The sequence below is a fragment of the Gorillibacterium sp. CAU 1737 genome (genome assembly GCF_039888655.1).
In the GTDB taxonomy this organism is placed as follows: Bacteria; Bacillota; Bacilli; order Paenibacillales; family NBRC-103111; genus Gorillibacterium.
On the sequence record NZ_JBDQQO010000001.1, the window covers coordinates 860446 to 916347 of the forward strand.

General features: G+C 53.5%; 60 protein-coding genes, 1 tRNA gene, 1 pseudogene and 2 riboswitches (2 of these 64 cut by a window edge). Of the genes and pseudogenes, 48 read left to right on the forward strand and 14 right to left on the reverse strand.

Features of this window, described 5'->3' with window-relative positions; genetic code table 11:
• The 9 genes from AAFN83_RS03965 to AAFN83_RS04005 all read left to right on the forward strand — a co-directional run.
• Positions 1 to 489 carry the 3' portion of a DUF6382 domain-containing protein gene (locus AAFN83_RS03965; RefSeq protein ID WP_347767222.1) on the forward strand. 1059 nt of this gene lie to the left of the window's left edge, so the window shows 489 of its 1548 coding nt (coding positions 1060-1548); its start codon lies off the left edge, out of view; it ends in the stop codon at positions 487 to 489.
• Positions 490 to 573: 84 nt separating this feature from the next.
• On the forward strand, positions 574 to 978 hold the full coding sequence (locus tag AAFN83_RS03970) for a hypothetical protein (RefSeq protein ID WP_347767223.1): 405 nt from the start codon (positions 574 to 576) through the stop codon (positions 976 to 978).
• Between the two features lie 196 nt (positions 979 to 1174).
• The gene (locus AAFN83_RS03975; protein WP_347767224.1) at positions 1175 to 1465 is read left to right on the forward strand and encodes a Dabb family protein; all 291 of its coding nucleotides are present in this window, start codon (positions 1175 to 1177) and stop codon (positions 1463 to 1465) included.
• 174 nt (positions 1466 to 1639) lie between these two features.
• Positions 1640 to 1906, forward strand: a complete 267-nt coding sequence (locus AAFN83_RS03980) for a hypothetical protein (protein ID WP_347767225.1) — start codon at positions 1640 to 1642, stop codon at positions 1904 to 1906.
• Between the two features lie 169 nt (positions 1907 to 2075).
• Positions 2076 to 3107 carry a M42 family metallopeptidase gene (locus tag AAFN83_RS03985; RefSeq protein WP_347767227.1) on the forward strand — a complete coding sequence of 344 codons (1032 nt, stop codon included), beginning with the start codon at positions 2076 to 2078 and terminating at the stop codon, positions 3105 to 3107.
• 3 nt (positions 3108 to 3110) lie between these two features.
• Complete coding sequence (locus AAFN83_RS03990; RefSeq protein ID WP_347767229.1) at positions 3111 to 5036, forward strand: ABC-F family ATP-binding cassette domain-containing protein; 1926 nt, start codon at positions 3111 to 3113, stop codon at positions 5034 to 5036.
• Between the two features lie 49 nt (positions 5037 to 5085).
• Positions 5086 to 6702, forward strand: a complete 1617-nt coding sequence (locus AAFN83_RS03995) for an ABC-F family ATP-binding cassette domain-containing protein (protein ID WP_347767231.1) — start codon at positions 5086 to 5088, stop codon at positions 6700 to 6702.
• 267 nt (positions 6703 to 6969) lie between these two features.
• Positions 6970 to 7602: a hypothetical protein gene (locus tag AAFN83_RS04000; protein ID WP_347767233.1), complete on the forward strand. Its 633-nt coding sequence runs from the start codon at positions 6970 to 6972 to the stop codon at positions 7600 to 7602.
• Positions 7603 to 7719: 117 nt separating this feature from the next.
• A complete protein-coding gene (locus tag AAFN83_RS04005) occupies positions 7720 to 9537 on the forward strand; it encodes a beta-L-arabinofuranosidase domain-containing protein (RefSeq protein WP_347767235.1) in 1818 nt (605 codons plus the stop codon).
• A gap of 93 nt (positions 9538 to 9630) precedes the next feature.
• On the opposite strand, the gene AAFN83_RS04010 is transcribed toward AAFN83_RS04005, so the two are convergent.
• Positions 9631 to 10470 carry a helix-turn-helix transcriptional regulator gene (locus AAFN83_RS04010; RefSeq protein ID WP_347767237.1) on the reverse strand — a complete coding sequence of 280 codons (840 nt, stop codon included), beginning with the start codon at positions 10468 to 10470 and terminating at the stop codon, positions 9631 to 9633.
• Between the two features lie 195 nt (positions 10471 to 10665).
• Between AAFN83_RS04010 and AAFN83_RS04015 the strand changes: the two genes are divergently transcribed.
• On the forward strand, positions 10666 to 11679 hold the full coding sequence (locus AAFN83_RS04015; protein WP_347767239.1) for a serine hydrolase domain-containing protein: 1014 nt from the start codon (positions 10666 to 10668) through the stop codon (positions 11677 to 11679).
• A 79-nt stretch (positions 11680 to 11758) separates the two neighbouring features.
• Here the strand turns inward: AAFN83_RS04015 and AAFN83_RS04020 are convergent, their stop codons facing one another.
• A complete protein-coding gene (locus AAFN83_RS04020) occupies positions 11759 to 11983 on the reverse strand; it encodes a hypothetical protein (RefSeq protein WP_347767240.1) in 225 nt (74 codons plus the stop codon).
• Positions 11984 to 12090: 107 nt separating this feature from the next.
• Between AAFN83_RS04020 and AAFN83_RS04025 the strand changes: the two genes are divergently transcribed.
• The 8 genes from AAFN83_RS04025 (at position 12091) to ytxJ (ending at position 16828) form a co-directional block, all read left to right on the forward strand.
• Positions 12091 to 12624 (forward strand): hypothetical protein, encoded by a 534-nt coding sequence (locus tag AAFN83_RS04025; RefSeq protein ID WP_347767242.1) that lies wholly within the window; start codon positions 12091 to 12093, stop codon positions 12622 to 12624.
• A gap of 68 nt (positions 12625 to 12692) precedes the next feature.
• Positions 12693 to 13361, forward strand: coding sequence for a DUF6483 family protein (locus AAFN83_RS04030; protein WP_347767243.1), 669 nt, complete (start codon positions 12693 to 12695; stop codon positions 13359 to 13361).
• Positions 13362 to 13427: 66 nt separating this feature from the next.
• The gene (gene kapB, locus AAFN83_RS04035; RefSeq protein WP_347767245.1) at positions 13428 to 13805 is read left to right on the forward strand and encodes a kinase-associated lipoprotein KapB; all 378 of its coding nucleotides are present in this window, start codon (positions 13428 to 13430) and stop codon (positions 13803 to 13805) included.
• A 23-nt stretch (positions 13806 to 13828) separates the two neighbouring features.
• Positions 13829 to 14617 carry a TIGR00266 family protein gene (locus AAFN83_RS04040; RefSeq protein ID WP_347767246.1) on the forward strand — a complete coding sequence of 263 codons (789 nt, stop codon included), beginning with the start codon at positions 13829 to 13831 and terminating at the stop codon, positions 14615 to 14617.
• Positions 14618 to 14631: 14 nt separating this feature from the next.
• On the forward strand, positions 14632 to 15453 hold the full coding sequence (gene hisJ, locus AAFN83_RS04045) for a histidinol-phosphatase HisJ (protein WP_347767383.1): 822 nt from the start codon (positions 14632 to 14634) through the stop codon (positions 15451 to 15453).
• Between the two features lie 149 nt (positions 15454 to 15602).
• Complete coding sequence (locus AAFN83_RS04050; protein ID WP_347767247.1) at positions 15603 to 15803, forward strand: hypothetical protein; 201 nt, start codon at positions 15603 to 15605, stop codon at positions 15801 to 15803.
• Between the two features lie 138 nt (positions 15804 to 15941).
• Positions 15942 to 16454 carry a metallophosphoesterase family protein gene (locus AAFN83_RS04055; protein ID WP_347767249.1) on the forward strand — a complete coding sequence of 171 codons (513 nt, stop codon included), beginning with the start codon at positions 15942 to 15944 and terminating at the stop codon, positions 16452 to 16454.
• A 38-nt stretch (positions 16455 to 16492) separates the two neighbouring features.
• Entirely contained in the window at positions 16493 to 16828 is a 336-nt protein-coding gene (gene ytxJ / locus AAFN83_RS04060) for a bacillithiol system redox-active protein YtxJ (RefSeq protein WP_347767251.1), read from the forward strand.
• A 134-nt stretch (positions 16829 to 16962) separates the two neighbouring features.
• Here the strand turns inward: ytxJ and AAFN83_RS04065 are convergent, their stop codons facing one another.
• Complete coding sequence (locus AAFN83_RS04065) at positions 16963 to 17256, reverse strand: hypothetical protein (RefSeq protein ID WP_347767253.1); 294 nt, start codon at positions 17254 to 17256, stop codon at positions 16963 to 16965.
• A 205-nt stretch (positions 17257 to 17461) separates the two neighbouring features.
• Between AAFN83_RS04065 and AAFN83_RS04070 the strand changes: the two genes are divergently transcribed.
• The 8 genes from AAFN83_RS04070 to AAFN83_RS04105 all read left to right on the forward strand — a co-directional run bounded on the left by AAFN83_RS04070 (position 17462) and on the right by AAFN83_RS04105 (position 26534).
• Positions 17462 to 18238, forward strand: coding sequence for a polysaccharide deacetylase family protein (locus AAFN83_RS04070; protein WP_347767254.1), 777 nt, complete (start codon positions 17462 to 17464; stop codon positions 18236 to 18238).
• Between the two features lie 99 nt (positions 18239 to 18337).
• Positions 18338 to 19555 carry an MFS transporter gene (locus AAFN83_RS04075; protein ID WP_347767256.1) on the forward strand — a complete coding sequence of 406 codons (1218 nt, stop codon included), beginning with the start codon at positions 18338 to 18340 and terminating at the stop codon, positions 19553 to 19555.
• A gap of 4 nt (positions 19556 to 19559) precedes the next feature.
• Positions 19560 to 20675, forward strand: a complete 1116-nt coding sequence (locus AAFN83_RS04080) for an aminopeptidase (protein WP_347767258.1) — start codon at positions 19560 to 19562, stop codon at positions 20673 to 20675.
• A gap of 282 nt (positions 20676 to 20957) precedes the next feature.
• Positions 20958 to 23300 (forward strand): putative bifunctional diguanylate cyclase/phosphodiesterase, encoded by a 2343-nt coding sequence (locus AAFN83_RS04085; RefSeq protein WP_347767259.1) that lies wholly within the window; start codon positions 20958 to 20960, stop codon positions 23298 to 23300.
• Positions 23301 to 23367: 67 nt separating this feature from the next.
• Positions 23368 to 23478, forward strand: a riboswitch (TPP riboswitch).
• Between the two features lie 160 nt (positions 23479 to 23638).
• Positions 23639 to 24661, forward strand: coding sequence for an ABC transporter substrate-binding protein (locus AAFN83_RS04090; RefSeq protein WP_347767261.1), 1023 nt, complete (start codon positions 23639 to 23641; stop codon positions 24659 to 24661).
• Between the two features lie 3 nt (positions 24662 to 24664).
• Positions 24665 to 24958, forward strand: a complete 294-nt coding sequence (locus tag AAFN83_RS04095; RefSeq protein WP_347767263.1) for a thiamine-binding protein — start codon at positions 24665 to 24667, stop codon at positions 24956 to 24958.
• Positions 24955 to 25731: an ABC transporter permease gene (locus AAFN83_RS04100; RefSeq protein WP_347767264.1), complete on the forward strand. Its 777-nt coding sequence runs from the start codon at positions 24955 to 24957 to the stop codon at positions 25729 to 25731. Before AAFN83_RS04095 ends, AAFN83_RS04100 begins: the two co-directional genes overlap by 4 nt.
• Complete coding sequence (locus AAFN83_RS04105; RefSeq protein WP_347767266.1) at positions 25728 to 26534, forward strand: ABC transporter ATP-binding protein; 807 nt, start codon at positions 25728 to 25730, stop codon at positions 26532 to 26534. The genes AAFN83_RS04100 and AAFN83_RS04105 overlap by 4 nt, the downstream gene beginning before the upstream one ends.
• An 83-nt stretch (positions 26535 to 26617) precedes the next feature.
• On the opposite strand, the gene AAFN83_RS04110 is transcribed toward AAFN83_RS04105, so the two are convergent.
• Together AAFN83_RS04110 and AAFN83_RS04115 are read right to left on the reverse strand one after the other, a co-directional pair.
• Positions 26618 to 27040 carry a VOC family protein gene (locus AAFN83_RS04110; RefSeq protein ID WP_347767268.1) on the reverse strand — a complete coding sequence of 141 codons (423 nt, stop codon included), beginning with the start codon at positions 27038 to 27040 and terminating at the stop codon, positions 26618 to 26620.
• Positions 27041 to 27109: 69 nt separating this feature from the next.
• Positions 27110 to 27568 (reverse strand): pyridoxamine 5'-phosphate oxidase family protein, encoded by a 459-nt coding sequence (locus AAFN83_RS04115; protein ID WP_347767269.1) that lies wholly within the window; start codon positions 27566 to 27568, stop codon positions 27110 to 27112.
• 158 nt (positions 27569 to 27726) lie between these two features.
• On the opposite strand from AAFN83_RS04115, the gene AAFN83_RS04120 reads away from it, so the two are divergent.
• A complete protein-coding gene (locus tag AAFN83_RS04120; protein ID WP_347767271.1) occupies positions 27727 to 28665 on the forward strand; it encodes a helix-turn-helix transcriptional regulator in 939 nt (312 codons plus the stop codon).
• A 15-nt stretch (positions 28666 to 28680) separates the two neighbouring features.
• Here AAFN83_RS04120 and AAFN83_RS04125 read toward each other — a convergent pair whose 3' ends face one another.
• Positions 28681 to 29211 (reverse strand): D-glycero-alpha-D-manno-heptose-1,7-bisphosphate 7-phosphatase, encoded by a 531-nt coding sequence (locus AAFN83_RS04125; protein ID WP_347767273.1) that lies wholly within the window; start codon positions 29209 to 29211, stop codon positions 28681 to 28683.
• Positions 29212 to 29470: 259 nt separating this feature from the next.
• Here AAFN83_RS04125 and AAFN83_RS04130 point away from each other — a divergent pair, with 259 nt between their 5' ends.
• The 6 genes from AAFN83_RS04130 (at position 29471) to AAFN83_RS04155 (ending at position 36822) form a co-directional block, all read left to right on the forward strand.
• The gene (locus tag AAFN83_RS04130) at positions 29471 to 30319 is read left to right on the forward strand and encodes a DegV family protein (RefSeq protein WP_347767274.1); all 849 of its coding nucleotides are present in this window, start codon (positions 29471 to 29473) and stop codon (positions 30317 to 30319) included.
• A gap of 12 nt (positions 30320 to 30331) precedes the next feature.
• Entirely contained in the window at positions 30332 to 31171 is an 840-nt protein-coding gene (locus tag AAFN83_RS04135) for a DegV family protein (RefSeq protein ID WP_347767275.1), read from the forward strand.
• A gap of 228 nt (positions 31172 to 31399) precedes the next feature.
• Positions 31400 to 32419, forward strand: coding sequence for a 2-oxoacid:acceptor oxidoreductase family protein (locus AAFN83_RS04140; RefSeq protein ID WP_347767276.1), 1020 nt, complete (start codon positions 31400 to 31402; stop codon positions 32417 to 32419).
• 30 nt (positions 32420 to 32449) lie between these two features.
• Positions 32450 to 34756, forward strand: a complete 2307-nt coding sequence (locus AAFN83_RS04145) for a thiamine pyrophosphate-dependent enzyme (protein ID WP_347767277.1) — start codon at positions 32450 to 32452, stop codon at positions 34754 to 34756.
• 257 nt (positions 34757 to 35013) lie between these two features.
• A complete protein-coding gene (locus tag AAFN83_RS04150; RefSeq protein WP_347767279.1) occupies positions 35014 to 35964 on the forward strand; it encodes an L-lactate dehydrogenase in 951 nt (316 codons plus the stop codon).
• A 66-nt stretch (positions 35965 to 36030) separates the two neighbouring features.
• The gene (locus tag AAFN83_RS04155) at positions 36031 to 36822 is read left to right on the forward strand and encodes an NAD-dependent protein deacylase (protein ID WP_347767385.1); all 792 of its coding nucleotides are present in this window, start codon (positions 36031 to 36033) and stop codon (positions 36820 to 36822) included.
• Between the two features lie 31 nt (positions 36823 to 36853).
• On the opposite strand, the gene AAFN83_RS04160 is transcribed toward AAFN83_RS04155, so the two are convergent.
• From AAFN83_RS04160 to AAFN83_RS04180, 5 genes are all read right to left on the reverse strand, one after another.
• Positions 36854 to 37849: a phosphotransferase gene (locus AAFN83_RS04160; RefSeq protein ID WP_347767281.1), complete on the reverse strand. Its 996-nt coding sequence runs from the start codon at positions 37847 to 37849 to the stop codon at positions 36854 to 36856.
• 125 nt (positions 37850 to 37974) lie between these two features.
• Entirely contained in the window at positions 37975 to 38601 is a 627-nt protein-coding gene (locus AAFN83_RS04165; protein ID WP_347767283.1) for a response regulator transcription factor, read from the reverse strand.
• Positions 38598 to 39737, reverse strand: a complete 1140-nt coding sequence (locus tag AAFN83_RS04170; RefSeq protein ID WP_347767285.1) for a sensor histidine kinase — start codon at positions 39735 to 39737, stop codon at positions 38598 to 38600. Before AAFN83_RS04170 ends, AAFN83_RS04165 begins: the two co-directional genes overlap by 4 nt.
• 3 nt (positions 39738 to 39740) lie before the next feature.
• The gene (locus AAFN83_RS04175) at positions 39741 to 40481 is read right to left on the reverse strand and encodes an ABC transporter permease (RefSeq protein ID WP_347767287.1); all 741 of its coding nucleotides are present in this window, start codon (positions 40479 to 40481) and stop codon (positions 39741 to 39743) included.
• Positions 40478 to 41386, reverse strand: coding sequence for an ABC transporter ATP-binding protein (locus tag AAFN83_RS04180; protein ID WP_347767289.1), 909 nt, complete (start codon positions 41384 to 41386; stop codon positions 40478 to 40480). The genes AAFN83_RS04175 and AAFN83_RS04180 overlap by 4 nt, the downstream gene beginning before the upstream one ends.
• A gap of 212 nt (positions 41387 to 41598) precedes the next feature.
• On the opposite strand from AAFN83_RS04180, the gene AAFN83_RS04185 reads away from it, so the two are divergent.
• From AAFN83_RS04185 to AAFN83_RS04200, 4 genes are all read left to right on the forward strand, one after another.
• Positions 41599 to 41784, forward strand: a complete 186-nt coding sequence (locus tag AAFN83_RS04185; protein WP_347767290.1) for a hypothetical protein — start codon at positions 41599 to 41601, stop codon at positions 41782 to 41784.
• 249 nt (positions 41785 to 42033) lie between these two features.
• A complete protein-coding gene (locus AAFN83_RS04190) occupies positions 42034 to 42510 on the forward strand; it encodes a DsrE/DsrF/DrsH-like family protein (protein ID WP_347767292.1) in 477 nt (158 codons plus the stop codon).
• A 68-nt stretch (positions 42511 to 42578) separates the two neighbouring features.
• On the forward strand, positions 42579 to 44078 hold the full coding sequence (locus AAFN83_RS04195) for an aminotransferase class V-fold PLP-dependent enzyme (protein WP_347767293.1): 1500 nt from the start codon (positions 42579 to 42581) through the stop codon (positions 44076 to 44078).
• Between the two features lie 83 nt (positions 44079 to 44161).
• Positions 44162 to 44298, forward strand: a riboswitch (cyclic di-AMP (ydaO/yuaA leader).
• Positions 44299 to 44305: 7 nt separating this feature from the next.
• The gene (locus tag AAFN83_RS04200) at positions 44306 to 45019 is read left to right on the forward strand and encodes a CAP domain-containing protein (protein WP_347767295.1); all 714 of its coding nucleotides are present in this window, start codon (positions 44306 to 44308) and stop codon (positions 45017 to 45019) included.
• Between the two features lie 120 nt (positions 45020 to 45139).
• On the opposite strand, the gene AAFN83_RS04205 is transcribed toward AAFN83_RS04200, so the two are convergent.
• Positions 45140 to 46492 (reverse strand): MDR family MFS transporter, encoded by a 1353-nt coding sequence (locus AAFN83_RS04205; protein ID WP_347767296.1) that lies wholly within the window; start codon positions 46490 to 46492, stop codon positions 45140 to 45142.
• Between the two features lie 192 nt (positions 46493 to 46684).
• Between AAFN83_RS04205 and msrA the strand changes: the two are divergent.
• From msrA to AAFN83_RS04225, 4 genes and pseudogenes are all read left to right on the forward strand, one after another.
• Positions 46685 to 47678 (forward strand): annotated as a pseudogene (gene msrA / locus AAFN83_RS04210) (peptide-methionine (S)-S-oxide reductase MsrA).
• Between the two features lie 162 nt (positions 47679 to 47840).
• A tRNA-Leu gene (locus AAFN83_RS04215) sits at positions 47841 to 47924 on the forward strand.
• Positions 47925 to 48148: 224 nt separating this feature from the next.
• Positions 48149 to 48496, forward strand: coding sequence for a hypothetical protein (locus AAFN83_RS04220; protein ID WP_347767297.1), 348 nt, complete (start codon positions 48149 to 48151; stop codon positions 48494 to 48496).
• A gap of 168 nt (positions 48497 to 48664) precedes the next feature.
• On the forward strand, positions 48665 to 49504 hold the full coding sequence (locus tag AAFN83_RS04225) for a YitT family protein (RefSeq protein WP_347767298.1): 840 nt from the start codon (positions 48665 to 48667) through the stop codon (positions 49502 to 49504).
• A gap of 93 nt (positions 49505 to 49597) precedes the next feature.
• On the opposite strand, the gene AAFN83_RS04230 is transcribed toward AAFN83_RS04225, so the two are convergent.
• Positions 49598 to 49861 (reverse strand): zinc ribbon domain-containing protein, encoded by a 264-nt coding sequence (locus AAFN83_RS04230; protein ID WP_347767299.1) that lies wholly within the window; start codon positions 49859 to 49861, stop codon positions 49598 to 49600.
• A 13-nt stretch (positions 49862 to 49874) separates the two neighbouring features.
• The gene (locus AAFN83_RS04235; RefSeq protein ID WP_347767301.1) at positions 49875 to 50474 is read right to left on the reverse strand and encodes a TetR/AcrR family transcriptional regulator; all 600 of its coding nucleotides are present in this window, start codon (positions 50472 to 50474) and stop codon (positions 49875 to 49877) included.
• Between the two features lie 234 nt (positions 50475 to 50708).
• Between AAFN83_RS04235 and AAFN83_RS04240 the strand changes: the two genes are divergently transcribed.
• The 7 genes in view from AAFN83_RS04240 to AAFN83_RS04270 are tightly spaced (at most 29 nt apart) and all read left to right on the forward strand, a layout consistent with a single transcriptional unit that may run on beyond the window.
• The gene (locus tag AAFN83_RS04240; protein ID WP_347767303.1) at positions 50709 to 51161 is read left to right on the forward strand and encodes an SRPBCC family protein; all 453 of its coding nucleotides are present in this window, start codon (positions 50709 to 50711) and stop codon (positions 51159 to 51161) included.
• A 21-nt stretch (positions 51162 to 51182) separates the two neighbouring features.
• Positions 51183 to 52472: a beta-ketoacyl-[acyl-carrier-protein] synthase family protein gene (locus AAFN83_RS04245; RefSeq protein ID WP_347767304.1), complete on the forward strand. Its 1290-nt coding sequence runs from the start codon at positions 51183 to 51185 to the stop codon at positions 52470 to 52472.
• Between the two features lie 12 nt (positions 52473 to 52484).
• Entirely contained in the window at positions 52485 to 53729 is a 1245-nt protein-coding gene (locus tag AAFN83_RS04250) for a beta-ketoacyl-[acyl-carrier-protein] synthase family protein (protein WP_347767305.1), read from the forward strand.
• 26 nt (positions 53730 to 53755) lie between these two features.
• Positions 53756 to 53992 (forward strand): acyl carrier protein, encoded by a 237-nt coding sequence (locus AAFN83_RS04255; protein WP_347767307.1) that lies wholly within the window; start codon positions 53756 to 53758, stop codon positions 53990 to 53992.
• Positions 53989 to 54414 (forward strand): holo-ACP synthase, encoded by a 426-nt coding sequence (acpS, locus tag AAFN83_RS04260; RefSeq protein WP_347767309.1) that lies wholly within the window; start codon positions 53989 to 53991, stop codon positions 54412 to 54414. Before AAFN83_RS04255 ends, acpS begins: the two co-directional genes overlap by 4 nt.
• The gene (locus AAFN83_RS04265; RefSeq protein WP_347767311.1) at positions 54411 to 55631 is read left to right on the forward strand and encodes a U32 family peptidase; all 1221 of its coding nucleotides are present in this window, start codon (positions 54411 to 54413) and stop codon (positions 55629 to 55631) included. The genes acpS and AAFN83_RS04265 overlap by 4 nt, the downstream gene beginning before the upstream one ends.
• A gap of 29 nt (positions 55632 to 55660) precedes the next feature.
• Positions 55661 to 55902 carry the 5' portion of an MFS transporter gene (locus tag AAFN83_RS04270; RefSeq protein WP_347767312.1) on the forward strand. The gene runs 994 nt beyond the window's last position, so only the first 242 of its 1236 coding nucleotides appear in the window; the start codon lies at positions 55661 to 55663; its stop codon lies off the right edge, out of view.

Genomic DNA, 55902 nt, shown 5'->3' on the forward strand with positions numbered 1-55902 from the left:
GCAGACCCAGGTTCAGCTCGGCCGCCAGCGGTTGATTTCATGCAAGAGCCTCTTATTCCATCGGCATCAATAGCAGCCGCTTCTGGACAGGATTCCGAGTACTTCGCCACCTTGTCCAGTCGAACGGTGTTGCTCTTCGATCCGAAGGCAACGGTCCTGTTAAAACAACCCGATTCATCAACGACTGGCTGTCGTGCGTACCTGGAATGGAACAAACCGGATGCTGCTCCTGTTCGCATCCCGATTAAGGAAGAGGGACTCGTGATCGGAAGAGAAACACTTGATCTGCCATTCTCCTCTGATACGAAAGAGCTGTCTCGACAGCATTGCGAACTGTTGCATCAGGATGGCACTTGGATCATCCGTGACCTTGGCTCTAAAAACGGAACGCAAGTAAACGGAAGTCCTCTTATTCCTTATAAAGAGTACCCCTTGGAGCAAGGAGATCAACTCGAACTGGCACGCCTTCACTTCCGATTTCAAAAGTGAATCGAGCTATGCAACCAATAGCGAGATGGAATCGTTAACCAATTAGAGCGTTTCATAGCGCGAAGATTGGGAGGCATTGAAAGAATGAGAAGACTAGGACTGGTTGTTGTCATGATTTTTACTTTGCTTTTCGTTCAAGACCGTCCTTCCCAAATTCAGGTGGATACCAGACCGGAGCTAAATGATTATACTGCCGGGTTCGCCAATTCAACAGAAGAAACCTATAGCGGGATGTATCAAGATGGAGAACGATTTGTCTATCTGGTTGTCGGCAAAGAACCTTACCGAACGGTCATAGCCGAAACACCGGGAAAAACAAGCTCCCGTATGTACAGGGAGGTCAAGTATTCCCTAAAGAAACTGGAGCAAACCGTTGAACAGCTTAAAAGCCTTAGGCACTGCCCCAGCTCGCGAGGGAAATCCCGCTTTGTTTCAAAAGGCTTCATGGGGGATCGATGTAATGAACAATCGAGTTGTTTACACCGATGATGAAACCATCAAAGCGCTTGTTCTTCAACATTTCGAAAAAGACCCTGATCCTATTCCAAGGCGCTCTCATTGTGACGGAGCAGTGATTCGGGACACAAACTTTGATTGTGCACGAGGAAGTGGTATACTATCGGAAAGAGACTCACGCTGCCGGATGCATCCTACACGTTCGGCAAGGGAAAGGAGCTTTTCGAAGATGATCACTCACCTCGTGTTTTTTCGCTTAAAGGATACAAGCCCTGGTTCGCTGGAGAGAACCAAATCCGTTTTGGAAGGGCTGAGAGGGAAGGTTCCGGATTTGCTTTCTCTGGAAGTCGGCGTCAACATCGTGGAGCAAAGCCGAGCCTACGATTTGGCTCTCATCACGAAATTCCCTCATCTGGCTGCATTGGACGCGTACCAAGTGCATCCCGAGCACCTGAAGGTGGTCGCGCATATGGGCGAGGTGCTTCGAGAACCGTCCGTATCGGTCGACTTCGAGTCCTAGATGCCCCGATTCGGTACAACGAACCTTAAAAGAAGATAAAAAATGAAGCCCACTATTGTACTCACAATTGACGGGATGGTCAACTTCATATATCATAGAAACTGAAGTTTTTTTAGTAAGAAAAATCTCATTCATTATGGGGGCTATTCTGTGTCGATGAAGGAGTGATACGCTATGGCTACAGAAAAACGCAAGAAGCTGAGGATGGATATGCTGGATGAACTTTATGAGTTTCATCTGACCGAACGAGGGAAGAAGGCGCTTATACCTGGCAACCTGGAAGATCGGGATCCAGAAAAGTTCTTTGCGCTGGAGTACTTGGCTGATAAAGGGTTGATTCGGTTTAAAGACGAGAATGGACAGCTGGTCGCAAAGATTACCCAATTCGGAATCAACCTGATCAAGGGACCGCTGATGGGGAATGCTTTACCGACGGCTTAACCAATAGAGCCTGTCAGCGGAGCCGATGCTGAAAGTCGGCGTCTCTGCCGGACAACGGACAAACAGATCGCGCAGTGTAGCTCCTTCGGGTCGCTACACTGTTTTGCTGTGTGTAGGTCTTCAATCGAGATCGCAGCGGACATGCTGCAGGAGAGCGGGGAAAAGTTCAATGAAGAACCGAATCAACCAAGCGTATGTGAAGACGGTGCTGAACGAGCTGCTGGCAACACCGAGCCCAACGGGGTATGCCCATCATGCCATCGCTAAGGTGGAGGAAGAAGCGAACAAGCTGGGATACGCCTTCGAGAAAACACCGAAAGGCATGGCCATCATCACCGTAGAAGGGGAAAGCCAAGAGGTGCTCGGTCTGTCCGGGCATGTGGATACGCTGGGCGCCATGGTTCGTTCGATCAAAGATCGGGGAACGCTGCGCATGACGCCTCTCGGCGGTTATATGATGAGCTCCATCGAAGGAGAGTATGTGCAAGTTCATACCCGCGACGGCCAGACGGTCAGCGGAACGGTGCTCACAACCCATCCATCGGTTCACGTCTATGCAGACGCCCGTGATCAGAAGCGGGAAGAGGCGAATATGGAAGTACGGCTTGATGCAGACGTTGCAAGCCGTGATGATGTGAAGAAGCTGGGGATTCGCGTGGGGGACTTTATCTCCTTCGATCCGCGCAGTCAATGGGTGAACGGTTTCCTGAAATCCCGCCACCTGGACGACAAAGCAGGGGTTGCCGCTCTCTTCGGCGTGCTGGAGCTGCTCAAACGGGAAGGCATCAAGCCGAAGAAGACGCTAAAGGTCTGCATCACGACTTACGAAGAAGTAGGACACGGCGCGTCTTACTTGCCGGAGGATATTCGCGAACTGCTCGCCGTCGACATGGGTGCCATGGGTGACGACCTCACCTGCACCGAGAAAGACGTGTCCATCTGCGCGAAGGATTCCTCCGGTCCGTATGACTACGAGATGACCTCCCGGCTCATCGAGCTCTCCGAGAAGCACGGCATATCGTATGCAGTGGACATCTACCCCAGCTATGGCTCGGATGCCTCCGCTGCGCTGCGAGGCGGTAGCAACCTGCGAGCTGCATTAATCGGCCCGGGCGTTCATGCTTCCCACGGGATGGAGCGGACGCACGAGGAAGCGCTCTGGAACACCATTTCCCTCTTGACGGCATATGTGACGGAGTAATCGATGAGCCAACTGATCCTGGAACAACTAACGAAAAGCTATGGAGAAAAGGTGCTGTTTGATAACATCTCCTTCTCCATCATGGAAAAGCAAAGGATTGGCCTGATCGGCGTCAACGGAACCGGGAAATCCTCTCTTCTTCGAGCCGTCGCCGGCATCGAACCGGCAGACAGCGGCAAAGCGCTTCATGCGAAGGATTACCGGATGGAGTATTTGGCGCAGTCTCCAGAGTTTGGTCCGGGCGTGACCGTGTTGGAACACATCTTCCGTGGGGACAACCCGCTCATGCGGACCCTTCGCGAGTATGAACAGGCGTTGACCGCGCTCGAAGCGGACCCGATGAACGAGAGGAAGCAGGAGAAGCTATTCGCCCTTCAGCAGCGGATGGATGCAGAGAACGCCTGGGACGCTGAAGCTCAGGCCAAGATCATCCTTGGCAAGCTCGGCATTCGCGAGTTTGACAAGGAAGTCGCCGCCCTCTCTGGAGGACAGCGGAAACGGGTTGCGCTCGCGAGCGCGTTGATCCAGCCTGCCGACCTGCTGCTGCTTGACGAACCGACCAACCATATCGACAACTTGACGGTTACCTGGCTGGAAGAAGAGTTGTCCCGTTATCGCGGTGCTCTCCTGCTCGTCACCCACGATCGCTATTTTCTGGATCGGGTCACGAATCGAATCTTTGAGCTGCACCGCGGACGCTTGTACACCTACGAAGGCAATTACTCGGTCTTTCTGGAAAAGAAGGCAGACCGGGAAGAGCAGGAAGCTTCCTCGGAAGCGAAGCGACAAAATCTGCTGCGCCGGGAACTGGAATGGCTGAAGCGGGGAGCGAAGGCCCGCACAACCAAGCAAAAAGCGCGCATTGACCGGGCTGAGGAGCTGCGCGACCGCAAGGTGGAACGGCCGGACGAGGCAGTCGACTTTGCGGTAGGCGGAAGCCGACTCGGGAAGAAGGTTATTGAGCTTGACTCGATTACAAAGCGGATGGACGACCGCGCCTTGGTGAAGGATTTCACGCATATCGTGCTTCCCGGGGAGCGCATCGGGATCATCGGGCCGAACGGAAGCGGCAAGACGACGCTCCTGAACCTGTTGGCTGGCCGACTTCAGCCGGATGAAGGGCAAGTGGACACGGGAGCCACCGTGAAGCTCGCCTTTTATACCCAAGAAAATGAAGAACTTGACGGAAGCCTCCGCGTCATTGAATATATAAAGGAAGTGGCGGAGGTTATTCACACGATCGATGGGGAAACCATCACCGCTTCGCAGATGCTTGAGCGCTTCCTGTTCACCGGCGCCCAGCAATGGACGCCGATCTCCCGTCTGTCCGGCGGAGAGAAGCGGCGGCTCTATTTGCTTCGGACGCTGATGGGCGAGCCGAATGTGCTCTTGTTGGACGAACCGACCAACGACCTCGACATCCAGACCTTATCGGTGCTGGAGGACTATTTGGATCAATTTCCCGGGTCGGTCATCACCGTATCTCACGATCGGTATTTCCTGGACCGGACGGCGGATCGGCTGTTTGTCTTTGACGGACGCGGGGGAATCCGCAAATATGAGGGCAATTACACCGAGTATTTGGAGACGGTTGCCCGCGAGGAAGTCACCGCAGCCCCGACAGGGGGAAGCGTAGGAACGACGAAGGCATCGGCCGGATCGGAAGCCGAGCCGGGGAAGGCACGCAGCGACAAACCGCGCAAGCTTTCCTATAAAGAACAGAAGGAATGGGACGAAATCGAAGGCCGGATCGCAGCTTTGGAGGAAAAAAGCGCGGAGCTGAAGCAGCAGATCGAGCAGTTCGGAAGCGACTACGACAAGGTTCGGGATCTCTTTGAGGAAGACCGAAAGGTGACGGAGGAGTTGGACCGCGCCATGGAGCGCTGGACCGAGCTGTCGGAGCTGGTCGAGGAGCTGTCCCGATCCTAAGAGACGCAGATCCTCATTCCCTTTACCACAATGCAAAGGCGGTATGTACATGATCAGCACCAATGGAATCACGCTCCGTTACGGGAGCCGTCCACTTTTTGAAGACGTCAATATCAAGTTTACCCCGGGTAACTGCTACGGCTTGATCGGGGCCAACGGAGCGGGCAAATCGACCTTCCTGAAGATTCTTTCGGGAGAAATCGAAGCGTCGCGCGGCGAAGTGAGCATCACCCCAGGGGAACGGATGGCCGTGTTGAAGCAGAACCATTTTGAATACGACGATTATGAAGTGCTCAAGACGGTCATCATGGGGCACTCGAAGCTGTACGCCATCATGGAGGAAAAGGACGCTATCTATGCAAAGTCGGACTTCTCCGATGAAGACGGGATGCGTGCAGCTGAATTGGAAGGCGAGTTCGCCGACCTGAACGGTTGGGAAGCGGAATCGGACGCAGCGGAGCTTTTGATCGGCCTCGGCATTCCGAAGCCCCTGCATGACAAGCTGATGAAGGATCTGGACGGCAACGAGAAGGTTCGTGTCTTGCTCGCTCAGGCGCTCTTCGGCAATCCGAACATTCTGCTCCTTGACGAACCCACGAACCACTTGGACCTGGAATCGATCAATTGGCTTGAAAGCTTCCTTGCGAAGTTTGAAGGCACTGTCATCGTGGTTTCCCATGATCGCCACTTCCTGAACCAGGTTTGTACGCACATTGCGGACATCGACTTTGGCAAGATTCAGCTGTACGTGGGCAACTACGACTTCTGGTATGAATCGAGCCAGTTGGCGACTCGTCTCATCTCCGACAAGAACAAGAAGATCGAAGAGAAGCGCAAGGAGCTGGAGGAGTTCATTCGCCGGTTCAGCGCGAACGCCTCGAAATCGAAGCAAGCGACCTCCCGGAAGAAGCAATTGGAGAAGCTTACCCTGGATGATATCCGTCCGTCCAATCGGAAGTACCCGTTCATCAACTTCAAGCCGGAGCGTGAAGCAGGCAAGCAGATTTTGACAGTGGAAAACCTGTCCAAGACGATCGACGGCGTTCAAGTGCTGGACAACATCAGCTTCACGCTGAACAAAGGCGACAAAGTGGTTCTGGCTGGACCGGACGGTCTTGCCAAGACGACGTTGTTCCAAATCCTGACGGGAGAGCTGGAGGCGGACAGCGGAAGCTTTACGTGGGGGGTAACCACTACGCAAGCGTACTTCCCGAAGGAAAACTCGAAGTATTTCGAAGGAGTTTCCCTCAGCCTCGTCGATTGGCTGCGCCAATTCTCGAAGGATCAAGATGAGCAATTCATCCGCGGCTACCTGGGCCGGATGCTGTTCTCCGGCGAAGAGGCGACGAAGAAGGCCAGCGTTCTCTCCGGAGGAGAGAAGGTCCGCTGCATGTTCGCCCGCATGATGCTTACCTCTTCGAACGTTCTTTTGTTCGACGAACCGACGAATCACTTGGATCTGGAATCGATCACCTCGCTTAACAACGGGCTTGCCGATTTCGACGGAACCTTGATGATCGTCTCGCATGACCATCAGCTTCTGCAAACGGTCGGCAACCGCGTAATCGAAATTACGCCGAAGGGGCTCATCGATCGTCTCTCGACGTTCGACGAATACCTGGAGAACCCCGATGTTCTCAAGCTTCGCGCCGAGTTCTACGCGTAAGGGTCAACTAACATAAGACATCCCTTAACAAGGGATGTCTTTTTTCGTGCCATAAGAACACGAAACGCCTCTATGCAAGAGGTTGTGAAAAAGATAACCTTGAGGGCTATCCCGAAAAGCAAAGCAATGATACTTTTATAGAGTAAGCAATTGGAAGGGAGGAACAAAAAGAGGAAAAAGAGAAGGGAATGGAAGCAGATAGAAGAGAGTTGAAAACGAATACATAATGAGTAAGATTTCAATTGACCTGAAAAAGGGGACACGCAGATGAACGCAAAGAAAGAATTGACCGGTTTTGATTACTTCTCTTATGCTCTTTATGCTTTCGGCGGGCTTGGCTTGGAAATCCTGCTCATGATGATTGAAAATCAGGTTTACGGCTCCTCAGAGAAATGGGCGGTTTCTCAGCATCTTCTTCACTGGGGACTAACCTGCTTGCTTTGGGGCAGGATGACGTTTTGGTTGGTGAAGCGGCTTCCGTCTGAGGGAGAATCGGTGGAAGCTAAGAACGTATGGATGGCCGCAATCCTTGCAATCCTGGGCATTGCTTATACCTCTTGGGTATGGGAAGGGTTTAAGCCTTACCAGGAGTTCGTTTCCCTTGGGGCGGTCAAATTCGCAGGGCAATCTATCTATTACCTTTTTGAGGGAATGCTGATCACCTTAATTGTCGCATTCGGCCAGAAGACCTTTGAAGTGTGGTTCAAGACACGCAAGAATATCCCCTTTGGCGGGTTGCTGTTGGCCTTCACCTGGGGATTGATCCACATTCTCACTCAGGATGCGGCAACCGGATTGTTCACATTCGTTCTGTCTATTCTTTACGGGCTTGTCTATCTGGCCCTGCGACGCCGTGTAAAACTCGCTTATCTGGTTATTACGCTGATATTTATTCTCTAGAATCAACGAGACAAGTTTCCTCCACCGTTTCTGCGCTTTTGTCTACCGACACAGGGAATGGATTTGATTATGATGAAGACTCTTAAGATAAATCCAGTCAAAGTGGAGGATGGTTACTTGTTAAAAGCAATGGATAAAACAAAGGTCACGCTGCTTCCGGGTGTTTTTCGGGAGAGAATGAACGTCAACCGAGAATACTTGATGGAGCTGGACACCCAATGCCTTCTGCAGAATTTCTACTTGGAGGCGGGAATCATTATGCCCGGACTTCAGGTAGTGGACGATCCCGCAACGGCGAACCTGCACTGGGGCTGGGAGGCTCCTACCTGCCAGCTCAGGGGGCATTTTCTCGGACATTGGCTCTCCGCGGCGGCATCTTACGTTGCAACGGAGCATGACATGGAATTGAAGGCCAAGCTGGATAAAATCGTCTCCGAGCTGGCCAGATGCCAGGAACTGAACGGGGGAGAATGGATTGGCTCGATCCCGGATAAATATTTCCAAAAGCTGGCGGACAACCGCCATATATGGTCGCCGCAGTATGTCATGCACAAAACGATCATGGGCCTCACTCATGCATACACCGATGCAGGCAATGAGCAGGCGTTGGCGATTTTGGACCGGTTGAGCGACTGGTACATTCGCTGGACCGAAGCGATGGAGAAGGTAAACCCTCATGCCGTGTACAGCGGCGAAGAGGGCGGCATGCTGGAGATCTGGACACGCCTGTACGAAATTACTCATAACGAGAAATACATGGCTCTGGCGAAGCGGTACGAAAATCCCGGGTTATTCCGAAAACTGTTGGAAGGGAAAGACGCGCTGACCAACTGTCATTCCAACGCAAGCATCCCGCTTTCTCACGGTGCGGCAAAGCTTTATGAGGTAACCGGCGAGGAGAAGTGGCGTACGATTACCGAGCAGTTTTGGAAAAATGCGGTTACCGACCGAGGATCGTATTGCACGGGCGGTCAAAACGCAGGGGAATTCTGGGCGCCTCCGTTCCTGTTGGGGCAATTTCTCAGCGAAACCAATCAGGAATTCTGCACGGTGTACAACATGGTTCGAACCGCTTCTTATCTCTATACTTGGACGGGCAATACCGCGTATGCGGATTATATCGAACGAAACCTGTACAACGGGTTCCTTGCCCAGCAAAATGCGCATACGGGAATGCCCACCTATTTTCTTCCGCTCACGGCGGGAAGCCGGAAAAAGTGGGGAAGCAAAACAAAGGATTTCTGGTGCTGTCACGGGACCATGGTTCAAGCCCAATCGATCTATCCCGACTTGATTTACTTTGAGGATGCCGAAGCCGACAAGCTGATTATCAGCCAATACATTCCGTCAAGACTGAATTACCGCAGGGGCGAAGCCGATATCTGCGTGGAACAGTCCACGGATATGAAGTATTACAACGACCAAGCGTTCTTTGACGAGCGGGACGACAGCCAAATGTCGAGATGGTCCTTGAAATTCTCGATCACCTCTTCCGTTCCCGAAACCTTCACCTTGCTCTTCCGGGTGCCGTCATGGGTGAAGGGGACCCCGACAGTCCAGATCAATGGGCAGGAGGTTGCTGCTCCTGAAATTCGCGATGGATACTTGTCCATCACCCAGGAATGGAAGAACGAGATCATCAAGATCTTCTTCCCAAGCACCTTGACGATGGAATCCTTGCCGGATATGCCGGAGCTTGCCGCCATTCTCGACGGACCGATTGTCCTGGCTGGACTAACCGAGAGCGACTGCGGACTTGCAGGGGATTTCAACAATCCCAGGGAGTTTATGATGCCGCAGACGGAGCATACCTATGGAACATTCCCCTGGAAGCAGAACAGCTACCGAACTCGAAATCAGCCGAAAAACATTGCGTTTAAGCCTTTATATGAAGTTACGGACGAAACCTATACCGTTTATTTCACCCGCAAATAAGCCCCCTCATTGCTTGACTAAAAGAAACAGCCAGTTGCCGAGAACGATCGGCGGCTGGCTGTTTTTGACTTTTGTAGCGGCAGGCTAAGGCAGCTAATGGTGAAAGGCATTCTTATATTGTACGGGGGTCATTCCCTCGTATTTTTTGAACAGCTTCATAAAGTATTTTTCGTCACGGAAACCGCAGGAATAGGCAGCTTCTTTAATGCTGATATTGTTGCTGGACAGGAGGTTTTTTGATATGTCCACCCTGGATTTATTCAGGTAATAAATCATCGTCATGCCCGATTCCTTTTTGAACAGCGAGGAAAGGTATTCGGCATTATAGTGAAATTCTTCGGCAATCTCGTGCAGGGAAAGCGACTTGTGGCAATTGGACCGGATCCATTCCATGACGGTAGAGACCAAGGGGGAAAGGTTGATTTTGCGAGCCTGGAGCCGATCCAGGAACTCCTGAGTCATTTCCATGGCCAACAGGCTTAGTGCGTAGTCAAGAATTGCATCGGTGTAGTGGATTTCCTGACGTGAATAGTCAACAAGCTGGCGGAACAACAGGCTTATCCGCTGGAAGGCGGCTGGAGCCCCGTGTTCTGGAATGAAATAGGCGTATGCTTCAGGGAGTGCGGGGGGATGGTCTGTCGTCATGGTTTCCCATGGTGTATCCGATGTGAAATGCACCCATAAATAGGCTAGCTTCTCCTGGGAAGGCTTATGTCCGTAATGCTCCTCTCCGGCTTTCAGAAAGATGGATTGACCGGGAGTTATGGATCGGGGAACATTGGACTGGGTGATATGCAGGGTGCCTTCCAGGACGAGAATCAGCACATGGCAGTCAAAGGTTCGCCTGTGATGAAGAAAGCCATCCTTGCTCAATAGATTCCCGCATGTAGAATAGTGCAACGGCTTCGACGTGCTCGTGTAGAAATAATTCATTGAATCATCACCTTAGAAGAAAATGCAGCTGCAAGAATCGGAACAGACAAATCATATCATATCGCAATCCTCCTGGAAAAATTGAATTTAGCGATAGTATCAAAAGACGTATTGGTCGGAATTCGATAGAATCAAGGGGAGGATGGTGCATTCGCCTTTCCTTGGAATGTCAGCCCATACGAAGGAAGAGAAAAAATGAACTTGATGACGACGATCGCCCAAGCTGCCGAGGCTTCTTCTTTTTCTGGAACGGTTCTCGTGAAGAGGAAGAGCGAGCTGCTTGCAGAGACAAGTTACGGCTACGCCAATCGCTCGGATCGATTGAAGCCAAACCAGCATACCCGCTACGGCATTGCCTCGGGATGCAAGCTGTTTACCGCCATCGCGATCAGCCAGCTTGTCGAGCAGGGGAAGCTCACCTACGACACCAAGCTTACGGAATGCTTGACGGTGGAGCTTCCTTCATTTGATGAGGAGATCACCGTGCATCATCTGCTCACCCATACGTCGGGGGTGCCGGATTATTTCGACGAGGATGTCATGGACGATTTTGAAGAGCTGTGGATTGAGCGTCCCATGTATCACATTCGAAGCCTGGAAGCGTTCCTGCCGTTGTTTCAAAGCCTGTCCATGAAGTTCAAGCCGGGAGAACGGTTCCACTACAACAACGCAGGTTACATTTTACTCGGTTTGATTGTCGAGCAGGTCAGCGGACGCCGGTTCGATGAATACGTGCAGACCTCTATTTTTGACCGTGCCGGGATGGAGGACAGTGGATATTTCGAGCTGGACGCTCTTCCTGCGAACACGGCAATCGGGTATATAGACCGGAAGGACGGGACCTGGAAGACGAACGTGTTCTCCGTCCCGGCGAAGGGCGGCTCCGATGGCGGCGCGTTCGTGACGGCTCCTGATATGGACAATCTGTGGGACGCTTTGATGCAGCATCGCCTGCTGAGCGAGGCGACCACGACACAGCTTCTCGCCCCGCACGCTCATGAGGGTGGTGAAGACTACTATGGGTATGGGATATGGATCAAGAGGGACGGGGACGGAGCGATTCGGAAATACCATGTGATGGGGTATGATCCGGGAGTGAGTTTCCACTCTGCCTACTATCCAATGGATGGACGAAAGGTCATCGTCTGCTCCAATCAATCCTCGGGGGCCTTCGCGATTATGAAGGCCGTAGAAGAGGATCGTGGCTAAGGCCGCAAGTCGCAAAAGAACCGCCGCTCCATCAGGAGTCGGCGGTTCTTCGGCTTCATCTATGCGATTATCGCATTCCTTAGCTTCCGCCCGTACGACGGCGTTGGTTGTTAACCTTCTTGGTCATTTGGCTCTTGGCCGACATGTTGCCCGCACGTTGGCTGTTCGCTCCCTTATTCGCCTGCTGGCTTTGTTTCTTTTGCTCCAGCTGCTTGCGAATGGCTTCAGCGAGGCTTACCTTCTTCTGCTCGGTCTGTGGTTGGTTCTCTTCGTTTGTTTGTGGTTCTTGGGGGGTGTTAGTCATACGACCACCTGCTTTATCTGTGATATAGTGTTATTGTAAGGCAAGCGCCTTGTACAAGCAAGATGAACGATTCGCTATAATGATTTTAGGAAGGGTGCCGATTATCGATGTTCGACCCGACCATCTTTGAGAACATCAAGGTTGTCCTGGAGGGAGCCGCCTACGATCTTGATGCAGAAGGCCTCGTGCGGATCAGTGGAAGGAATGATGTGGTCGACCTCGCAGCCATGTCGCGAAGCTATTGCCTTCACTTTGAGCTACATGGGCAAGAGGAGGGGCCGACGGCTGAGATTTCCTTGTCCGCCGGAACCGAGGATCTCGCCGCTGAACTGCTCGAGCGCAAGGATCGCAAGCCGGGCTGCTCGCTCGTGCTGACCTTTCACGGGATTTCCCTTCGGGAACCGAAGGATGCCGAACGCGCGAACCACCTCGTCCGGTCTCTCTGGGGACCCGCCCCCCTTGTTCGGCAGCAGATCACCTACGAATGGGGGCAGGAAGAAGCCGCCCGTACGAGCCGGTTGACGGTAGACTTCCAGCGAAGCTTTGACGAACAAGTCATCGAGGACATTCCCCGCTTGCTGGAGCATCTCGCAAAGACGCTGGAGCAGTTGTCCCGCTCGGATGACCGAACGGATTCATGAAACCGTGCCCCCGTCTGCTGCGTAAAGGGTACATCATACCACTGAGTTATTGTTGAAGGAGGAGCCACGTGTTTCGTCGCGATTATATGATGCGCATGATCCAGGAAATGACCGAATTGATGGCTACCATCAGCGGACTCAAAAAGCAGCATAAGCAGGAGCAGGCATTTACCGCTGTCGATGAGCTCCTCGGACGCTTTTTCCGATTAAACGGGAAGCTTCTGAACGCCTTATCGGAAAAGGACATCCTGGCGATGTTCTCGACCGGAGGCTTTCTGGAGGCGGAGAAGGTGCTTATCCTCGCTCGAGTTCTAAAGGAAGAAGGCTCTCTCTACGAGAGTCTTGAAGAACCGGAAGAATGCTATCGCCGCTACGTAAAGGGGCTCTCGCTTGCTCTGGAAGCCTCTCGTCAGGAGAACCCGCCGACCGAGCTGGCGCAGGAAGTGGTTCGCGAGCTGCATGAAGCGATCCGCTCGTATGAGCTTCCGATCGAGCTTCAGGATGGGCTGCTCGACCATTACATCCGGTCCGGTGAATACGCCAAGGCGGAGGATTGCTTGTATGAGCTGGCGGAAGCCGGGGGGCCTTTTGCCTACGCGGAGAACCGGACGGAGGCGGGAGAACGCTTTTACGGCCACCTGCTAGAGCGGAGCGAAGAAGAGCTGGAACGAGGCGGGCTTCCGCTTGGAGAAGTATTGGAAGGCCAGATGGCGTATAGAGCCAAATACGGGAAGTAGAGAGAAGCAATAGGGCTGGAGAGTAGCCGTGCCACCGTTTCGCCGAAAAGGAGGATGGAACCGGCTATGCCTGTGATCACCGTTGGAGACCTTGTTAAGGCATCGTACAAAAGCGGAGAGTACATTGGAGAAGTGATGGAGCTCAGCGAGCGCAAGGCGGCAGTCCGTGTGCTCGCCGTTCTGAAGCATCCCGCCCAGGGGGATTTGCATCATCCCCGGCGTGCCGATGTAAGCTTTTTTCATCAACGCAAAGCACTTGCCCATCAGGAGATTGCCCTCATGCCATTGCCGACCCTGCTCCTGTATACCGGTGAAGTACCGGATTATCACGATTCTCTGCGGTCCGCTCTGATTCGAGAAGTGGGAGAGCTGACCAAGCAGTTGAACTATGCGACTCGTTCGCTGGAAGAGCTGAAGCTTTTGGAGAAGGACTATTTTGGCTGAAGAGCAGAGGAGATGTGAGCGGAATGAACGCCCATGAAATCGATTATCAGATCATCGGTGAAGAGATGCAGTGTGTGGAGATCGTCCTCGATCCCGCCGAAAGTGTCGTGGCGGAAGCAGGAAGCTTTATGATGATGGATGACGGCATTCAGATGGAGACGATCTTCGGAGATGGTTCCCAGGCGGGGCCGTCCGGGCTGATGGGCAAGCTGATGGGGGCCGGCAAGCGTCTGTTAACGGGCGAGAGCTTGTTCATGACGATCTTCACCAACCGATCCCATTCCCGCAAAAGCGTAACGTTCGCAGCTCCGTATCCAGGCAAAATCATTCCGCTCGACCTCGATCAGTTGGGAGGAAAGGTCATCTGTCAGAAGGATGCATTCCTCTGCGCCGCCAAAGGCGTCAGCGTCGGCATTGAGTTCCAACGTAAGCTGGGCACCGGCTTCTTCGGCGGGGAAGGCTTTATCATGCAAAAGATGGAAGGTGACGGGCTCACCTTCGTTCATTCAGGCGGGCATGTGATCGAGAAGCATCTGTCCCACGGGGAACTGCTGAGGCTCGACACAGGCTGTCTCGTTGCCATGACCCAAAACATTCAATATGACATCGAATTTGTCAAAGGAGTCAAAAGCGCCTTATTCGGAGGCGAGGGGCTCTTCTTCGCTACGCTGCGGGGACCCGGAACCGTATGGGTTCAGTCGCTTCCCTTCAGCCGCATGGCAGACCGGATCCTCTCGGCCTCTCGAATAGGCGGGAGAAAAGAGGAGGGCAGTGTCCTGGGCGGACTTGGCAATCTGCTGGACGGAAGATAATGAACCCTGCACCGATGAAATGGAACGGACATACCCATACATCCTTTTGTTACCATGGCAGTAACGCACCGATGGAGGAATACGTAGAAGCAGCCATCAAGCTTGGCTTTGATCGATATACGCTGTCTGAGCATCCGCCTCTTCCCAAGGGGTGGATTCCGGATGAACCGCTTATGCGGGAGTTGGCGATGGAAGAACGCGAGCTTCCCGATTATTTAGCGGCTGCGTTCGATATCAAGAAGCGATATGCCGATCGGATCGAGGTTCTGGTCGGACTGGAGCTTGACTACCTGGATGGCCGAACCGATTATTCGCTGCAACTGCTGGAGAAAACCGAGGGACGCCTCGAAGATCTGCTTGTCTCGGTTCATTATTTGCCGGGCAAGGGCGGCATGCGCTGCATCGATTACACGCCGCAGGACTTTCAGGAGAACCTGATTGCCTATTACGGCTCGATGGCAGCTGTTGTAGATGCTTATTATGACCATGTGGAGCTGGCTTTGGAATGGGCAGCATCTCTTCCCTATCCTACCAAAAGGCTCGGGCATATCAACCTGATTCGAAAGTTTCAAAAGGCTCTGCCGCCAATCGACGGGGAGCAGGTAAACGAAAGGCTCGCCCGCCTGCTGCCGCTTCTCAAGAAGTCGAAGCTTGGCCTGGATGTGAATACAGCGGGACTCCGTGTGGCTACCTGCCAGGAGGCCTATGTCCCCGAATGGCTGCTTCGTGAATGCACCCGCGAAAGCATTCCCTTCGTCTTCGGCTCAGACGCACACAAACCGGAGGATGTCGGCTCCGGGTGGGACTGGTTCGAGCACACGATCAAGCACCTATAGCACGCGCGAGGATCATACCCGAGACCGGGCCAAGGCATCCGCTTAAAAGATGGGCCTCTCGCATGGGTGGTAGCACAGTCGCTCTTCCGCTCCTGACATAGGATAAGGTGTATTCGCACAGTCCACTTGAGAAGAGGAGAGGTTGACCCATGAGTTACGCGAACATGCCGTTCGTATCTCCGTACGAGAATGCCCCGATGGTGTCGCCGTATGCAAGCAATATGCCGATCATGCCGGTTGCCGCTGCGCCTTATGGCCAGTGTGGTGCAGTATCGCCCGTCCGTAATTATTCGGAATATGTCCTCGTTATGTTTATCCTGCTTGTCATCATCCTGCGCGTAATCTGCTAATTAGCCCCACCTGCAAGGCGCACCGGTCCGCTTCTTCCAAGCGGACCGGTGCGCCTTGCCGCGTTTGTTTCCGGCCAGCCGAGTCCCTATAATGGAATGGAGACCATCGAGGCGACAGCCGGGAAAGGATGAGGGCTCTTGGCCATCGGAACACGCATCGGAATCGTCTCCGATACGCACATGCCCCACAGAGGGAAGGAGCTGCCGCAGGCTCTGGTTGAAGGGCTGAAAGGTGTCGATCTGATCCTGCATGCGGGAGATTTCACGGATCCGTACGTGATTTATCTGTTCGAAGAGATCGCACCGCTCGAAGCCGTTGCCGGGAATAACGACGGGTGGGAGATTTATGAACGCTTCGGCAAACGAAAGGTAGTGAACGCAGGGGGACTCCGGATTGGACTCACCCACGGTGACGGCGGCTACCGCTCGACGGAGGAGACGGCCAGACGTGCCTTTTCCCCAGAGGATGTGGATTTCATCGTATTCGGCCATTCGCATATCCCTTGGAAAGGGGAACTGGACGGCGTCCTGCTCTTTAACCCCGGCTCCTGCATGGACAAGCGGAGACAACCTCAGTATTCGTATGGCATTCTTGAGGTCGGGAAGGACGGCTTTGAGGTAACTCATTTTTTTTATCCAGATAAAACGTAAGAACAACGCACATTCCACAAACTAGAGGAGGAATTGGTATGAAGTGGACCGAGCTTACAACGAAAGAACAGTGGGAGACCTTGAGGAACGAGAAGGACAAAACGGTAGTGGTGCTTAAGCACAGCACGACCTGTCCCGTCAGTGCCAATGCGCTCCGCGAATTCGAAGGCTATTTGGCCGACCAACCCAGCCAGGATGCCGAATACTATCTGGTCAAAGTTATTGAGTCTCGGCCGGTATCGAACCAGATTGCGGAAGATACGGGCATCAAGCATGAATCCCCGCAAGTGGTATGCTTGAAGAAGGGACAGCCCTATTGGAACGCTTCGCATTGGTCGGTAACCAAGGCCCACATGTCTGCTGTCCTTGACTGATGCTCGTTCGGCGGCCTTCGTTCGCAAGATCAAGAATAAGCTTCATGCCGAAGTCAGCTGATAATCGCCTTGGCGCAGCTAGAAAAGCCCGGAACGCAGGATGCGTTCCGGGCTTTGTACTTCATTCTATGGATTTAAAAGCGGGTGGATACCGAATCGGTCATCAGCTTGCTCTCCACGAGACGCTTCGTGCTGCTGAACAGGTATTCCGCCTCATGATGGCTAAAGCGATGGCGAGCGCATTCCTTCAGGAAGCCGGGCCGCAATACGTTCAAATCGGTGATGCCTTCTTCTCGAAGGAGAGAAGCGTAGGCACGGGCGTCCATTTGATTGGCATCGAGCAGCATGAGAACCTTGGAGGAGACGAGGTGGAACATTTTCGCGCCGAGCAGCATGTGTTTGTCTTCCATAACCCGTTGGATACTCATAATGGATAACCTCCGTTTATCAGGTCTACAAATTTATTATATCACTAACAGGTAAAAAGAAAAGGGAGAAAACGGATAAAGTAAGCGATTTCATAAAATCTTCACGAACCCGATTTGCTGGCAGGGTCGCATTGCCAACCCTTGGGCAGGGAAGGCTAACCAGAGACAAAGATCGATAATCGAAATGGTGGCGGGAGGGCTACTCATGTTCTGGTTGAAGGTGATAATGGCAACAGTGGTATGGGTGGCGTCGCTTCCGGTTCAAGGGCACGCGTTAGAACCAGGTGCAAAGGATCGCCCTGTGCATCGAACTCGTTCCCATGAGCTTACACTCTCGGAGCTTCGTGCCAAATACCCGACTCTTTTTTATTTGCGAGGCGATCCCAAGCATCGAGCTGTGGCGCTAACGTTTGATGACGCTCCAGACCCGCGTTTTACACCGCTTATTCTGGATGTGCTGAAGGCGCGAAAGGTGAAGGCGACCTTCTTTATCGTCGGGTACCGTGCAGAGCGCTATCCGGAACTGGTTCGCCGCATGGTTCGAGAAGGGCATGCAATCGGAGGCCATTCCTATGATCATCCCGACTTCTCGCGACTAACGGATGACCGTTTTCAAGGACAGGTACTCCGTACGAATGCCATTCTGTCCGAGCTTGCCGGCTATTCGCCAAATCTTGTTCGACCGCCTTATGGTGAGATTCGAGAGCGGCAGCTGCGGTGGCTGGGGCGGCAGGGTTATTACGCGATCAATTGGAGCGCCGATTCACTGGATTGGCGAAACCTGCGAGCCGATCAGGTCTACTCCAATGTCATGAAGAACATGGGGCCGGGAGTGATCGTGCTCCAACATGCGGGAGGCGGAAGAGGGGAGGTGCTGAACGGAACAGTTCAGGCGCTGCCTCGCATTATTGATGAGCTGCGCGCAAGAGACTACAAGCTTTTGACGGTTCCTGAGCTCCTGCACCTTCCCCCTGCCTTATGATCAGCTTGGAGTGGTAAAATGACTAAATCGTGATAGAATAGATGGGGTCTGTTTTCTTCAGACGAATTTGATGGATGTCGCAAAGGAATACGTTATCTCATGGTAAGAATGGAACGTTATCGCTTAAGACTCCTCATCCTGGTAACGGTGCTGTCCGGGATGAGCCAAGGGCTGCTTTTGCCCATGCTCACTCTTCTGCAGGCAAAAGCAGGAGTCGCCTCGGGCTTGAACGGACTAAGCGCAGCCGCCATGTACCTTGGCACTTCAGCCGCCATGTTTTTTGTGGAGGCGCCCTTGTGTCGGTTCGGCTACAAGCCGGTCATCGCAGCGGGTCTCCTCGTCGTAGGAGGTGCCGCGCTGCTGTTTCCATTATGGAGTCCGATTTGGTTTTGGAGTCTCCTGAGAATCCTGATCGGGGTCGGAGACAGCTCCCTGCACTATTGCACTCAGCTGTGGATCATCGCCAGCAGCCCCCCCGGCCAGCGAGGCAAGCGGATTGCGCTGTACGGAATGGCGTACGCGATCGGCTTCAGCATCGGACCGAGCGGGATGCATCTGGCTCGTTTGTCTACCTGGCTCCCGTTCTACGCAATCAGCGCACTTTTGGTCATCTGCTTTCTTCTCTTGCTCCGCATGCAAAATGCTTTTCCGGGTGAGGAGAGGGAAGAAGAGGAGAACGAGAGGGAGAAGAAACTGGAAGGAGCGCCGGCTCCCCGGAACCGCTATATTCAAGCGATTGGCATCGGGTGGTTTGCTCTTCTGCCTTCCCTGCTCTACGGCTATATGGAGTCGAGCATGAACAGCAACTTCCCTTTGTACGGGCTTAAGCTCGGCTTGTCGGATGCCTGGATTGCTACCCTGCTGCCGGCAATCGGCCTGGGCAGCCTCGTTCTGCAAATTCCGCTCGGCGCGCTCAGTGATCGCGGGAACCGCAAGCTTGTTCTGATGATTGCTGGTTTCTTAGGTGCCTGTGCCTTCCTTGCCATACCGTCCACCGAGAACCCATGGGTCCTTCTGATCCTGCTGGGCCTTGCCGGAGGGCTGGTCGGCTCGTTCTTCTCCCTCGGGCTCGCTTATCTGGCAGATCTATTGCCGAGGCGCCTGCTCCCGGCCGGTAATGCGATCGCTTCCTTGAACTTCAGCATCGGTTCCTTGATGGGGCCGAGCGCAGGAGGCTTCGGCATGCAATACCTTGCTCCCGGTTCCATGTTTGCTTTTATCGGAGGGGGATTCCTGCTGTTTTCCCTACTTGGTTGCGTGCACCGGTCCAAGAACCCCTCTCCACATTCCGTACACTCCATGAAAGAAGGTATGTAAATCCATGGTTGATCCCCGTTTAACCCAATTAGCAGAAGGTCTTGTCCAATACTCCATTCAAGCCAAGCCAGGCGAGCATGTGCTCATCGAAGCGACCGGCATCGAGCCGGCTCTCGTTCGGGAGCTTGTGAAGGCCGTACATGCTAAGGGCGCGCATCCCCATGTCAATCTTCGCGACCCGAAGATCACCCGCGCCTTGCTGTTCGATGCGAACGAAGAGCAGATCAAAGCCTGGGCGGCCATCGACAATCACCAAATGGAGCAGATGCAAGCGTACATAGGGGTTCGAGGCGGCGATAACATTACCGAGCTGTCGGATGTTCCGGCTGACAAGCTGAAGCTACACTCCGCTCTCTACATGCAGCCGGTTCACTTTGAAACCCGGATCAAGAAAACAAGATGGGTTGTTCTTCGGTACCCGTCGCCGTCGATGGCGCAGCTGTCGGGCATGAGTACAGAAGCGTTCGAGGACTTCTATTTCAAGGTATGCCTGCTGGACTACGGCAAAATGTCCAAGGCCATGGACCCGCTTAAGGCGTTGATGGACCGCACCGATAAGGTGCAACTGAAGGGGCCGGGCACAGATTTGACCTTCTCGATCAAAGGGGTCGGTGCCATCAAGTGCTCCGGAGAAATGAACATTCCAGACGGAGAGGTCTACACTGCTCCGGTGCGCAACAGTGTGAACGGGGTTATTACGCACAATGCGCCTACTCCTTACAACGGCTTTACCTTCGAGAACGTTCGCCTGGAGTTCAAGGATGGCAAGATCATTCATGCGACGGCGAATGATACGGAACGCTTGAACAAAATTCTCGATACCGATGAAGGTGCCCGGTACGTAGGAGAGTTCGCCATCGGAGTCAATCCGTTTATCCGCGAGCCCATGAAGGATATTTTGTTCGACGAGAAAATCGACGGCAGCTTCCACTTTACGCCGGGCGCTTGCTACGACGATGCCTACAATGGAAACCATTCTTCGGTTCACTGGGACATGGTCTCCATTCAGCGCCCGGAGTACGGCGGAGGCGAGATCTGGTTTGATGACAAGCTGATTCGCAAGGACGGCCGTTTCGTGATTCCCGAACTCGAAGTGTTGAACCCGGAGAATTTGAAATAAGCTCGAAAGCAAAATACAAGCGCATGGATAATATGTAAAATTATACCGAACGGTCACTTGTTAGGAAATTTTTGGTCGAGTATAATGGGGTTGTACTACCAAACTTCATATAAGGGGTTGACATTCCAATGTTGAACTATTTCATCTCGTTGCTTGCTATCATTTGGGGGCCGTAAAAAAGAAGAATCAGGCATTTATGCCTGATTCTTTACTTTTCTCTATAAAAAGAGAATGGAATCTGCGATAATAAGAAAAAATCAATTTCCCTTAAAAAGAGGCGCTATGAAAGATAATAACAAACTCACCAATACCCTTTATGTTATTGGGATTGCGGGAATCATACACTTCATCTACTACTTGGCCTTGGACGGCGATTGGAAGCTGATCGTTCCTTTTGTTGTGCTTGCCAGCTTCGCTCAGCTTGTTCCCATTGTGCTGTCGGGAAGTGCTGCCTTCGTCGGAAATGGCATTATCAATTTGTTCCTTTTAATCGAATACGGAATTGGAGCCAGCTTGATCGCTATCATCAGCGGGTTGTTAACCTTCTTTGTGGTGTATTCTCCAAATAAGCGGAAGATCAATTGGTTTCGGTTTATTTGCAACATCGGGATGTTTTATATTTCCGTAACCATCAGCTATTATGCGACTTTTTATATCCCTGATCCATACCGAATTCTGCACGCTATCCTATGTTACACCGTCTATGAGCTGAGCAGCGTCGGGTTTAATTGGGCAATAGAGAGGTCGTTGAAGATCCCGAACAGACGATTCCAATTTAAGAGCTTTATCAAATTATTGCTGCCGTTCTTCTTGGGAATGACCATGTTTCTTAAGATTATCATGCAGCAACTCTATTTCAATCAGTTGGTTGAAATTGCGTTTGCCATCATCATCCTGATGATCATTAATCGCTACACGAATACCTTGAACAAGCAGAACCGCTTGCTGGAAGAAAGCAATCAGCGATACAAGTCATTGTTTGAACAAAATCCCGATCTGGTGTTTACCCTCGATAACGAACACCGGCTAACAAGCGCGAATCCGATGCTGGAAACCATTCTGGGCTATAAGGAATCCGAGGTTTTGGACAAGCCCTTTGACCAGGCTTTACATATTCTCGAGCTGGACCGATTTCAAGAGAAAATCATGCAGATGCAGAGTGGAATTCCCCAGCATTTCCCGTTAACCATCTATCACAAGAACGGGATGCTGCGCGAATTTGACATCACAAGCGGCCCTACCATCGTCGACAACGTAGTCGTTGGTGGATACGGCATCGCCAAGGATCGCACAGCGGACAAGGAAGCGGAACGCATCATCCATCGCATGGCTTACTTTGATTCCGTTACCGGCTTGCCCAATCGCGCTTACTTCTACAAGAAGCTGAGCGAACTCATCCAAACAGCGGAGGAAACCGGCGGCGGCTTCGGCATGCTCTATCTCGACCTGGATCAATTTAAGAATATTAATGATACACAAGGTCACCTGAGTGGAGACAATCTGCTCGTTCAGGTCTCGCGGCGGCTGCTCGAAACCGTCCAGAGTGCAAGCTTCATTTCCCGCTTGGGCGGGGACGAGTTTACCGTCTTGCTTTCACACGTTAAAGGACCGGAGGATTGCAACCGGGTGGCGCGCATGATCCGACAAGCGCTCTCCTCGCCGTTCGTGCTTAACGGGCAGGATGTGTACATCACCACCAGCATCGGCATCAGCCTGTTTCCCGACAGCGGCACCGATTCGCAGACACTCGTCAAGAACGCGGATGCCGCCATGTACAAAGCGAAGGATTCGGGAGGCGACAGTTACTGCCTCTACAGCGCGGAGCTTCAGAAAGCCATCGAGGATCGCTTGACGCTGCAGACCAATCTCCGAAAAGCCCTCGAGAAAAAGGAATTCAAGCTGGTTTATCAGCCTCAGCTCGACTTGAATGCAGGAGCCATCATTGGAGTGGAAGCCCTCATCCGTTGGGATAGCCCGGAGCTGGGAGAGGTACCGCCAACCCGCTTTATCCCCGAAGCGGAGCGGTGCATGCTCATCATTCCAATCGGGGAATGGGTGCTGAGAGAGGCGTGCCGGCAGAGTGTCGAATGGCAAAAGCTCGGCTACCCGCCGATTTCGATGTCGGTCAACCTTTCCTCCGTTCAGTTCCAGGGTGATGATATCGTGAACACCGTCCGCACGGTCTTGTATGAGACCGGGCTATCCCCTCGATACCTGGAGCTGGAGATCACCGAAGGCATTTTGCTGCAGAACACGAACCGTACCATGCGCATTCTGCGGGAGCTGAAGGACCTCGGCGTGCGGATTTCCATCGATGACTTTGGGATCGGCTATTCGTCCCTGAGCTACCTGAAGCATTTCCCCTTCGATACGCTCAAAATTGATCGTTCGTTCATTCAGGAGATGATGCGGGAGCAAAAGGATCGCTTGATTATCGGGACGCTGATCCATTTGGCTCATAACCTGGAGATGAAGGTGGTAGCCGAAGGCGTCGAGACGGAGGAGCAGATGGAATCCCTTACATCATGGAGCTGCGATCTGGCACAGGGCTACTTCATCAGTCGCCCCTTGTCTCCGTCCCATCTGGAAGAAGGCTTGTGGATCAACAAATCCATGCTTGCCTAAAGCTTCATTCAAACACTTGCATCTTTCTTCAAAAAGAGCTATGGTAGAATCATTCCATTTTACAATCTCATAAGCCACCGGGAGCTTGAGTTCGTCAGGCTGAGATTGCGACCGCATGTCGCTGACCGGAAATCTGATCTGGGTAATGCCAGCGTAGAGAATAGCAGGGGTACGCAAACCGTCCGGTTATTCCGCACGGTTTTTTTGTGCGAATTATCGGAAGGAAAGAGCGGCCAAGCCCTTGCCGGCGTTGTTTTTCGAATGCCCCTCGACGCCCAAGCTTCATCACCATCAGAGGGAACGGTTGAGAGAGATCGAGAGGGAGAGGGGTAATTTCTATGTCAAAAAGAATCATGACCACCGCTGCTGCAGGTTTAGCGCTCATGGTGGCGCTGTCCGCATGCGGAGCCAAGGACGATGCCGGTTCATCTTCGGCAAGTCAGAAGCCGCTTAAGGAGATCAAGGTCGTCTTGGACTGGACTCCGAACACCAACCACACGGGCTTATACGTTGCGAAAGAGAAGGGTTACTATCAAGAGCAAGGCCTTGACGTGAAGATCATTCAACCGGGAGAAGCAGGGGCCGACAGCATGGTGGCTTCGGGGGAAGTTCCGTTTGGCATCGGCTATCAAGAGGGTTTGACGTATGCCCGTACGGAAGGCATCCCGCTGGTGTCCCTGGCGGCAGTCATTCAGCACAACACCTCCGGCTTTGCTGCTCCGGTATCCAAGAACATCAAATCTCCGAAGGATTTTGCCGGGAAGACGTACGGCGGCTTCGGCGGCCCGTCTGAAACCGCCATTTTGGAGACACTGATGAAGGCGGACGGCGCAGACCCGAGCTCGGTCAAGGTGATCAACATCGGCTCCGCCGACTATTTTACGGCAGTGAAGCGGGATGTTGATTTTTCCTGGATCTACTATGGCTGGACCGGTGTTGAAGCCGAGCTTCGGAATGAACCGATCGATATGATCTACATGAAGGATTTCTCGCCGCAGCTCGACTATTACACGCCGCTTCTCCTCACCAACGAGAAGATGATCAAGGAAAACCCGGAGACGGTTAAGGCGTTTATGGCGGCTACGGCGAAGGGATATGACTATGCTATCGCCCATCCGGAAGATGCGGCTGAGCAATTGCTCAAGGGAGCGCCGGACCTCGACGAGAAGCTGGTTAAGGCGAGCCAGGCATGGATCAGCAAGCAATACCAGGCGGATGCCTCGCAATGGGGAATTCAGAAGCTGGACGTCTATAAGGGCTATGCCGACTGGATGACGGAGCATAAGATTCTAGAGAAGCCATTTGATCCCGCGGCAGCCTTCACGAACGACTTCCTGCCCGGTCAAGGAAAGGGGAACTAACGCATGGCAGATACGTTGTTATCCATTCAAATCATTCCGAAGACCCCGAACGGGGAAGATGTGATCCCTTACGTGGATCGAGCCATTGAGATCATTCAGGAAGCGGGAATCAAGCACCGGGTAGGTCCGCTTGAGACGACGATGGAAGGCTCCTTTGAGGAAATGCTGGCGGTTGTTAAACGAATGAACGATGCGATGGTAGAGATGGGAAGCCCGAGCATCATCTCCCAGGTGAAAATCTATCACAATCCGGCAGGGGCATCGATTGAAAAGCTGACGGAAAAGTACGACGGATGAGAGCTGTCCGTTGGATGAAGGGAATCCTGCCGCCTCTCGGGGTGCTCGCAGGATTTCTCTTGCTTTGGCAGGCGGCGGTCATGTTCTTTGGGACGAAGAGTTGGATTCTCCCTAGCCCGCTCGCCATCTTCCGCGAGGGGCGGGCGAGCTATTCCCGTCTCTTTGACAATCTGGAATCAACCCTCGGCATCACGCTGCTTGGGTTTGCCATCGGTTCGTTGGTTGGCGTTGTGGTCGCTTGTCTCTTGCATGCGATTCCCGGTATGAAAGCCGGATTTTACCCGCTGCTGATCATGACGCAAAACATTCCCACCATCGTGCTTGCGCCGCTCCTCGTAATCTGGTTTGGCTTCGGGCTGCTGCCGAAGATGATTCTGATCACGCTGGTCTGCTTCTTCCCGGTGTCGGTTGCGCTCTTGGGCGGCTTCGCCCGAACCGACGCATCAATGCTGGATTACTTCCGCATGTCCGGAGCCAGCCGCGCCCAGCAGTTCTTCAAGCTGGAGTTTCCCCATGCGTTGCCCTCGCTGTTCTCCGGGTTGAAGATCTCGGCAACCTACAGCGTCATGGGAGCGGTGATTGCCGAATGGATGGGGGCGGAGATGGGAATCGGCGTCCTCATGATGAGCGCCAAGGCTACCTATCGGTCAGATCGAATGTTCGTTTCGATCTTCGCGGTCATCATCGCAAGCATGCTGCTCTTCTCCCTGGTAGCCCTGGCGGAGAAGCTGATCGTCCGATCATCCGGCAGCCGAGAGGAGGAGAGAAGATGAACCCATCGGCATTCTCGGGAGCAGAGGATTCCTCCGCCTACTTAACCATAACCGACCTGAGCATGACCTTTCGGGAACGCAAGCAGGAGGAAGAAGTGCTGGCGAACATTCACCTCCACGTGGCGAAAGGAGAGTTCGTCAGCATCATCGGGCCCTCCGGGTCCGGGAAAAGCACGCTGTTCCATCTCATCGGAGGGTTGCTGCAGCCCACTTCGGGTCACATCCGGCTCGAAGGGCAAGAAATTACAGGCAAGGTAGGGCATGTGAGCTACATGCCGCAGCAGCATGCTCTTCTGCCTTGGCGAACAGTTCGAGATAATGTGATTTTGCCCCGCGAACTAGCGGGTCAGTCCCGAGCGAAAGCACGGAAGGAGAGCGAACGGTGGCTCGCTCGCGCGGGCCTTGGGGAGTACGCGAGAAGCTACCCCCATGTCCTGTCCGGCGGGATGAAGCAGCGGGCTTCGTTCATCCGGGCTCTGCTCAGTCCGCAGGAGCTGCTCCTGCTGGACGAGCCCTTCGGCTCCCTGGATGAGCTGACCCGGCTTGACATGCAGCGCTGGCTTCTCGATCTGTGGGAGGAGGAGAAACGCTCCGTGCTATTCATCACCCACAGCATCGACGAGGCGTTGCTCTTGTCGGATCGCGTCTACGTCTTCTCGAACAAGCCGACCACGATTCTCCGCGAAATTCAGGTGCCGTTTGCCAGACCGCGCTTGGAGGAGCTGCCGCTTCATCCCGAATTCGTAGCGCTCAAGCAGGAAATTTATCAATCGATGAAAGCCGAGCGGGCGAGTTTCACATGACAGCCCAGGGCTGGCCCATTCAGGAACGCAAAAAAACACCGGCTCTCGCTTTGCTGCGAGACCGGTGTTTTGTCATAGTCCTCTTATTCTTTGGGCTCGGTGGAGATCAGGAACCCGACTCCGAATGGGTCGATCAGCTGACCAAAGCCGGGGCTGAAGAACGTTTCCATAAGCGGCATCACGACTTGTCCGCCATCCGAGAGCGCATCAAACAGGCGGCGCGACTCCTCTAAGGTTTTGGGCGTTAGGCACAGATTGATGCGATTCCCGGAAGCGATCTCTTGTCCGGGGTAGCAATCGGACATCATGATCGGAGTTCCTCCAATTTCAAGATGCGCATGGGTGATGCGGCTCTTGATTTCATCTGGGACGGGAAATTCCGGGTTTTCCGGCACTTCGCCAAATGTCACCAGGGAGAGAACGTTCGCTTCCAACACCCGTTCGTAAAATGCAATGGCCTCTCTTGCGTTGCCTTCCATGGTCAGGTAAGGGGTAATGGTTGCCATGCGGTTCATCCTCCTGTGGAATAGGGTCCTTCGTCACGACTATACCAAAGGGCTCGAGGCCAATGCAAATTACAGGGCCGAAGAAAGTTCTTCTGAATCAAGCGGGAAGGTCAGCCGGACTGGCTCCCCAAATCCCGTCGTAAGGGTGGCTTCGACCATTTGGATTTCAAGGACGACCAAATCCTCCCCGATGGCCGCAACGGCTTCTCCGTATCCCGGTATTTTGGCAACAAACAGGTGCTGAAGCTCTTCCATGGAATAACGGCTTTTCTTCACTACGGCATTCCGGGAGCGAATGTGGCCATTCCCCACAGAAGGAATGGTGGTGAGGGCAATTTGCGGATTGCTGCGAATCTCTGCCACCTTCGCATTGGTTTGGTCGGAGGAAAAGTAGAGAACGCCCGGACGCCTCTCGTCATGGATAAAGTTCACCACTCGGACATTGGGCATGTTATTCACGGATGTGGCGATTGCGATCTTGTCGGTTTGCGCGAAGACGTCATTCCATTTTGCAAGTTCGGTTTTCATAAGGGTCAGCCTCCTAAGCTAAGAATGCTTTCATCCTACCAAAGCTCGTTGTCAGCCCTATGGCAACAATTTATGCTTTTGACAAGATGATCCCGGTCATCTAAGGTAATAACGTCGACAGAAGAGTGTCGGACATCCTAAGGCAGAGGTTGAACCGAATGAAAGTGGACCGTCTCATCTCCATCATCATGCTTCTCCTGGAACGGAAAAGCATCCCGGCAAAAGCGCTGGCTGAACGTTTCGAGGTATCTGTCCGAACGATCTATCGAGACATGGATGCCATCAATCTGGCGGGAGTTCCCATCGTCTCCACGCCCGGCGTAAACGGCGGTTTTTCCATTATGGACGAGTACAAGGTGGACAAGAAGCTCTTCACGGAGCAGGACCTTGCAACCTTGCTCCGCGGGTTGGGCAGCTTGACCTCCATACAGGCCCACGATGAGGTGGCGCATACGCTGGCCAAAATCCAAAGCATGCTCCCCTCCGAGCAGATGAATGAGATTGAGCTCAAAGCGAATCAGATCGCGATTGATAGGAAGCCCTGGATGGGAAATCGGGACATCCAGAAGCATCTGGCAACGATAAAAGAGGCGCTGGGGAAGCGCCTCTTGTTGTCCTTTCATTATTCAGACCGAGCCGGAACAGCGAGTGTGCGGACCATCGAACCCCATCAATTGGTGCTGAAGGACAACCGGTGGTATGTACAGGGCTTTTGTCTGGAGAAGCAAGCTTTCCGTTTGTTTAAGCTCACTCGCATGACTCTCCTTAAGATGGAGGAAGAGAGCTTTGTGCTACGGGAGATTCCGCGGCCGTCGCATCATACATTTACCACCCAGATGGCGGAGAAAGAGACCCTCATTCAGCTGCTTGTCCATGAGTCCGCGCTGGATCAGGTGCGGGAATATTGCAGCTCGGAGCATATGGAGAAACGCGGGGAGCATGAGTATCTCGTACGCTTCCCCTTTATTGAAGATGAGGGTGGGTATCGCCTCTTGTTCAGCTTTGGCGACAGATGCGAATGTGTGGAACCCGCTCATGTCCGGGAAGAGATGCTTCGCCGCATAGACAATCTGGCTTCTCTTTACCGGCCGAAGTGAGTCCAGAACAATCCATTAGTCAAGCGAGGCTTGCTCCAGAATCCACGGAACGGCTTCGGCAAGGCTTGGAGCGGAATGATCGGCCAGCGGATCGAAGGGGCCGATGCGCACCGTTCGGCAGCCTGCCGCTTTCCCGGCTTCCATGTCCGTCTCCCGATCCCCAACCATGATGCTGCGAGAAAGGTCGATCCCATGCTCCCCGGCAAGATGAAGCAGCATGCCCGGGCTCGGCTTGCGGCACGAGCAGCCGCTCTTGGGCCGATGGGGGCAGTAGGCGATGTCCTCGAGTGTCGCGCCCTGCTCTGCGAGCAGAGAGGTCATTCGTTTATGAATGGCGAGGAGCGACGCTTCTTTCATGAAGCCAAGCCCGACTCCCCCTTGATTGGTGACGACATAGACGGGCAGGCCAGCTTCGTTCAGAGAGCGGATCGCTTCAGCGGCTCCGGGCAGCAAGAGAAATTGATGCGGATGATTCACATGCTTGACTCGATCTGTCGAGCATTCGTTGATCACTCCATCCCGGTCGAGAAAGACCGCTTGCTTCATGAAAGATCCCAACTTTCTGCGCTGAAAATGTTTGTTATTGTAACCGATCTTCAACTAACCGTATAATAGGTGAGTGGGAAAAGCAAGAAAAGCGGCCGCAAGTCGGTCCGTTCTTGTCGATTTTGCTTTTCATCCAGAGCGTGTTTGCGTTCTCGCTCCGGCGGACATGCTCTCCAGCATGGCTGCCGACCTCCCGCAGCTTTCGAAAAGCTGAACTAGAAGGCTGCCTTGACCTGAGACAGGAGGAACACCTGACGTTATGAGAAAAATAAAGATTTTCACCGACAGCACCAGCGACTTGACGCCGAAGCTGCTGGAGCGCTACCAGATCGGTGTCGTCCCGCTCTACGTGGTATTCGGCGAAGCTTCCTACCGGGACGGAGTGGACATGGTACCCGGCACGCTTTACCGGCTCGTGGACGAGACGGGCGGCCTGCCGAAGACCTCAGCCCCTTCGCCTGGCGACTTTCTTGCTCACTTCGAGTCATTCCTGAATGACGGGTACGATATTGTGTACATCGGGTTATCCTCGGAGCTGTCGTCGACGATCCAGAATGCCAAGATCGTGGCGAGTCAATTCGAAGAGGGTCGCGTCACGGTTATCGATTCGCTCAACCTGTGCACCGGGATCGGGCTTCAGGCTGTACAAGCCGCCCGCATGGCGGAGGAGGGGAAGACCCCTCACGAGATCGAAGACTTTCTCCTGCGGAAGCGGGGAGACATCGAAAGCGAATTCATCATCGATACCCTCGATTATTTGCACAAGGGAGGCCGCTGCAGCAGCGTGCAGGCCTTCATCGGCAACATGCTCAAGATCCGTCCGGTTGTGAAGGTCGTGAATGGCAAGATGATCGTGGCAGCGAAGATCCGCGGCAAGAGGGAGAAGGCGCTGAACCAGTTGCTCGACAACGCTCTTGAGAATGTGGACAAGATCATTCCCGGTTCCATTTATGTCGCTCACTCCTTCTCGCTGGAGGAAGCTCAGTATTTGCGGGATGAGCTGACGCGCCGTACCGGGGACCCGGACATATCGATTACGGAAGCAGGCTGTGTCATCTCCAGTCACTGCGGTCCGCAGACTGTCGGCGTCTTCTACATGAAAGCCTAAGGAGAGATGAGCTTGTCCATCCAGATTATCACCGATACGGGCGCAGATCTTCCGAAGGACTTTCTAGAGCGTCACGGAATTAAGATTGTCCCGTTGTCCGTCCATTTCCATGGCGAGAAGATGCCCAGCGATACGGACGCACCGGCCTTTTATCAGAAAATGAAAGAAACGAAGGCACTGCCGACCACGGCAAGCCCGAGCCCCTACGAGTTTCTGGAGAAGTTCAAGCTGGTCGGAGAAGGCACGGACATCTTTGTCATGTGCATGTCCTCAAACATCAGCAGCACGTACCAGAACGCCCTCATCGCCAAGGAGATGTACGAGGAGGAAGGGTACAAGAACACGATCGAGGTGTTTGACACCAAAACCTTTTCCCTCGGGTTAGGCTTACTCATCGCTTATACGGTCCGGAAGATTCAATCCGGCATGACCATGAGTGATCTTAAGCAGTGGGTGACGCAGCAGACGAAAGAGATACGAGCTTATTTCACCCTCGATACGCTGGAGAATGTCATCAAGGGCGGTCGTTTGGATCGCTTGCGCGGGGCTGTCGCTTCCGTTCTCAATATCAAGCTGCTCATGAAGATCAGCGACGAGGGAACGGTCGATGTCGTGGAGAAGAACCGAGGCATGCAAGCCTCACTGAACAGCTTGATCAAGAAGCTGGAGGACAAGCAGCACGACTTCGAAAAAGCCATTCTAGCGGTCTGCCACAGCAACTGTGAGGAGCGGGCCAAAGAGGTTGTGAAGATGATCCTGGCAAAGTTCCCGTTCCGCGAAGTCATTCTCTCGGACATGGGGCCGATCATCGGCTCCTATGCTGGTGAAGGCGGCATCGGCGTCGCTTTTTAGACTCACAAAACCCCTGCACTCATCCGCTGAAGCACCCGCAATTCGGAGTATATCCGGGTTGCGGGTTTTTGTTACGAAATGCACAAAGTTTTTCCTGATATAAGCAAAAACGTGTGATGATATTCACAGAAATGATACCATTCTAGCGCTTTTTCACTTGAATGGCGGAGGATTATCCTCAATAATGGAAGAAGGCAAGTCATAGGGATTTAGAGAGGAAGATGAAGCATGACCTCATTGCCAAAGGTGAATGAGTTAGGCTTTTTTGAAATTCGCTTGGAATCAATCGGCGGCTTGGGGGCGAATCTTGCGGGCAAAATGCTGGCGGAAGCCGGGGTGTCCGGCTCCGGGCTGAACGGTGTGAGTTTTTCCTCATACGGCTCTGAGAAAAAGGGCTCTCCGGTCAAGGCGCATATCCGATTTTGCCACCTGGATACCCCGATCCGCGATACGACCCCCGTGGAGCGTCCGCATGTGGTCGGCGTGTTTCATGAATCGCTGTCCAAGACCGTCAACGTCATCAGCGGGATGTACGAGGACAGCATGGTTCTCGTTAACTCCTCCAAAACTCCCGAGGAGCTGAAGGAGAAGATGAACCTGATTGGCGGAACCATCGCGGTTGTCGACGCGACCGCCATCGCACTCGAAGAGAAGAATCGCGTGAACATGGCGATGCTGGGTGCCCTGTTCCGGCTCTGCCCGTTCCTGGACGCCGAGAAGATGAAGGGCGTCATTCGCAAATCGCTGGAAAGCAAATACCCGACCGCCGTTCAACCGGCCTTAAATACATTTGAACGAGGCTATAACCAAGTGCAGTTCCAGACTTTTGCGATTCCCGAAGGTTCTTCCATGCCGGAATTTAAACGCTGGGATACGCCGGTGCTGGGCTATGAAACCCAGCCGATGGGCGGCATGATCACGAACCCCGGCAACAGCATCTTGAAGGACCTCAGCATTTCACGCTCCGGGATGATGCCGGCCTTCGAGGAAGAGAAGTGCATTCATTGCGCAGCCTGTGATACGGTGTGCCCGGACTTTTGCTTTGTCTGGGATGAGAAGCCGGACAAGAAGGGACGTCCACAGCTGTTCCTGCAGGGGATCGATTATCAATACTGCAAGGGCTGCTTGAAATGCATCAAGGCATGTCCGACCGATGCTCTGTCTTCTTATCGAGAAACCGACGGATACGCCGATGAGCATCGTGTTGCGCATGCCTTCCGTCTGGTCGATCAACTGGTTGTTCGTTAAGCGAGTAGTAGAAGGGAGGCCGTTCTTCGAATGGCTATCGATATTGAAAGAGAACTCGGCTCCAAGCGGGTCGAGCAAAAGATTGTCTACGAATCCGGGAATGAGATGGCTGCATATGCCGCTCACCAGATCAATTATCATATCATGGGGTATTACCCGATCTCCCCGTCTACCGAGGTAGCACAGTACCTTGACCTGATGAAGGTGAAGGGCAAGCACGACATCAAGCTGATCGCAGCGGACGGCGAACACGGCTCGGCCGGGATTTGCTACGGCGCTTCGACCGGCGGGGGCCGCGTCTTCAACGCGACGAGCGCAAACGGCTACCTCTACATGCTGGAGCAGATGCCGGTGCAATCGGGGACCCGTTTCCCGATGGTGCTCAATCTGGTCTGCCGCTCCGTGTCCGGTCCGCTGAACATCCACGGAGACCACTCGGATCTCTATTACGCCCTCAATACCGGCTGGCCGATTCTTATGTGCCGGGATCCTCAAGCTGTCTACGACATGAACATTCTGGCGATCAAGCTCGCGGAGGACCCGGAGGTTCGCCTGCCCGTTATGGTCGCATCCGACGGCTATTTTACCTCCCACCAAAAACGCCGCGTCTCGACGTTCGCTCATCGCGAGGACGTTCATGCCTTCATCGGTGAGAAGCCTCCCGTAGGGTTTGCTCATACGCTTGACCGCGAGCACCCGATCACCGTGGGCCCTTACATGAATGAACCGGACTTCATCAATAACTGTTATCAGCAGTCCATGGCCATGTACAAAGCGGGAGAAGTGTTCGATCGCATTCGGAAGGAATACGCCGAGCTAACGGGCCGCGATTACCCGATGCTGGATCTCTACCGGATGGAGGATGCGGAAGTCGCCGTCTTCCTGATGAACTCGGCCTCCGAGCTCATCAAGGATGTGGTTGACCAACTGCGCGCCATGGGCATCAAGGCAGGCTCGATTGCACCGAACATCATCCGCCCGTTCCCGGCCAAGGAAATCGCCGAAGTCTTGAAGGGCGTCAAGGCCGTTACCGTCGGCGATCGCGCGGACTCCTACGGCGGGCATGGCGGCAACATGGTCAATGAGATCAAGGCCGCCCTCTTCACCCACGGCAACAAGGACACGCTCGTCATCAGCCGGATTTACGGCCTTGGCGGCAAAGACTTCTACGCGGAAGACGGCCATCATTTCTTCGAGCTCGCGCAGGAAGCGGCCGAGAAGGGCTACGTCGAGAAGCCGTTTGATTACTACGGCCATACACCGGGCGATTCTGATAAGGCGCCGAAGCCGCTTCTGGAGCCGCTTCGCTACGAAGACGTGAACACCGGCCTCATCCAGGTTACACCGGATGAAGCGAGCGGCAAGGTGAATGTCCGCATTCCTCCGCTTCGTGCGCTGACCAAGAAGCCAAAGCGGGTGGCCCCCGGCCACGGCGCTTGCCCGGGCTGCGGGATCTTTTCCGGACTGGAGCTGTTCTTCAAGGGCATCGAGGGAGATATCGTTACGCTGTTCCACACGGGCTGCGCGATGGTTGTCACGACAGGGTATCCTTATTCTTCGCATAAGGCGACGTACATCCACAACCTGTTCCAGAACGGGGCAGCCACGCTGTCCGGTGTCGTCGAGATGTTCTGGGAGCGCAAGCGCCGGGGAGAGTTGGATCACCTCGGGCTGAAGGATGACTTCACCTTCGTCATGGTGACCGGAGACGGCGGCATGGATATCGGGATGGGACCGGCGATCGGTGCTGCGCTTCGGAACCACAAGATGATTATCATCGAGTACGATAACGAGGGGTACATGAACACCGGTGCCCAGCTCTCGTACTCGACTCCGATGGGCCACCGCACTTCGACCTCCAATGTCGGAGAAGAGAAGGGCGGCAAGCCGTTCCACCACAAGGACACCGCTCAGATCATGGCGGCGACGCACATTCCGTATGTGTTCACCGGCAGCGAGTCGTTCCCTCAGGACCTTGTGAAGAAAGCGGCCAAGGCGCAGTACTACGCGCAAAATGTCGGCCTCGTCTATGGAAAGATCCTGATCGCTTGTCCGCTGAACTGGCTGTCTGAGGATGACATGGGAGCGGAGATCGTCGGAGAAGCGGTGAACTCCTGCTTCTTCCCGCTCTACGAAGTCGAGAACGGCATCACGACGCTGACCTATAACCCGGAGGAGAAGAGCAAGAAGATCCCGCTGTCCGACTGGTTGAAGTCGATGGGCAAAACCCGCCATCTGCTGAAGCCGCAATACGCAGAGGCGTATGCCTCCTTCGAGCAAGAAGTAGAGCGCCGCTGGAACATGCTGAAGGCGAAACACGAAAGCCCGTACTTGTAAGGAGCTGCAAGGAAAGTAGATCCGCTTTTGCTGACAAAGCTTCACGGTTTTGGAGTTTTGTCAGCAATATAGCGGTACTTATTTCGCTGCAGCCTCTAAAAACGGGTCTACTCGGATGAGAAAGCGTCCGGAGCCCCTAACCGTGGGTTCCGAACGCTTTTTTGTAAGAGCAAAAGATGGAGAAAATTGCAAGAGGGTCGCGCATCTGCTATCCTCTTCGATAGATGGCATCCAGACACCTTAAGGAGATGAAGCTCATGAGCAAGAGTGGAGATCGCGTGGTATTGATCGGGGCCGGTCAGGTCGGCGCCAGCTATGCCTTTGCTTTGCTGAACCGAGGAATCGCAAAAGAATTGGTCATCATCGATAAGAACCAGGATAAGGCTCTCGGAGATGTAAAGGACTTGAACCACGGGCTTCCCTTTGTCTCCCCCATCAAGATTTGGGCCGGCGACTATTCCGATTGCAAGGATGCAGACATCGTCGTCATCACGGCAGGAGCTAACCAAGGTCCGGGGGAAACACGTCTGGATTTGATTGGGAAGAATTCAAGAATATTCCAAGGTATCGTCGAGGAGGTCATGGCGAGCGGGTTCAAGGGGATCTTCTTGATCGCCACGAATCCCGTGGATGTCCTGACCTATGCGACCTGGAAGTATTCCGGTCTGCCGCCGGAGAGGGTTATCGGATCGGGAACCATACTGGACACCGCCCGCCTGCGCTACCTTTTGGGGCAGCATCTCCAGGTGGACACGCGAAACGTTCATGCTTACATCATTGGCGAGCACGGAGACTCGGAGCTCCCGGTATGGAGCCATGCCAACATCGGCGGCTTGCGCCTGCCGGAGTACGGCCAAGCGAACCCCGAGAAGGCTCCGAAGCCGGAGGAGCTGGATGAGATCTTCGCCAATGTTCGGGATGCTGCCTATCAGATTATCCAGCTGAAGGGCGCGACCTACTATGGCATCGCCGTGGCCCTCGCCAAGCTGACGAAGTGCATCCTGCGGGACGAGCATTCCATCCTGACCGTCTCAACCTTGATGCAAGGACAATACGGCCTGGATGATACCTACCTCGGCATGCCTTGCGTCGTGGGTCGCAACGGAATCGTCGATGTACTGCATCTTGACCTTGCGCCGGAGGAACGCGAGAAGCTGATCGCCTCTGCGAAGGTGTTGAAGGAAGCGCAGGGCTCCATCGCCCTGTAAGACGGACCGCTGCGGTCCGGTTAACGAGGAGGGGATTGTGTGTCCGATTCAATCCGTGAGCTGGCGATGCGGATTCAGGAAGCCAAGCGCATCGTCTTCTTCGGAGGAGCAGGCACCTCCACCGAAAGTGGAATACCGGATTTTCGAAGCGCAGGACGGTCTGAGGATAACGAAAACGCCGTCTCCTCGCGAGACGGCGCTTCTGCTCCTGCCGGGGAGAGGGCAGGGTTGTTTCGCGAAGAGAGCGGCTTCGCCTATCCGGCGGAAACGATCCTCAGCCGAAGCTTCTTCGATCAGAACCCGGAGACGTTCTATTCGTTCTACCGAAGTAAGCTGCTCTATCCGAACGCAAAACCCAACGGGGCTCATCGCGCGCTTGCGCGCTTGGAGGAGGAGGGCAAGCTGTCCGGCATCATCACCCAGAACATCGACGGGCTTCACCAGCAGGCGGGAAGCCGCAAGGTCATTGAGCTGCATGGAACGGTGCTCGCCAACACTTGTTTGGCGTGCGGTGCCAAGCACCCGTTGAAGACTGTGCTGGACAGCCCGGAGGTCATTCCTCGCTGCCCGCAGTGCGGAGGCTTGCTCAAGCCGGATGTCGTCCTCTACGAGGAGAGCCTGGACCTAGATGCCTTGGAGCGTTCGGTCGAATGGCTGCAGCAGGCCGATCTGCTGCTTATCGGCGGCACCTCGCTCACGGTAACGCCAGCGGCGCTGCTTGTCCGTTATTATCGGGGGCTGCACCTCGTGCTCCTCAACAAATCCTCGACTCCTTACGACCACAAGGCGTCTCTTGTGATTCGGGACAGCATCGGCCAAGTACTGGAAGCCGCTGTGGATTCTCTCTACGGAGGGTGAGGCGCAGGCGTTTCTCACCGCAATCCTCCGATTAAAGGCGGCGAATCCAATCCGCTTGCTCATCGAGAAAGCGGCAGACTCTGGCGGACTTGCTGGTTTGATCCTGCAGCACCTGCACGGGATCAAGCCCGGTCTGGTAGCGGTTCAGGAAATGGAGGAAGACATCGAGCTTGCGCAGCTGGAGCAGCTCGGGCAGCAGCCTCAACTCTTCCGGCTGCAAGGCGCGTACGCTTCGATAACCGTCGAGCAGCTCTTCGATGACGGCTCGCTGGAGCCCGCCTGGAGCGGAAAGCTGCTCCGCGAGACAGACCGCCAGCTCCATGGCGCGAAGGTCGCGGGTGGCGAACTCGAAGTCGAGCACGGACGTGACGGCATCCTCGCTAACCAGTGCGTTGGCGTGCGAGAAGTCGCCATGAATCCATTGCCGATTCAAGCGGCGGATCGATTCTGCCTGGCTGGACAGGCGGTCGAGAATGGCTAGCAAATAGTCAGCTTCTCCGGCGAATGCGGAGAGGGCTGCATCTTGCTCATACAAGCGGCGGGCGCTCCCCGCCGCTTCGTTGGTATCCACGCTGAGAAGTTCATCATAGGGCGGATAGGAAGGCTCGACATCGAGCGTAAGCTGTTCCATGGCTTGCGTAAGCTGTCCCACAACCCGCCCGTAGGCATAGGAGAGAGTGTGGCGGTCAGCCGCTGGCCTCTTTCCGGGCAGGAGAGGAAAGAGGGAGGCAAGCTTTCCGTCCGGTGCTGTCGTCCAGGTGCTTCCCTGCTCTGTATAGAGCGGGCAAGGGACGAGAAAAGGCAGGTCCTCCTGGGTGAGCCGAAGAAGAAGCTCGTGCTCTGTGGCGAGCTTCGCTTCCTCGCGATGATTCTCATAAATACGAAGAACCCGGACGCTGCCGTCCTCCAGGACGGCGTACCGGGTGGTGTTGTTCATGCCGCTGTCCCGCTCTTCGATTCGTAGAACAGGCGGCAGCGGATAAGAGGCGAGGATGGAGCGGTAGTAAGCATCGTTGTCGGGTTTCATAGGCTCTTTTTATGCTCCTTTTCGTAGATAACCGGAAGGTAAAGCCGCGAGTGGTTGATCATCCCATCTGGATAAGCCCAGCAGAATGGCTCCGCTCGTCAGGTTATGCGGAATAGCTCCGCCCCTTAGGTTGGGTCGTCCTTGCGATAGGAGATCCAGCCTTTTTCTTCGGCCGCGCGGACAGCTTCAATTCGACTCTTCACGCCGAGCTTGCCGAGAATGTCCGAGATGTAATTGCGGACGGTGCCGTGGGAGAGAAACAGGGAATCCGCGATCTGATTCGCGGACAGACCTTCCGCGGCGAGCTTCAGAATCTCGCATTCCCGCTCGGTGAGGGGATTCTCCTCGCGAATGAAGCCGAAGACCAGCTCGGGAGACACCTCCCGGTACCCGGCGGCTACGCGGCGAATGGCTTCAGCCAGCCGGTCGCTCGGCTCGTCCTTCAAGAGATAGCCCAGGACGCTGGCTCGTACCGCCCGCTCGAAATAACCGGGACGCTGGAACGTCGTCAGGATGACGACGCGGGTAGACCAGCCTTTTTCCTTGATGGTCTCCGCCACGTCCAGCCCGCTCATCTGCGGCATCTCGATATCGAGCAGGGCGATATCGGGTTGATGCAATTGAATGAGGGCGAGCGCCTCCTCGCCATGGCGAGCTTGAGCCACAATGGTTAAATCGTCTTCCAGCTCAAGCAGGGAAGCGAGCGCTCCTCTCAGCATGCCTTGATCTTCTGCGATTACAATGCGGATCATGCGGGTTCACCGTCCTTTGCTCCTTTTGCCACAATGGGAATGGATACCCGAAGCTTGACTCCCTTCCCATCACGATGCTCCAAGTGGAACGTGCCGTCAATCAAAGCGAGCCGCTCCTTCATGCCTGTGAGCCCGTTGCCCGTCCCGCCTTCACCCGGGTCGAAGCCGATTCCGTCATCCTCCACCAGAAGGGTAGCTTGAGCGGATTCCGCTGACACCTGAATGAGGCAGCGGGTTGCCCGGCTGTGCTTGACGATGTTGGTCACCGCCTCTTTGATGCAGAGGCTGAGGATATTCTGGTCCAGGACGCTAAGGCGGGAAAAGTCGCCTTCGGTTTCCGCATGGAATGCCATCCCCGCCGCTTCCAGAATGCCTTTGGCCGAAGCCAATTCCTCCGCTACCTTCACCGCCCGCATGTCCGAGATCAGCTCCCGCACTTGACGCAGCGCGGCCCGGGAGGTTTGCTCAATGTCCTTCGCTTCCTGCAGAGCCCTCTCCGCATCTTTTTGCACGAGCTTTTGCACCAATTGACTCTTTAATGTGATTAACGATAACGTGTGACCTAACGTATCGTGAAGGTCGCGGGCAATGCGCTGCCGCTCCTCGCGTTTGATGAGCTCCTCGATCTGCTCCTTTGCGGCTCCCAGGTCCTTTTCCAACTGCTTCTTCTTGTTGATGGAATGGATGCCGAAGGGGGATGCGATCATGATGATGAAGAAGGGCAGGAAGTAAAGGAAAGAGCTCAAGGTCATTTGGTTGAGGAAAACGACGATGGGAATGGCGTTAAAGAGCAGGAACGTTACATAGGAAGGGATGAACTTCTCCCGCTTCACATGCCAGCCGATAAAGTTGGCGGAGAAGAACCCCATGTAGATGTTGTACGGATTAAAGAAGAGGGTCAACACCAGCGTAAGGGTCATCTGGACAAGCAGCCAGATTGTAAAGACCTTACCTTGTGACCAATACAACTGCTGGTAGGTAACCAGGAAGATGAGAATGAGACCGATTCCGATCGCCAGCTCCCATCCGGAAAAACTCGGGAGGTTCATGACAGGGAGGATGAGGTACATCGGCCAGAAATAGGGGAAGTACCCGAACTTTTTCGGAAAGAGAGAGAACGAACGGAAACGAGACATGGGTTACACCGCTTCTTGTTTTTTTCGAATATACATGGATAGTACCATAAAGACGGCGAGATAGCCTAGAAGGATGAGGATGCCCTTGATCTGCGGAGCGTCACCGTGCACAATGGCCCAGGCACCGTTTCCGAATTGGTAAGAGGGGAGCCAGACGGAGATGCGCTGAACGACCTTCGGCAGAATGTCAATCGGCATCCACATGCCGCCGGTAATGGCCAGAATCATGTAGACCGCGTTGCTGACCCCGCTCGCCGTATCGACGCGGCTCATCGAGCCGATGATGGTGCCGAGGGCGAGGAAAGGTGCGGAAGCGAGCAGAACCCAGGCTCCGCAAGCGAGCCATTGTCCAGCGCTCAAGCTCACCCCGTTGATAAGGAAGCCGGCGAGGAAGATGACGACAATCGAAAATAGATGCATGACGGTTTGACCGGCCATTTTGGCAAGGAAGGAGACGGAACCGGGAAGCGGGGTGATGCGCAGGAAGGTCGCCCAGCCGTTGGAGCGCTCTTGGACCATCCGGATGCCCAGGGTCATGATGGAGGAGCCCATGACACTGAAGGAGGTCATGGACATCAGGTAGTGGGTCTTCCACCAGGAGGCGTCCTCTACGCCGGTGTTCACGATACGGGTAAACACAATGTAGAACAGGATGGGCATGAGAAGCGACCAGAACACGTAATACGGATTGCGGAGTATGCGTTGTAGTTCGGCGGTGCATTGGGCCTTTAGCATCTGGATCATCGGGTTTTCTCCTCCTGGTGGGTGAGCTGTTCAAAGGCATCGTCGAGCCGGCCGGAATCGATGCGAATCTGATGGAGCGGGAACCCTTCGCGGATTAACGCGATGAGGGCGGCGTCCGTATCTCCGGTGCTCACGAAGGTGCGTCCGTCGCGGAAATACCATTCCTCGACCATGGGGAGGGAAGCGAGCTTGGCTCCAAGTTCATCTTCTGCCAGAGGGGAGAAGAAGGAGACGGAGGGCTTAAGGATGCGGGACTTGATTTCGTCCGGCGTTCCGTCTGCAATGAGCTCTCCCTTATCAAACAGCAAGATCCGTTTCGCAAAATCGTCGGCTTCCTGCAGATAATGCGTGGTGAAGACGATGGTCTTGCCTTGCTCCGCCAGCTTGCCGGCCTGCTCCCAGAATCTCCGGCGAGCGCTGATGTCGAGTCCGACGGTGGGTTCGTCGAAGAAGAGGAGATCAGGGTTCCCTGCAAGAGCGAGTGCAAAGCCGAGGCTGCGCTTTTGGCCTCCTGACAGCTTCTCGGCAAAGCGGTTCTGGTCTTCGCGGGAGAGGCCGGTGATCGTCAGCAGCTCGTCCACTGCAAGCGGGTTCGGGTAATAGGAGCGAATGAGTTGGATCAGCTCGGACACCTTCAGGCGATCCATCACGCTCACTTCCTGCAGCATGGCGCCGATTCGTTTGCGCACCTCGGTACTTCCCGGCTCCAGGCCGAAGAGGCGCAGCGTTCCTTGCGTAGGCTTAAGCAGGCCGAGCAGCATGTTCAGCGTTGTGGTTTTGCCCGCGCCGTTCGGCCCGAGGATGGCGACGATTTCGCCGGGATGAATGGAGAAGCTTACGTTGTTCACTGCTTTTTTCCCAGCAAAGGTTTTGCAGACGTGTTCGAGTTGAATGATGGCCGTCATGTTCCGGCTCCTTTCGTTCTTAGCGGTTTCGTTGCTTCTGATTTTACTTCCTCTGCAAGCCCTTGATCAGTTGTGGGTGTCAGGAGATGGAGATGACAGTTGTCAGGTTCGAAAAAGAGGGAAAAGAAATCTTTCAAAGTGTGAAAAAAATCACTTTATTAGTTGTGAAATGTGTTACAATGTTCTTGTAAACAACGATGGGAGTGATTGAGATGAAAGAAATGGCCAACGATCAAGTAACGATGAACCTGATGCAGTTCTGCTACACCTGCGATGATGCTCATGCTTGTGCTACCGAAGAAATTTGCCGCCATTGCTGGGCCGAGCAAGGCATTCCCGTTGAGGAAAACGAAGCCGGATCGGATATCAGCCGCTTGATTAACGCTTACCACGAGTAAGGGGGAGCCCGATTGCCCCATTCTTTCGCTCGCAAGTCCTGTCCCTTCATAGATGAGTGAACCTCTGCCAAGCTTACACCCGGCGGGGGTTCTTTTTTTCATAGGCTTGTGTTTTACGAAGAATGGCATTTGTCACAGTTTTCCTCCTGCGCATAGGGGCTTAGTTGAAGGCGAACACTAGGCGCAGTAGGCTAGGGTACCAAACAGCCCATGAGGCAGCGGTCACCTGGCGCGGAAAGGACTGGGATCATGAACAAGAAGATGAACCTGCTCGTGTTTAGCGGGGAGTATGACAAGGCGATGGCGGCGCTCATCTTGGCGAACAGTGCTCGCGAGCTGGATGTGGAAGTCACGATGTTCTTTGCCTTTTGGGGGTTGTTTCTCGTGCGAGATCCCGAAAAACTGACGGATGAGGACAAGACGATCTATGAAAAGCTGCTCGGGCACATGACACCGAAAGGACCGGACGACCTTCCGTTATCCCGGATGAACTATGCCGGCTTCGGTAAGAAGATGCTCCTCACCATGATGGAGGACGACGATGCGCCTCCGTTGTCTGCTTTTCTAAAGGGAGCCCGAAAGAAGAACGTCAAGTTCTATGCCTGCAAGCTTTCTGTCGAGGTCATGGGATTTCAGCAGGAGGAATTCATCCCGGAGCTGGAGATCGTGGAAGCCAAGACCTATCTGAAAGAGGCACTTGAAGCGGATATGCAGCTCTTTATCTAATCGGTCAAGGACCGCCGCTCTCCCTCGCGCATATCCTGTTTTGACATGGGCGAATGGAGGGATGGGATGTGTTGGGGTGTTGCCTTAGCCGTACGGATAAGAGCCGTCGTGAGCTGGAGCACTATTTCGCGCCGTACCGGGAACAGACACTTGGAAATCACGCACGGTTCCAAACCCCATACGGGGTTCGGCGAATTCTCTATGCCGATTGGGCGGCCAGCGGGCGCTTGTACGGCCCCATTGAGCGGAAGCTGCAGACGGAATTCATGCCATATGCGGCCAATACCCACAGTGAGGCGACCTATACGGGAGCTTTGATGACGACAGCCTACCGGGAAGCGAAAGCGCGCATCAAGCAGCATATTCATGCGGGGGAGGACGACCTGCTGCTCTTTTGCGGCAACGGCATGACCGCTGCGGTCGCAAAGCTTCAACGATTACTCGGTATCAAGCTCCCTTCCGGATTTCGCGGAGCCGTTGACGTTGCACCTGAACAGCGGCCGGTCGTTTTTGTTACGCATATGGAGCATCACTCAAATCAAATCTCGTGGAAGGAATGCCTGGCGGATGTCATCGTGCTGGAACCGGATGAGAACGGCCTGGCCAGCTCAGAGAACCTCGAGGCGGAGCTGGTTCGCTTTGCTGATCGCCCATTGAAGCTGGGAGCGTTCACGGCTTGCTCGAACGTGACAGGGGTTATGCCGAAGCTAGGGGCTTTGGCAAAAGTCATGCACCGCCACGGGGGGATGGTTTTTGCCGATTGGACGGCCTTCGCTCCCTATGCCGAGCTCGATATGCACCCCGACGATCCCGAGGAAGGCTTGGATGCCGTCTATTTCTCCCCTCATAAATTCCTAGGAGGCCCCGGTGCCAGCGGGGTGCTTGCCGTTCATGCCCGACTGGTAAACGGAGAGATCCCGGATCTCCCCGGAGGAGGGACGGTGCTGTGGACGGACCGTTGGGGCGGGGTAACGTATTTGGAGGAGAAGGAAGAGCGAGAGGATGGGGGAACACCCGGCTTCTTGCAGGCTGCCAAGGCCGCGTTCGCCATCTCGCTCAAGGAAGAAATGGGCATAAGTGAGCTGTGTGAGCGGGAGGGACAGCTAACCGAACTGCTGCTGAACGGACTCGACACCTTGCCGGGGATCCACATTCTGGACAGCGCGCTTCAGGAAAGGCTTCCTATCGTCTCCTTTCTCTGCCGGGATCTGCATTATCCATTGGTCGTTCGCCTGCTTAATGATCGGTATGGTATCCAATCCCGCGGAGGCTGTTCCTGCGCAGGGACGTATGGGCATTTTTTGTTTGGCCTCTCCCCGGAAGAATCCGAACGAATCCGCCGGAAGGTAGAGAGCGGACACCTGTTGGAAAAGCCGGGCTGGGTTCGGCTGTCTCTTCACCCGATCGTATCGGACGAAGAGGTACACGCACTCTTGCGCGCCATGCGCGAGATCGTTCACTATGCTCCGCTGTGGAAAACAGACTATCGCTACGACCCCGTTCAGAACGATTATGTGCACAAAGGACAATGGAATCGAACAACGAAGCGAAACTGGTTCTCTCTGTAGCGAGGGCCAGTTTCGCTTCGTTTCTATTATTTACCGGATCAACCGGCACTCTAGCTGTGATAGAATAGAAACGGTCATGCCACACCCAAATCAGGCCGAAGCTCTTGACCAGAGCGCGGGGGACCCCATTCTTGGGGTGAAGCTGCGCCGATGCGCAGCCGGGATTTTCTCTTTTTCCCGAACCCGTCAGCTAACCTCGCAGGCCGCCAAAAGGAGAGTGTCTTTCTTTGAATACTCGCAAAACTATTTTTACCCGTCGTCTGATGACCACCGCTCTCGCCGGCAGCCTTCTTGCCGCGCCTTTGCTCGCCTCTGGTACGGCTGATGCCGCTTCCGCTTACCGCGTGAAAGCGAATGATACCCTTTGGAGAATTTCCGTGAATCAAGGCGTAACGCTGAACTCCCTGATTCAAGCCAATAGCTGGATCAAGAACCCCAATATCATCTGGGAGGGCATGGTGATCACCATCCCGACCAAGACGACCACCAGCACCCCGTCGAAGACCCCTTCGACTCCGGTGACTTCGACCCCGTCCGCACCATCCACAGGGACGTCGGCAACCGATGATACCGCTACGGCTTATGCCAAACAGGTAGCCTCCATCGTCAATCAGGAGCGTGCGGCAGCGGGACTGAGCCCGCTCACCTTCGATTCGGCCCTGTCCAAGATGGCCGTCGACAAGGCGAAAGACATGATCGTGAACAACTACTTCAGCCATACGTCGCCGACCTACGGTTCTCCATTTGATATGATGACCCGTTATGGCATTCCGCATTCCTATGCCGGTGAAAACATCGCCAAGGGCCAACGGACGCCGCAGGAGGTCATGACCGCCTGGATGAACAGCGCAGGACATAAGGCGAACATTCTCAATGCGAACTACAAAAAAATCGGCGTCGGCTATTACAATGGCGCTTGGGTACAAGAGTTTACGGACTGATCTATAGAATTTCGTTCGAAACGGAAGAAGCCTCCTACCAAGAATGATTCTTGGAGCGGAGGCTTCTTTTCGTTTCTGTATGCAGTTGGATGAAATCATACAGGTGAGGACGGAACAGCCTTACAGCGCATTCGGAAGGGGCCGCTTGGCTGCCTCCAGCGAGAGGAAGGCCGTCGCGAGAGAAAGCAGGCTGACCAGGAACCCGTAGGTGTACAGGGAGTGGACGCCGGTCATGAACTGGGCCGCACCGGTGAGCAGGCTGCCCATAACCGTAACACCAACCGCCGTTCCGATGTTCCGTGAGAACATCATGAGGGAGGTGGAAATCCCTTTTTGATCCCCGTCAACAAACTGTTGGGAGCCAATGATGGTGACGGTGACGAGAATCCCGAACGCCATCCCTTGAATGAACAGGGCGGTTAGGCTGTACAAGTAGCTGCTTCCGGCTGACAGGTAAAACAGCTGGACACCGGACAGAACGAGGAGGACGTTGCCGATGATCAAGAGGCGGGAGTACCCGTAGCGGAGGATGAGCTTACCAGCGGGTACGGACATGAGCATCCAACCAGCCGATTGCGCAAGCAAGGCTACACCGCTCACAAAAGTGGAGTACCCTTGCTCCTGCAGGAAGGTCGGAGCATAGCTCGCGGTGCCAAACAATGCTGCATTCGACAGGAAGGCGTTGATGTTCATCCGCCGGATCGGTCGGCTGCGGAAAAGGGCAAGCGGGACGATGGGCGAGCTTTGCCGCCGTTCATAAGCAATGAAGACAGCGAGCAGGGCAACACCGGCCAATACGAGCCACCAGGCCTGCTTCTCAAAAGCGGTGGCGGCCAGCGTCAGGCTTACGCCTAAGGTGAAGAGCACGGCTCCTCCGTAGTCCACCGAGGCTGGCTTTGGCTCGTATTCTTCCTTGTAAGCCCTCAGGAAGAAGAGGGACAGCAGGCATATCGGGATGTTGATGTAGAAAATCCAGCGCCACGAGGCATACTCCGTGAATAAGGCGCCGAATAGAGGGGCGATAACCGCGGAGATGCCCCACATGGCGGAGAAGAGCGCCTGGATTTTTCCCCGTTCCTCGATGGGATACAAGTCTCCGGCGATAATCGCAGGAAAGGGGTTCATGATCCCAGCTCCGATACCCTGAACCGCGCGGAACAAAATGAGCTGCATCATGGTTTGAGACAGTCCGCAGAGCAGAGAGCCGATGAGGAATACGATGATGCCGGCAGCCAGGATGGTTTTGCGTCCGTATAAGTCTGAGATCCGTCCGGCGATGGGGGTAAGCACCGTTGAGAAGATCATATAGGAAGCGAATGCCCAGGCGTAGAGCGAATAACCGCCTAAATCCTTGACAATGATGGGCATGGTGGTGTTGATGATGGTGGTGTCCATGGAAGCGACCAGCATGGCGAGCACGATGCTGACAAGCACCTGCATTCGGTTTTGCGGTCGATTGAGCGTGGCTGGCATGAAATTCCGTCCTTTCCGGGAATGATGAAATCAAAGCATTTTCCGATTATAGCGCGTTTCCTTCGGGAAGAACAAGGGAAAGCTTTCAACGTCTCCTTCAAGCGGGTTTCATTTGAGCGAAGCGGCAGTGAAATGCTATACTAATCCCGAGTCATCTACACGTCTTTAAAAGGAACAGGAGGTACATCCCCTATGAGCGATCATCACGAACCAGAAGCCGGTAGCCGTTTGGAACAGGCAACCTTCGCGGGAGGATGTTTCTGGTGCATGATTAGCCCGTTTGAAGAGCGTCCCGGCATCATTTCCGTGGTCTCCGGCTACACGGGTGGTCATAAGGAGAATCCCACGTATAAGGAAGTATGCTCGGGAACGACGGGGCATACGGAAGCGGTTCAAATCACGTTTGATCCTGAGATTTTTCCCTATTCCGAGCTGGTGGAGGTATTCTGGCAGCAGATTGACCCGACCGATGCGGAAGGTCAATTCTGCGATCGCGGCGAATCGTACCGGACGGCCATCTTCACGTACAGCGACGAGCAGCGTGATTTGGCAGAGGTTTCGAAGAAGCGCCTGAATGAAAGCGGCCGCTTCAGTCACCCCATCGTCACCCCCATCGTTCCGGCGATGCCTTTCTATCCGGCAGAGGAATATCACCAGGACTTCCATAAGAAGAACCCGGAGCACTACAAGCAATACCGCAAGGGATCCGGTCGAGATCGGTACCTGGAGCAAGCATGGGGAGGGGAGAACCATTAAAGAGAGCTCTGAAGACTTGAAAAAGCGCCTAACTCCCCTTCAATATGAGGTGACCCAAAACAGCGCGACGGAAGCCCCCTTCCAGAACGAGTTCTTCGACCATCACGAAGAAGGCTTGTACGTGGATATCGTCTCGGGAAAGCCGCTGTTCACCTCGCTCGATAAGTACGACTCCGGCTGCGGCTGGCCCAGCTTCACCAAACCGGTGGAGGAGGAAGTTGTCAAGGAGAAGGCTGACCACAGCCACTTCATGGTCCGCACCGAAGTGCGCAGCACGGAAGCGGACTCTCACCTCGGCCACGTGTTCCCGGATGGACCCGCCGATAAGGGCGGCTTGCGCTATTGCATCAACTCCGCCGCTCTTCGGTTTATCCCGAAGGACAAGCTGGAGGAAGAAGGCTACAGCGAGTACCGGACGTTGTTTTCGTAAGGCTCTGTCCGGCTGATTAGAAAGAGGTTTTGGCCGCTGTAGTTAACGCCATAAAATACCAGTAAAAAAGGGCTTGTCAAACAACCGGGGAACGTGATATATTATTCCTCGGTTGTTCGACAGCCAAGCGGACAACGATAAGCGCAGCAACGCGCAAAATATGCGGTCATGGCGGAATTGGCAGACGCGCTAGATTCAGGTTCTAGTGTCAGCAATGACGTGGAGGTTCAAGTCCTCTTGACCGCACTACTTTCAGAAAACAGACTTTTCGTGGCAATCGGCCATAGAGAAGTCTGTTTTCTTTTTTCGTAATTTCACAATCCAGCATCTCATCGAAACCGACTTGTTTTCCAGCGTTTCTACACACAATCTTAACTCCATTTGCCATTCCTTAATCCCGTGCTTATATCGAGGGTGCTAAGCTTTGTAGCGTAGCAAAAACTTCACCGGGAAAAGGAAGGGAAAACGTCATGGACGATATTTTGCGAGGTATGGGGTTGCTGTGCATCATCATGGTGACCTTGCACGCGGCAAAGAAGATCATGGCTCATCTGGAGGCAGTCCGGGCATCGAAAGGGTCGGAAAATTACGAAGACAATGCCGTGTACAAAGCAGCTTGCGTGTTTGCTGCAGGTGGGTCGGAAGAAGAATTGAAACACATGCTGGCGGACAGCTATCAATTCGACTCTACGAAAGCGGAGCAGATCCTTCTGTTATCTAATTCAGGACGAGTGGATCGAGACCATGCTTATGCAATTTTCATTAAGGCCGTTAACGATGTGTTGGGGGAGGAAGTTTACCGCTTAACTCAATCCTGACGTTTCTCCACTGTTCCAGGCGGCAGTCTTCAGTTTGGTAAACTAGTAGCATGGTAGCACAGTTGCTTGAGAGGCTTCGAAATCCGTGATTAAATGTAGGAATGGCAGAGCGTGCCCAGCGGGTTGGAGGCACGAGAACGATTGCGGAGAGTAGGCTGTGCGGTAGAGATGAAAAAAACAGGTTTGGATTTACTCGTCATCATGGCGGGGGCTTTCGCCTTTGCGCTCGGCATCAACGTCTTTGTCATTCCTCACGAATTTGGCGAGGGCGGCGTAGTCGGCATTACGATTATTTTGTATTATCTGCTGGAATGGCCGCCGGGCTGGACCAGCCTGGTTATCAATATGCTGCTGCTTGCAGCGGGGTTTCGCTTTCTGTCCAAGCGGACGATTGCCTATACTGTGGCTGCCGTCTCGTTCCATTCCCTCTTTCTTCATCTCACCGAAGGGTGGCGGATCGTGGCCAACGATTTAATGGTCAATGCCATCTTCGGCGGAGCCATCATCGGACTGGGCATTGGGCTCATCGTTCGGGTCGGAGGAACGACGGCCGGAACGGTTATCATCGCCAAGTTCCTCAACAAATTCTGGGATTGGAACATCAGCTACGCCCTGTTGTTTTGCGACGTGTTGGTTGCATTGTGCTCCTACTTTATTATCGGGCCGGAACGGCTGATGTTCACCCTCATCATGCTGGTTGTGGCCACGAAGGTAATGGAGCTCGTCATTGCGGGACTAAATCCGACGAAGGCGGTAACCATCATCTCCAAAGAGCAGGACCGCATCGCAGACCAGGTAAACAAGCTGATGGATCGAGGCGTGACGGTGTTGAGCGGTCAGGGGTATTACACGAAAACCTCGATGGGCGTTCTCTATATCGTGGTCAACAAACAGGAGATCGCGATGCTGAAGAAAATCGTCAAAGCCACCGATCGCGAGGCGTTCCTCACGATTCACGACCTGCAGGATGTCTTTGGCAAAGGGTTTGTGGATATTCAAAATTCATAACGGGTCAAACCGCTTTGCTCACTTGTATAGGAATAAGAAGGCTCGCAGTTGCATTATGCAATTGCGAGCCTTTTGTTTACACTTTTGAACCGATTAGTTGCCAAAGTCAACGGTTTCTCTAAACTTCTCCCAAGCAGGCAGGCGCATCATCATCGCCTTCGCAGAAGTGGTAGCGACTTGGATGTCCAACCCTTGTGTTTTGATGATGAGCTTAACGAAAGATTGCAATTTCTCTGAATACGATTGCATGGTTCCATCGGGACGAGAGCAATGACGGCAGTAATCCTTTTTTTCATCCTCCATCGCGTAATCCGATAAGCTCTTCATCGGCATTCCGCACGCAATGCAAATTTTCAAATGAATCACGTCCTCAGTCTATGTTTTTCGGAGCAAGAAGCTCCATATAGAAATTCAAGATTTCATCCCCGTAGCGAAGAAGTACCGATTCTCCAGGGGCAAACAGGTCACTATTAATTAAATAATAGTGCAAGAGTCCTGTCCAGCTATTGAAGATCATATGGATGGGAAGAGTTGCAATTTTACCTTCTTCCATCTCTCTTTCTGCTACCTGACCCAAATAAAAGGATATGGTCGATTGAATCAGGATAAAGGTATTTCGGGCATCCTTAGGCAGCAATCGGCCCTCAATGACGAGTCTCGTATAGAAGGCCTCATATTCAAGCAGACCTTGAATGTGAGCGCTTAACAAATCAACAATTCCACTCGTGTTATAGGTCAACTCATGCAATCGCGCGCTAATTCGATTCCCGAATTCCTCGATGACCGAAACAATCAGTTCCTCCTGGGTGGGGAAATGAGCAAAGATCGTCCCGTGAGAAACCTTCGAGGCATGGGCAATATCCGCCGTTCTGGTTTTTAGAAATCCGTTCTCGCCATATTGTTGTAAAGCCATGGCAATGATATTTTGCCGTGTGGCTTGTTTCTGTTTTTGACGCTGTGATCCTGTCATAGTAGCCCCCCTGTTCAGCTATATATTATTACACTAAGTTAAATAACTCAACACTCAATAACTGACTAATCATTGAGTATATACTCATTGACTTTAAAATCAATGTGGTGTATCCTGTGGCTAATCAGGAAAAAGTTACCTAAAATTGATGCAAATTACTTCGTTCAAGCAAGGAGAGTCGTGATTTTCTAATTCGAAATGTGATTATATTCACAAAATAAAAGGAGGTACACGATGACCAGAATCCAAAATTCCATTGAAATCAATGCTGGGTTTGATGTGGTGTTTGATATGACCAATGACATCGAGAACTGGCCGAACTTATTTACGGAGTATAAAGAAGCACTGGTTATCCAGAAAGATGATAATTACATTTTGTTCCGATTGACGACATTTCCGGATGAAGATCAAAAGACCTACTCCTGGATTTCCGAGCGGAGACTGGATCGAGAGAACAAGAAGATCCATGCCCGAAGAGTCGATCATCTGTTTCCTTTCCAGTCGATGGATATCCAATGGCTGTATGAAGAAAAGGATGGGAGAACCGAGATGGTCTGGACCCAGGATTTTGAGGTGGACCCTTCAAGTGGATTCACGGAACAACAAGTGGTGGATCACTTGAATCAAACTTCAAGGGTACAGATGGAAGCGATCAAAACCAATCTGGAGAAGATACTTGCTTATTAATTTTCAATAGGAGTGGTTGATGTGAGCAAACGAGTTGTCGTGACCGGAATGGGGCTGCTGACTCCTTTGGGCAATACGCTAGAGACATTTTGGGAAAATAGCCTGAACGCAATGCCTGCTTATGACAAACTGGAGCAGTTTATGGACATGGACTTGAAGAGCAAGGTAGCAGGTGTCATTCCAGAGTTTGATTATCTGGGTAGAACCGCCGATCCCTCCAATTCCGAACAGATGGGAAGACCGACTGTGCTCGCCGTGAATAGTGCGATTCGTGCCGTTCGCAATGCCCGGTTGGACTGGAGTGCTGTTGATCGGGAGCGGGTCGGGGTCTGCATGGCCAATGCGATTGCCGATACCCCGTATTCAGAAAAATCTTTTTTGGAATTGAAGAATGAGCAAGGCTATCTGAGCTATAGCTCTGACAAATCATTGCCTTCTTATAAGAAAGGCATGTTCTCGTTTATTGCAAACGAAATCGCAGAAGAGTTCGGCCTGATGGGTGAATGCTTCGTCATGTCGACCGGCTGTACGGGAGGAATTGATGCGATCGGGTATGGCTTTGATTCCATTCGCAGCGGCGATCATGACATTATGCTTTGCGGCGCATCAGAGGCTCCCATCACCTACATGACCATTGCTTCGTTCGATGCGATAGGAGCTCTATCCGTAGCCTTTAATGATGAACCCAAGAAAGCTTCCAGACCCTTTGATAGGCTGCGAAACGGCTTTGTATTGAGCGAAGGAAGCGCGGTCCTTGTGCTAGAGGAGCTCGAACATGCGGTGAAGCGGGAAGCGACGATTTATGGTGAAATCGTGAGCTTCTCCAGCACGAACAACGCCTACCATATGACCGATCTGCCCACGGACGGTGATGCATTGGCGCAGGCAATGAACCTGGCTTTCATGGACAGCGGCTTGGAGCCGACGGATGTGGATTACATAAACGCACACGGCAGTTCTACCCCTCAGAATGATTATTTTGAAACAGCTGCTATCAAGAAAGCATTTGGCGAGCATGCCTATCAAATCCCGATCAGTTCAACGAAATCCATGGTCGGCCATCCTTTATCAGCGGCAAGCGCTATTGAAATCATTCATTGCTTCCTGGCTATGAAGGAAGGCATCGCTCCCCCGACGGCCAATTGGGAAGTTCGGGACCCCGGCTGCGATCTTAACTATGTTCCGAACAAGGGAATACCCAAACCGCTTTCGCACGTCATGACCAATGCCAGCGGCTTCTCGGGTATCCATTCCGTTATGCTCCTCTCCAACACGGAGAAATCGGACCAAGTCCGGGATAAATTGGCATAGGAGGTGAAGCGAATGAGCGAACAGGTATTTGTGACCGGGATGGGGATGGTTGGGCCTTGCGGAAATAGCACCAAGGCATTCTGGGAGGGACTGCTGGACCCAAGTACGACCTACATAACGGCACTGGAATCGGATTTGTCGCAAGACCTGCTGGTTAAGGCAGGTGGACAAGTTAAGGGGATCGAAGCGGAAAAGCTTTTCTCAAAGAGGCTTCTTCGGAAATGCTCGCGATTTTCCGTCTTGTCCTTATTGTCCAGTATGGAAGCCGTTCAGGATGCAGGCTTGGAGCTGGAGCATCTGGATAAGGATCGAATCGGCATCTTTGTTGGAAACAATTCAGGAGGATGGGAAAGTGCAAGAGAGGGATTGGAAGTCCTTCATCGAGAAGGACCGAAATTTGTTAGCCCCTACCTCGCCAGCAATTGGTTTCCCGCTGCGGCTCAAGGCCATCTTTCGCTCGTCTTGGGGACCAAAGGCTTCAGCAAAACGGTTATTGCGGACCGAGCCAGCGGTCTCCTTGCCATTGCTTATGCAGCTAAGGCCATCCGAAGCGGCGCTGTTGACATGGCGATAGCCGGAGGAGTCGAAACCCCGCTGGACGATTGGGCGTTGGCGTTCTACAAGCAATCCGGAATCCTGTGCAGCACGGATTCGGATGAAGAAGCCGTCTACAAACCGTTTGATCGCAATCGCAACGGTCTCCTGCTGGCGGAAGGAGCTGCCTTCGTTGTTCTCGAGTCGCAAGCAAGTGTAAAGCGCCGAAAGGCCGAGCACCACATTGTCGCCAGTGTACAAGGCTTCGGCATGACAAACAGCGGGGGAGCTTCCGACCATCAAGTGAAGGTCGGTCAATATGCCAGAGCCATCCGAACGGCCATTCGCCATTCGGATGTAAAGGAGGAGGACATTGCTTATCTATCGCTGGATGGAGCTGCGAATGAGGCGGATGACACCATCGAATGTGAAGCCATTCACAACGTGTTTGCGGATCGAGCCACACAAATTCCTTCCAGCTGCCCGAAATCGGCATTTGGCAATTCCATCGGTGCGTCAGGGGCTATCGATTTTGCACTGGCGGTGCAAACGATGAGGGATTCCATCATTCCACCAGTGGCGAATCTGGTTGAACCCGATGAAAGGTGCCCGTTGCGTTTTGTTCAACACGAAAATCTGGAGAGCCGGGTGCGTTCATCACTCGTCCTCTCAAGAGGGTTGGGCGGCGTTTCAGCCGCTATGGTACTCAAGCAAGAAATCTAACACTTTAGGAAGAGGAGGAACGAATCATGATCTTCGAATGGCTGAAGCAAATGATCCACGACATGGGGATCACAGAAGAAATGGACCTGACCACGACGTTTGAGGAATTGCAAATGGACTCGACGGAACTTATCGATTTATCAACCGCAATCTCCAAAGAGTATCGCATCTTCATTCCCGATAAGGAATTGACGGATTTCTCGATCGGCCAAGTGATTGAAAGAATTGAACTGAACCGTTCTCTGGAACAAAAAGTGCAATGATCGAAGGGCTTGGCATCGATATGGTGAAGGTTTCTTACATAAACCGGATGCTCAAAAAGCATGGAGATGTCTTTTTGCACAACATTTATGCTGTCGAAGAAATTCGGTTATATGGGGAGAAGAAAAGGCATGTTGATCATTTTCTAGCTGGACGGTTTGCCGCGAAGGAAGCCTTACTTAAAGCACTGGGTACCGGAATGGCCAGCGGACTGGATTTCAACCAGATCGAGGTTTGCAATAATGCGGCGGGCAAGCCGTTTGTGAATCGGACTCCGTCGATCGAGCGTTTTCTGGAACCCGATCAACGAATTCAAATCAGCATAAGCCATCATGAGAAATATGCAGTTGCCGTCATCATCATCGAGAGAGTTCCATTAACTGGCTGCGAAAGTCGAACTATTCGAAATGAGGTGATCTTGTGAGACTATCTGTTTCCACAAATTTTGATAACGCTCTTCTGGAGGGCTTGAAGGGCACACGAACGACGGAAGTGTACGGAAAGCTGGCTCAGGATATCTTCGGAGGAGGAAGGCCGCCGTTTTTGCTGCCGGACATCAGCCGGGAGGAGATCCGCGAGCATGTAGAGCTGGCTCATTCCTTGGGGCTTGAGTTCAACTATTTGTTAAACGGAAATTGCATGGGGAATCTGGAGTTGACCGACGAGGTCTATCCTCAGATTTTTGAAGAGATCGATTGGCTCCGGGAGATCAAGGTGGATTGGGTGACGGTTTCCCTTCCCTTCCTGGTCGATATGGTGAAGAGAAGAGCTCCCGAGATCAGGGTCGATATCTCTACCTTTGCTTATGTGGATACCTTTGAAAAAGCCAAGCGCTTCGAGCAGATGGGAGCAGATCGAATCTCCTTGCCTGTCGCCTTGAATCGAAATTTCAAGCTGCTGTCCCTGCTTCGCAATCAGTTGACCTGCGACCTTCGGTTGCTGACCACGAGCACCTGCCTCGCATCATGCCCCTATCGAGCCTACCACGATAACTGCGCCAGTCACTTATCGCAAACCAGTTACTCCGCCAAAGGGTTCCCCATTGATTATTCCACCTTAAAATGCACCGAGCACCTGGTCAAAAACCCGGTGGAAGTGATCAAGGCTCCCTGGATTCGGCCGGAAGACTTGCATTATTACGAAAAGATCGGCATCGACAACTTTAAGATCACCGAGCGCTCCAAGACCACCGACGCTCTTCTTGAAATCGTGAACGGCTACAACAAACGAAGATGTGATGGAGATTTTGCGAGGTTCCTCAATTTCCGTAACAGCCCGGGCTACCGAAAAGCCAATATCGGCATGATTCAGGCATGGGGGAAAAAGGGACCTGAGAAGAAAGATGCCCCTCCATTAAATGAAATCATTGCGGAATACCATACCTTGATCCGCGCGCAAAAAATCGAATTGGATAACCGAGAGCTTGACGGCTTCCTTTCCTATTTTGCGACGTCGGGCAAGGATTGCCGGAATGAGCTTTGCGGGGAAACCTGCAAGCATTGTTACCACTACGCAGACAAGGCGCTCCATGTGGTGGCTGGCTCGGAGGAAGCGGTCTTTGCGAAATTCGAAGCCATCTTCGAAAAGATCAACAGCGCTCAGCTGTACGACACCGAAGCCTGCATCAGCACGCGACCTTGACAAAAATCAGAATGGATTGGTGAAAGCTCATGAACGAGAAGAGAACAATCGGTATTTTGTACTACAACATTTTCTGGCTCTTTTGCATCATGATGAGCATTTTCCCGATTGCTCAGGTGTTGTCGGAAGAATTCGGCATAACGGCAGGCTTGGTTGGCTCCATAGCGGGCGTATCTTCCTTGCTCATGACCTTGCTGGCGATTCCCTCGGGTGTTCTTGCTGACCGGTACGGGAAGAAGAAGATGATCCTGATCGCGATCATCGTGACGAT

Coding starts and splice junctions, on each gene's coding strand:
- AAFN83_RS03970 (WP_347767223.1), top strand. CDS start 574: ATGAGAAGACTAGGACTGGTTGTTGTCATGATTTTTACTTTGCTTTTC.
- AAFN83_RS04025 (WP_347767242.1), top strand. CDS start 12,091: ATGTTCGACCCGACCATCTTTGAGAACATCAAGGTTGTCCTGGAGGGA.
- AAFN83_RS04205 (WP_347767296.1), bottom strand. CDS start 46,492: ATGCCAGCCACGCTCAATCGACCGCAAAACCGAATGCAGGTGCTTGTC.
- AAFN83_RS04165 (WP_347767283.1), bottom strand. CDS start 38,601: ATGATCCGCATTGTAATCGCAGAAGATCAAGGCATGCTGAGAGGAGCG.
- AAFN83_RS04075 (WP_347767256.1), top strand. CDS start 18,338: ATGGTAAGAATGGAACGTTATCGCTTAAGACTCCTCATCCTGGTAACG.
- acpS (WP_347767309.1), top strand. CDS start 53,989: ATGATCGAAGGGCTTGGCATCGATATGGTGAAGGTTTCTTACATAAAC.
- AAFN83_RS04225 (WP_347767298.1), top strand. CDS start 48,665: ATGAAAAAAACAGGTTTGGATTTACTCGTCATCATGGCGGGGGCTTTC.
- AAFN83_RS04120 (WP_347767271.1), top strand. CDS start 27,727: ATGAAAGTGGACCGTCTCATCTCCATCATCATGCTTCTCCTGGAACGG.
- AAFN83_RS03985 (WP_347767227.1), top strand. CDS start 2,076: ATGAAGAACCGAATCAACCAAGCGTATGTGAAGACGGTGCTGAACGAG.
- AAFN83_RS04255 (WP_347767307.1), top strand. CDS start 53,756: ATGATCTTCGAATGGCTGAAGCAAATGATCCACGACATGGGGATCACA.
- AAFN83_RS04105 (WP_347767266.1), top strand. CDS start 25,728: ATGAACCCATCGGCATTCTCGGGAGCAGAGGATTCCTCCGCCTACTTA.
- AAFN83_RS04160 (WP_347767281.1), bottom strand. CDS start 37,849: ATGAAACCCGACAACGATGCTTACTACCGCTCCATCCTCGCCTCTTAT.
- AAFN83_RS04065 (WP_347767253.1), bottom strand. CDS start 17,256: ATGAGTATCCAACGGGTTATGGAAGACAAACACATGCTGCTCGGCGCG.
- AAFN83_RS04000 (WP_347767233.1), top strand. CDS start 6,970: ATGAACGCAAAGAAAGAATTGACCGGTTTTGATTACTTCTCTTATGCT.
- AAFN83_RS04150 (WP_347767279.1), top strand. CDS start 35,014: ATGAGCAAGAGTGGAGATCGCGTGGTATTGATCGGGGCCGGTCAGGTC.
- AAFN83_RS04115 (WP_347767269.1), bottom strand. CDS start 27,568: ATGAAAACCGAACTTGCAAAATGGAATGACGTCTTCGCGCAAACCGAC.
- kapB (WP_347767245.1), top strand. CDS start 13,428: ATGCCTGTGATCACCGTTGGAGACCTTGTTAAGGCATCGTACAAAAGC.
- AAFN83_RS03980 (WP_347767225.1), top strand. CDS start 1,640: ATGGCTACAGAAAAACGCAAGAAGCTGAGGATGGATATGCTGGATGAA.
- AAFN83_RS04070 (WP_347767254.1), top strand. CDS start 17,462: ATGTTCTGGTTGAAGGTGATAATGGCAACAGTGGTATGGGTGGCGTCG.
- AAFN83_RS04175 (WP_347767287.1), bottom strand. CDS start 40,481: ATGATCCAGATGCTAAAGGCCCAATGCACCGCCGAACTACAACGCATA.
- AAFN83_RS04100 (WP_347767264.1), top strand. CDS start 24,955: ATGAGAGCTGTCCGTTGGATGAAGGGAATCCTGCCGCCTCTCGGGGTG.
- AAFN83_RS04130 (WP_347767274.1), top strand. CDS start 29,471: ATGAGAAAAATAAAGATTTTCACCGACAGCACCAGCGACTTGACGCCG.
- AAFN83_RS04010 (WP_347767237.1), bottom strand. CDS start 10,470: ATGAATTATTTCTACACGAGCACGTCGAAGCCGTTGCACTATTCTACA.
- AAFN83_RS04240 (WP_347767303.1), top strand. CDS start 50,709: ATGACCAGAATCCAAAATTCCATTGAAATCAATGCTGGGTTTGATGTG.
- AAFN83_RS04125 (WP_347767273.1), bottom strand. CDS start 29,211: ATGAAGCAAGCGGTCTTTCTCGACCGGGATGGAGTGATCAACGAATGC.
- AAFN83_RS03995 (WP_347767231.1), top strand. CDS start 5,086: ATGATCAGCACCAATGGAATCACGCTCCGTTACGGGAGCCGTCCACTT.
- AAFN83_RS04015 (WP_347767239.1), top strand. CDS start 10,666: ATGAACTTGATGACGACGATCGCCCAAGCTGCCGAGGCTTCTTCTTTT.
- AAFN83_RS03975 (WP_347767224.1), top strand. CDS start 1,175: ATGATCACTCACCTCGTGTTTTTTCGCTTAAAGGATACAAGCCCTGGT.
- hisJ (WP_347767383.1), top strand. CDS start 14,632: ATGAAATGGAACGGACATACCCATACATCCTTTTGTTACCATGGCAGT.
- AAFN83_RS04095 (WP_347767263.1), top strand. CDS start 24,665: ATGGCAGATACGTTGTTATCCATTCAAATCATTCCGAAGACCCCGAAC.
- AAFN83_RS04170 (WP_347767285.1), bottom strand. CDS start 39,737: ATGTCTCGTTTCCGTTCGTTCTCTCTCTTTCCGAAAAAGTTCGGGTAC.
- AAFN83_RS04185 (WP_347767290.1), top strand. CDS start 41,599: ATGAAAGAAATGGCCAACGATCAAGTAACGATGAACCTGATGCAGTTC.
- AAFN83_RS04020 (WP_347767240.1), bottom strand. CDS start 11,983: ATGACTAACACCCCCCAAGAACCACAAACAAACGAAGAGAACCAACCA.
- AAFN83_RS04250 (WP_347767305.1), top strand. CDS start 52,485: ATGAGCGAACAGGTATTTGTGACCGGGATGGGGATGGTTGGGCCTTGC.
- AAFN83_RS03990 (WP_347767229.1), top strand. CDS start 3,111: ATGAGCCAACTGATCCTGGAACAACTAACGAAAAGCTATGGAGAAAAG.
- AAFN83_RS04235 (WP_347767301.1), bottom strand. CDS start 50,474: ATGACAGGATCACAGCGTCAAAAACAGAAACAAGCCACACGGCAAAAT.
- AAFN83_RS04140 (WP_347767276.1), top strand. CDS start 31,400: ATGACCTCATTGCCAAAGGTGAATGAGTTAGGCTTTTTTGAAATTCGC.
- AAFN83_RS04190 (WP_347767292.1), top strand. CDS start 42,034: ATGAACAAGAAGATGAACCTGCTCGTGTTTAGCGGGGAGTATGACAAG.
- AAFN83_RS04220 (WP_347767297.1), top strand. CDS start 48,149: ATGGACGATATTTTGCGAGGTATGGGGTTGCTGTGCATCATCATGGTG.
- AAFN83_RS04090 (WP_347767261.1), top strand. CDS start 23,639: ATGTCAAAAAGAATCATGACCACCGCTGCTGCAGGTTTAGCGCTCATG.
- ytxJ (WP_347767251.1), top strand. CDS start 16,493: ATGAAGTGGACCGAGCTTACAACGAAAGAACAGTGGGAGACCTTGAGG.
- AAFN83_RS04050 (WP_347767247.1), top strand. CDS start 15,603: ATGAGTTACGCGAACATGCCGTTCGTATCTCCGTACGAGAATGCCCCG.
- AAFN83_RS04040 (WP_347767246.1), top strand. CDS start 13,829: ATGAACGCCCATGAAATCGATTATCAGATCATCGGTGAAGAGATGCAG.
- AAFN83_RS04155 (WP_347767385.1), top strand. CDS start 36,031: ATGCGGATTCAGGAAGCCAAGCGCATCGTCTTCTTCGGAGGAGCAGGC.
- AAFN83_RS04145 (WP_347767277.1), top strand. CDS start 32,450: ATGGCTATCGATATTGAAAGAGAACTCGGCTCCAAGCGGGTCGAGCAA.
- AAFN83_RS04180 (WP_347767289.1), bottom strand. CDS start 41,386: ATGACGGCCATCATTCAACTCGAACACGTCTGCAAAACCTTTGCTGGG.
- AAFN83_RS04085 (WP_347767259.1), top strand. CDS start 20,958: ATGAAAGATAATAACAAACTCACCAATACCCTTTATGTTATTGGGATT.
- AAFN83_RS04110 (WP_347767268.1), bottom strand. CDS start 27,040: ATGGCAACCATTACCCCTTACCTGACCATGGAAGGCAACGCAAGAGAG.
- AAFN83_RS04080 (WP_347767258.1), top strand. CDS start 19,560: ATGGTTGATCCCCGTTTAACCCAATTAGCAGAAGGTCTTGTCCAATAC.